General features: G+C 71.4%; 46 protein-coding genes and 1 pseudogene. 26 read left to right on the forward strand and 21 right to left on the reverse strand.

The window, feature by feature from the left end; translation table 11 throughout:
• Nucleotides 1-61 precede the first annotated feature (61 nt).
• The gene (locus ACZ6ZP_RS15640; RefSeq protein ID WP_399972429.1) at nt 62-925 is read right to left on the reverse strand and encodes an SCO6745 family protein; all 864 of its coding nucleotides are present in this window, start codon (nt 923-925) and stop codon (nt 62-64) included.
• On the reverse strand, nt 922-1638 hold the full coding sequence (locus ACZ6ZP_RS15645; protein WP_351156186.1) for a GntR family transcriptional regulator: 717 nt from the start codon (nt 1636-1638) through the stop codon (nt 922-924). The genes ACZ6ZP_RS15640 and ACZ6ZP_RS15645 overlap by 4 nt, the downstream gene beginning before the upstream one ends.
• A gap of 162 nt (nt 1639-1800) precedes the next feature.
• Between ACZ6ZP_RS15645 and ACZ6ZP_RS15650 the strand changes: the two genes are divergently transcribed.
• Nucleotides 1801-2340, forward strand: a complete 540-nt coding sequence (locus ACZ6ZP_RS15650) for a YbhB/YbcL family Raf kinase inhibitor-like protein (RefSeq protein WP_351156183.1) — start codon at nt 1801-1803, stop codon at nt 2338-2340.
• Nucleotides 2341-2890: 550 nt separating this feature from the next.
• Here the strand turns inward: ACZ6ZP_RS15650 and ACZ6ZP_RS15655 are convergent.
• The 3 genes and pseudogenes from ACZ6ZP_RS15655 to ACZ6ZP_RS15665 all read right to left on the reverse strand — a co-directional run.
• Nucleotides 2891-3452: pseudogene (locus ACZ6ZP_RS15655) on the reverse strand (class I SAM-dependent methyltransferase); the annotation flags it as partial.
• 74 nt (nt 3453-3526) lie between these two features.
• Nucleotides 3527-6229, reverse strand: a complete 2703-nt coding sequence (locus ACZ6ZP_RS15660) for a discoidin domain-containing protein (protein WP_469407087.1) — start codon at nt 6227-6229, stop codon at nt 3527-3529.
• A gap of 151 nt (nt 6230-6380) precedes the next feature.
• Complete coding sequence (locus ACZ6ZP_RS15665; RefSeq protein ID WP_351156175.1) at nt 6381-7052, reverse strand: GntR family transcriptional regulator; 672 nt, start codon at nt 7050-7052, stop codon at nt 6381-6383.
• A 333-nt stretch (nt 7053-7385) separates the two neighbouring features.
• Here ACZ6ZP_RS15665 and ACZ6ZP_RS15670 point away from each other — a divergent pair, with 333 nt between their 5' ends.
• From ACZ6ZP_RS15670 to ACZ6ZP_RS15685, 4 genes are all read left to right on the forward strand, one after another.
• Nucleotides 7386-9728, forward strand: coding sequence for a collagenase (locus ACZ6ZP_RS15670; protein WP_469407089.1), 2343 nt, complete (start codon nt 7386-7388; stop codon nt 9726-9728).
• Nucleotides 9729-9890: 162 nt separating this feature from the next.
• Nucleotides 9891-10787, forward strand: coding sequence for a bis(hydroxyethyl) terephthalate hydrolase (gene bdeA, locus ACZ6ZP_RS15675; RefSeq protein ID WP_361464763.1), 897 nt, complete (start codon nt 9891-9893; stop codon nt 10785-10787).
• A 183-nt stretch (nt 10788-10970) separates the two neighbouring features.
• Nucleotides 10971-13583, forward strand: coding sequence for a helix-turn-helix transcriptional regulator (locus tag ACZ6ZP_RS15680; protein WP_469407090.1), 2613 nt, complete (start codon nt 10971-10973; stop codon nt 13581-13583).
• A gap of 75 nt (nt 13584-13658) precedes the next feature.
• Nucleotides 13659-14921 carry a PucR family transcriptional regulator gene (locus tag ACZ6ZP_RS15685; RefSeq protein WP_351156164.1) on the forward strand — a complete coding sequence of 421 codons (1263 nt, stop codon included), beginning with the start codon at nt 13659-13661 and terminating at the stop codon, nt 14919-14921.
• A 173-nt stretch (nt 14922-15094) separates the two neighbouring features.
• Here ACZ6ZP_RS15685 and ACZ6ZP_RS15690 read toward each other — a convergent pair whose 3' ends face one another.
• Both ACZ6ZP_RS15690 and ACZ6ZP_RS15695 read right to left on the reverse strand, forming a co-directional pair.
• Entirely contained in the window at nt 15095-15796 is a 702-nt protein-coding gene (locus ACZ6ZP_RS15690) for a response regulator transcription factor (RefSeq protein WP_469407273.1), read from the reverse strand.
• A gap of 26 nt (nt 15797-15822) precedes the next feature.
• Nucleotides 15823-17058, reverse strand: a complete 1236-nt coding sequence (locus tag ACZ6ZP_RS15695; protein WP_469407091.1) for a sensor histidine kinase — start codon at nt 17056-17058, stop codon at nt 15823-15825.
• A gap of 159 nt (nt 17059-17217) precedes the next feature.
• On the opposite strand from ACZ6ZP_RS15695, the gene ACZ6ZP_RS15700 reads away from it, so the two are divergent.
• Together ACZ6ZP_RS15700 and ACZ6ZP_RS15705 are read left to right on the forward strand one after the other, a co-directional pair.
• Nucleotides 17218-17553 carry a DUF4190 domain-containing protein gene (locus ACZ6ZP_RS15700; protein WP_469407092.1) on the forward strand — a complete coding sequence of 112 codons (336 nt, stop codon included), beginning with the start codon at nt 17218-17220 and terminating at the stop codon, nt 17551-17553.
• A gap of 69 nt (nt 17554-17622) precedes the next feature.
• Nucleotides 17623-19122 (forward strand): alpha/beta hydrolase, encoded by a 1500-nt coding sequence (locus ACZ6ZP_RS15705; protein WP_469407093.1) that lies wholly within the window; start codon nt 17623-17625, stop codon nt 19120-19122.
• Between the two features lie 68 nt (nt 19123-19190).
• Here ACZ6ZP_RS15705 and ACZ6ZP_RS15710 read toward each other — a convergent pair whose 3' ends face one another.
• Both ACZ6ZP_RS15710 and ACZ6ZP_RS15715 read right to left on the reverse strand, forming a co-directional pair.
• Nucleotides 19191-20636, reverse strand: a complete 1446-nt coding sequence (locus ACZ6ZP_RS15710; RefSeq protein WP_469407095.1) for a glyceraldehyde-3-phosphate dehydrogenase — start codon at nt 20634-20636, stop codon at nt 19191-19193.
• Nucleotides 20637-20729: 93 nt separating this feature from the next.
• Nucleotides 20730-21689 carry an SMP-30/gluconolactonase/LRE family protein gene (locus ACZ6ZP_RS15715; RefSeq protein ID WP_469407096.1) on the reverse strand — a complete coding sequence of 320 codons (960 nt, stop codon included), beginning with the start codon at nt 21687-21689 and terminating at the stop codon, nt 20730-20732.
• Nucleotides 21690-22027: 338 nt separating this feature from the next.
• Between ACZ6ZP_RS15715 and ACZ6ZP_RS15720 the strand changes: the two genes are divergently transcribed.
• Complete coding sequence (locus tag ACZ6ZP_RS15720) at nt 22028-23392, forward strand: FAD-dependent oxidoreductase (protein WP_351156148.1); 1365 nt, start codon at nt 22028-22030, stop codon at nt 23390-23392.
• Here the strand turns inward: ACZ6ZP_RS15720 and ACZ6ZP_RS15725 are convergent.
• From ACZ6ZP_RS15725 to ACZ6ZP_RS15735, 3 genes are read right to left on the reverse strand one after another with little or no spacing between them, the layout of a single operon-like run.
• On the reverse strand, nt 23389-24528 hold the full coding sequence (locus ACZ6ZP_RS15725) for a CaiB/BaiF CoA transferase family protein (RefSeq protein WP_469407097.1): 1140 nt from the start codon (nt 24526-24528) through the stop codon (nt 23389-23391). The two genes, ACZ6ZP_RS15720 and ACZ6ZP_RS15725, sit on opposite strands and share 4 nt — an antisense overlap.
• Before the next feature lie 41 nt (nt 24529-24569).
• A complete protein-coding gene (locus tag ACZ6ZP_RS15730) occupies nt 24570-25772 on the reverse strand; it encodes an acyl-CoA dehydrogenase family protein (RefSeq protein WP_383824155.1) in 1203 nt (400 codons plus the stop codon).
• A 48-nt stretch (nt 25773-25820) separates the two neighbouring features.
• On the reverse strand, nt 25821-27386 hold the full coding sequence (locus ACZ6ZP_RS15735) for a class I adenylate-forming enzyme family protein (protein ID WP_469407100.1): 1566 nt from the start codon (nt 27384-27386) through the stop codon (nt 25821-25823).
• Nucleotides 27387-27548: 162 nt separating this feature from the next.
• Between ACZ6ZP_RS15735 and ACZ6ZP_RS15740 the strand changes: the two genes are divergently transcribed.
• The gene (locus ACZ6ZP_RS15740) at nt 27549-28145 is read left to right on the forward strand and encodes a TetR/AcrR family transcriptional regulator (protein WP_469407102.1); all 597 of its coding nucleotides are present in this window, start codon (nt 27549-27551) and stop codon (nt 28143-28145) included.
• Here ACZ6ZP_RS15740 and ACZ6ZP_RS15745 read toward each other — a convergent pair.
• On the reverse strand, nt 28112-29518 hold the full coding sequence (locus ACZ6ZP_RS15745) for an MFS transporter (RefSeq protein WP_469407104.1): 1407 nt from the start codon (nt 29516-29518) through the stop codon (nt 28112-28114). The genes ACZ6ZP_RS15740 and ACZ6ZP_RS15745 overlap by 34 nt on opposite strands.
• Before the next feature lie 189 nt (nt 29519-29707).
• On the opposite strand from ACZ6ZP_RS15745, the gene ACZ6ZP_RS15750 reads away from it, so the two are divergent.
• The 8 genes from ACZ6ZP_RS15750 to ACZ6ZP_RS15785 all read left to right on the forward strand — a co-directional run bounded on the left by ACZ6ZP_RS15750 (nt 29708) and on the right by ACZ6ZP_RS15785 (nt 38350).
• Nucleotides 29708-30922, forward strand: a complete 1215-nt coding sequence (locus ACZ6ZP_RS15750) for a serine hydrolase domain-containing protein (protein WP_469407105.1) — start codon at nt 29708-29710, stop codon at nt 30920-30922.
• 87 nt (nt 30923-31009) lie between these two features.
• Entirely contained in the window at nt 31010-31753 is a 744-nt protein-coding gene (locus ACZ6ZP_RS15755; RefSeq protein ID WP_469407106.1) for a class I SAM-dependent methyltransferase, read from the forward strand.
• Nucleotides 31754-31955: 202 nt separating this feature from the next.
• On the forward strand, nt 31956-32975 hold the full coding sequence (locus ACZ6ZP_RS15760) for a FecCD family ABC transporter permease (RefSeq protein ID WP_383824450.1): 1020 nt from the start codon (nt 31956-31958) through the stop codon (nt 32973-32975).
• The gene (locus ACZ6ZP_RS15765; RefSeq protein ID WP_351156127.1) at nt 32976-33791 is read left to right on the forward strand and encodes an ABC transporter ATP-binding protein; all 816 of its coding nucleotides are present in this window, start codon (nt 32976-32978) and stop codon (nt 33789-33791) included.
• A complete protein-coding gene (locus ACZ6ZP_RS15770; RefSeq protein WP_366465216.1) occupies nt 33788-34795 on the forward strand; it encodes an ABC transporter substrate-binding protein in 1008 nt (335 codons plus the stop codon). Before ACZ6ZP_RS15765 ends, ACZ6ZP_RS15770 begins: the two co-directional genes overlap by 4 nt.
• The gene (locus ACZ6ZP_RS15775) at nt 34792-35901 is read left to right on the forward strand and encodes a pyridoxal-phosphate dependent enzyme (protein WP_469407107.1); all 1110 of its coding nucleotides are present in this window, start codon (nt 34792-34794) and stop codon (nt 35899-35901) included. The genes ACZ6ZP_RS15770 and ACZ6ZP_RS15775 overlap by 4 nt, the downstream gene beginning before the upstream one ends.
• On the forward strand, nt 35898-37124 hold the full coding sequence (locus tag ACZ6ZP_RS15780) for an ATP-grasp domain-containing protein (protein ID WP_469407109.1): 1227 nt from the start codon (nt 35898-35900) through the stop codon (nt 37122-37124). Before ACZ6ZP_RS15775 ends, ACZ6ZP_RS15780 begins: the two co-directional genes overlap by 4 nt.
• Nucleotides 37121-38350, forward strand: coding sequence for an MFS transporter (locus ACZ6ZP_RS15785; RefSeq protein ID WP_469407110.1), 1230 nt, complete (start codon nt 37121-37123; stop codon nt 38348-38350). Before ACZ6ZP_RS15780 ends, ACZ6ZP_RS15785 begins: the two co-directional genes overlap by 4 nt.
• Here the strand turns inward: ACZ6ZP_RS15785 and ACZ6ZP_RS15790 are convergent.
• Nucleotides 38331-38798, reverse strand: a complete 468-nt coding sequence (locus tag ACZ6ZP_RS15790) for a nuclear transport factor 2 family protein (RefSeq protein ID WP_383824177.1) — start codon at nt 38796-38798, stop codon at nt 38331-38333. The two genes, ACZ6ZP_RS15785 and ACZ6ZP_RS15790, sit on opposite strands and share 20 nt — an antisense overlap.
• 177 nt (nt 38799-38975) lie before the next feature.
• On the opposite strand from ACZ6ZP_RS15790, the gene ACZ6ZP_RS15795 reads away from it, so the two are divergent.
• Nucleotides 38976-39527 (forward strand): TetR/AcrR family transcriptional regulator, encoded by a 552-nt coding sequence (locus ACZ6ZP_RS15795; protein WP_361464705.1) that lies wholly within the window; start codon nt 38976-38978, stop codon nt 39525-39527.
• A 61-nt stretch (nt 39528-39588) separates the two neighbouring features.
• A complete protein-coding gene (locus tag ACZ6ZP_RS15800) occupies nt 39589-40017 on the forward strand; it encodes a nitroreductase/quinone reductase family protein (protein ID WP_366463472.1) in 429 nt (142 codons plus the stop codon).
• 1 nt (nt 40018) lies between these two features.
• On the opposite strand, the gene ACZ6ZP_RS15805 is transcribed toward ACZ6ZP_RS15800, so the two are convergent.
• Nucleotides 40019-41398 carry an alpha-amylase gene (locus tag ACZ6ZP_RS15805; RefSeq protein WP_469407112.1) on the reverse strand — a complete coding sequence of 460 codons (1380 nt, stop codon included), beginning with the start codon at nt 41396-41398 and terminating at the stop codon, nt 40019-40021.
• Nucleotides 41399-41809: 411 nt separating this feature from the next.
• Here ACZ6ZP_RS15805 and ACZ6ZP_RS15810 point away from each other — a divergent pair, with 411 nt between their 5' ends.
• Entirely contained in the window at nt 41810-42724 is a 915-nt protein-coding gene (locus ACZ6ZP_RS15810) for an AurF N-oxygenase family protein (RefSeq protein WP_351156102.1), read from the forward strand.
• A gap of 23 nt (nt 42725-42747) precedes the next feature.
• On the forward strand, nt 42748-44289 hold the full coding sequence (locus tag ACZ6ZP_RS15815; protein ID WP_469407114.1) for an FAD-dependent oxidoreductase: 1542 nt from the start codon (nt 42748-42750) through the stop codon (nt 44287-44289).
• Between the two features lie 16 nt (nt 44290-44305).
• On the opposite strand, the gene ACZ6ZP_RS15820 is transcribed toward ACZ6ZP_RS15815, so the two are convergent.
• Nucleotides 44306-44518, reverse strand: coding sequence for a DUF4287 domain-containing protein (locus tag ACZ6ZP_RS15820; RefSeq protein ID WP_351156098.1), 213 nt, complete (start codon nt 44516-44518; stop codon nt 44306-44308).
• 250 nt (nt 44519-44768) lie between these two features.
• On the opposite strand from ACZ6ZP_RS15820, the gene ACZ6ZP_RS15825 reads away from it, so the two are divergent.
• The 4 genes from ACZ6ZP_RS15825 to ACZ6ZP_RS15840 all read left to right on the forward strand — a co-directional run bounded on the left by ACZ6ZP_RS15825 (nt 44769) and on the right by ACZ6ZP_RS15840 (nt 51240).
• The gene (locus tag ACZ6ZP_RS15825; RefSeq protein ID WP_366463470.1) at nt 44769-46424 is read left to right on the forward strand and encodes an MFS transporter; all 1656 of its coding nucleotides are present in this window, start codon (nt 44769-44771) and stop codon (nt 46422-46424) included.
• Nucleotides 46425-46593: 169 nt separating this feature from the next.
• Entirely contained in the window at nt 46594-49647 is a 3054-nt protein-coding gene (locus ACZ6ZP_RS15830) for an AfsR/SARP family transcriptional regulator (RefSeq protein ID WP_366463469.1), read from the forward strand.
• 326 nt (nt 49648-49973) lie between these two features.
• Entirely contained in the window at nt 49974-50639 is a 666-nt protein-coding gene (locus tag ACZ6ZP_RS15835) for a M15 family metallopeptidase (RefSeq protein WP_351156092.1), read from the forward strand.
• A 160-nt stretch (nt 50640-50799) separates the two neighbouring features.
• Nucleotides 50800-51240 carry a VOC family protein gene (locus ACZ6ZP_RS15840; RefSeq protein WP_383824194.1) on the forward strand — a complete coding sequence of 147 codons (441 nt, stop codon included), beginning with the start codon at nt 50800-50802 and terminating at the stop codon, nt 51238-51240.
• 13 nt (nt 51241-51253) lie between these two features.
• Here the strand turns inward: ACZ6ZP_RS15840 and ACZ6ZP_RS15845 are convergent, their stop codons facing one another.
• From ACZ6ZP_RS15845 to ACZ6ZP_RS15860, 4 genes are all read right to left on the reverse strand, one after another.
• On the reverse strand, nt 51254-52399 hold the full coding sequence (locus tag ACZ6ZP_RS15845; RefSeq protein ID WP_469407119.1) for an LLM class flavin-dependent oxidoreductase: 1146 nt from the start codon (nt 52397-52399) through the stop codon (nt 51254-51256).
• Between the two features lie 41 nt (nt 52400-52440).
• Nucleotides 52441-53622, reverse strand: a complete 1182-nt coding sequence (locus tag ACZ6ZP_RS15850) for an SfnB family sulfur acquisition oxidoreductase (protein ID WP_469407121.1) — start codon at nt 53620-53622, stop codon at nt 52441-52443.
• A gap of 93 nt (nt 53623-53715) precedes the next feature.
• Nucleotides 53716-54270, reverse strand: a complete 555-nt coding sequence (gene ssuE, locus ACZ6ZP_RS15855) for an NADPH-dependent FMN reductase (protein WP_351156084.1) — start codon at nt 54268-54270, stop codon at nt 53716-53718.
• A gap of 239 nt (nt 54271-54509) precedes the next feature.
• Nucleotides 54510-54596, reverse strand: coding sequence for a putative leader peptide (locus ACZ6ZP_RS15860; RefSeq protein WP_351157927.1), 87 nt, complete (start codon nt 54594-54596; stop codon nt 54510-54512).
• 103 nt (nt 54597-54699) lie between these two features.
• Here ACZ6ZP_RS15860 and ACZ6ZP_RS15865 point away from each other — a divergent pair, with 103 nt between their 5' ends.
• A complete protein-coding gene (locus tag ACZ6ZP_RS15865) occupies nt 54700-55608 on the forward strand; it encodes a LysR family transcriptional regulator (RefSeq protein ID WP_351156081.1) in 909 nt (302 codons plus the stop codon).
• A 19-nt stretch (nt 55609-55627) separates the two neighbouring features.
• Here ACZ6ZP_RS15865 and ACZ6ZP_RS15870 read toward each other — a convergent pair whose 3' ends face one another.
• Complete coding sequence (locus ACZ6ZP_RS15870; protein WP_351156079.1) at nt 55628-56182, reverse strand: DUF6069 family protein; 555 nt, start codon at nt 56180-56182, stop codon at nt 55628-55630.
• Nucleotides 56183-56195 lie beyond the last annotated feature (13 nt).

Here is a 56195-nt window from a genome sequence, read left to right on the forward strand (position 1 = left end):
CGGAGTGAAATCCGCGGGGTCCCCGCCGATCGCTGAACTCCCCAAGGCCGGCCCCCGACCCTCAGCCCTTGCCGAAGTGCACCGCGGGGAAGGCGCCCGCTGCCCTGAGGATTTTGGAGAAGCCGCCGGCCAGTTCGGTGAGGCGTGCGGTGGCGGCCGGGCCTATGTGGTCGTACGGGGCGGCGTCGAGGCGGTCGGTGAGCACCTCGGTCTCGCCGCGCAGGGCCGTGCCCTCCTGCGTGAGGTCGCCTGCCTCGTCCAGCAGGCCGCGCTCGCGCAACTGGTCCCGGGCGGTGTCCCATTGCTGTGCGGACCACCCGCGGGTCCGCATGAACAGCGCCGATGTCGGTGCCATGCCGGTGGCGTTGTGCAGGACCAGCGCCTCGATGCCGGACAGGCCGACGATCGCCAAGGCGGCGAGGTGACCGTCACCCCGGTGTTCGCGCAGAAGCGTCGCCGCGTGCCACAGGGCCAGGTGCGGCTCCTCGGGTACGGGGAGATCGGCGTTGGCGGCGTACAACGGCCGCGCCTCCCGCCGGCAGGCTTCGGTGGCGTGCAGCGCCAGTTCGGCCGCCTCGGTCATTTCCGTGGATGCGAGGGCCTCCTTGCCGAGCAGCCGCTGCAGCGTCCGGTCCGCGCCGCGCAGCCGTGCCGTGAGCACCTTCTGCGGTGTGGTGACGGTCCACGCGGCGGGGATGTACCGCCGTACGTGCTCATGGTTGAAGTTGAAGAACGTCGCTGTGACGGTGCCCGCGTCGACAGTGCCGAGAGGTGCGGCGCGGCCCGCGAGGTAGACCATGGGGCCGCGCTCAAGACCTAGTGCCGTGAGTTCTTCCTCGGGCTCCGGCGCGAAGTACATGGCCGCGTGCAGGGGGCTGACGGCGTTGTGACAGTGGCGGCCTGCGCTCGCCTCGATGGACGTCATGCTGTCGCTCCGGGTTCGTCGGTGGGTTCGTGGTGGGGGCAGTCGGTCAGTCCGGCCGCAGTCTGGGTGAGGTGCTGGGTCAGGACCTCGGCCGCGGTGTCGGCGTCGCGGGCGAGCGCGGCCTCCTCAAGCCGGCGATGCTCCAGGGCGCCGTCCCGGTCGGGGTTGCGGTGTGCCGACCAGCGGCGGGCCAGCTCGCTCGCTGTCCACAGCCGGTCGAAGGTCTCCAGCAGGACGGGGTTGGCGCACCCCTCAAGGAGGGTGCGGTGGAAGACCCGGTGGGCTTCGGCCCATGTGCTGCTGTAGTGCTCGCCCTCCTCCGGGACGAATGCCGGGGTGCGGGTCAGGCGGTGGTGAGCGGCCCGCACCCGGGCTTCCCAGTCGACGTCGCCGCGTTCGACGGACATGCGCAGCATGACCGGTTCGATGGTCCGGCGGGCCTCTGCGATCTCCTGCCAGCGGCCGTCGGAGTAGGCGGGGACGGCGAAGCCACGGTTGGGCAGCCGGTCGGCGAGGCCCTCGCCGACCACCCGCACGAGCGCCTCACGCACGACGGCCAGGCTCACGCCCTGCTCTTTTGCGAGGTCCTGGGGTTTGAGGGCATCACCAGGGGCGTGGTCTCCGCGCATGATCGCGTCCCGCAGGTGTGCGTAGACCTGCTCGGAGAGCATCTGCTTCCCCGATGAGGGTGAGGTGTGAGTCATCTGGGTCATGCTCACACAATAGACGATCTGAGTAATAATCGATTATCGATGCTAGGGTCGATCTCGGTGGTGAGGGGAAGCGTGACCACGTCGCCCCCTGACGCCGCCACGGCGGAACCTCCGTCGGCCGCATCACCGCCACCCCACAGCGCACCTGAGAGGCACGACACCATGAGTTCCAACGACCCCTTTGCCCGTCTCCCCGAGGCGGCCTCTTTCACCGTTGTCAGCACCACCGTCACCGACGGCAGCCCCTGGTCGATCGAGCAGTACTCCGGCCTCTCCGGCGTTCCCGGCGGGAAGGACGTCTCTCCGCAACTTTCTTGGAGCGGCGCCCCGGAAGGCACCAGGAGCTACGCCGTCACGGTCTACGACCCCGACGCCCCCACCGGGTCCGGGTTCTGGCACTGGGCGGTCGCCGACATCCCCGCCACCGTCACCGAGCTGCCCGAAGGTGCCGGCGACGACACCGGCTTGGGCCTGCCCGGGGGCGCCTTCCAACTGCCCAACGACGCCCGTGCGGCCCGATTCATCGGCGCCGCCCCGCCGGCCGGACACGGCCCGCACCGCTACTTCACCGTGGTGCATGCCCTCGACGTCGAGTCCATCAACGTCCCCGCCGACGCCACCCCGGCCGCCCTCGGCTTCACCATGGCCGGGCACATCCTTGGCCGCGCGGTCCTGACAGCCACCGCTGAGACTTTCGCCTGAAGAACAGCCATAAGGCCCGCGCCGAGCGCGACCAGGCCCTCCTTCTGGTCAACGTCCGGTGGGAAGCGTTGAGGACTGCGGCGAACCGGCTGGCCACTCCGACGCTGAGCCGAACGGGTGACGGGTGATGGGCGCTCAGGGCTTCAAGATCATCCATTGCCCCTTTGGCGCATATCTCGGTCACACCCCATCTCTGTGCGTGTTCCAGCACGAGGAATAGCTCCTCCGTTGCCGGGAACTGGCTCATGGCACGGTCGTCGCCCAGCTCGTGCAGATCCCGCAGGCGATCGACGATCGGCGCGCTCTCGATCGCCCCGAGCCGGATCGGTGAGCGCTTCGACGGGGCTTTCGAGCGGACTTCGTAGGCTTCCTCACCACCTTCGAAGTCTTCGCACCCAGCCCGTTCCCAATCTGGGAACGGGCGTTTCCCACCCGGATCGACGACAGAGCCGTACGGAAGTTCTTCGGGAATCTCCACATCCCTACGCGGGATCCCCACTCTCCGGTGGCCATGTTTCAGCAGGTCAGCGAATTCCGTCGGTTGGCCGAGGACGACGGTGCTGCGGAAGGACACCAGCGGCAGGCTGACGTCGGTGATGTCCAGCCAGGTCTCGACGTCGCCGACACCCTCGACGGCGACCGTGCGGCGGGTCGCGGCACGGTTCCACTCCCGCCACGCCCGCCGGGCGGGGTCACGGGTCTCGAAGACGAGATGGCCGCCCGGCCGCAGCGCGGCATGGATTACCGTGCAGGGTGCCTTCCCACGCCTCGGGGTCGACGATCGCCTGGGCCACGTTGGCGGTCATGGTGGCGAGGTCCACCCGCATGTCCGGGAGCGCCGTCGCGTCGCCGTGGAGCCATCGCACGCGTTCGCTGCCGGGCTTGGACCGCGCGACGTCGAGGGAGGCCGCGGCCGGTTCGACGCCGGTCACCCGCAGACCTCGATCGGCGAGGAGCAGGGCGAACGTGCCCGTGCCGCAGCCGACGTCGAGCACCTGACGTGCCTTCAGCTCCGCTGCCACGTCGGCGTACACGTCCAGATCGCCGCGGTCCGCGTCGAGCGGATCGTAGAGCGCCGCCAGCCTGGGATTCTCGTAGGCCTCGTCTGCCACGCCCGGGAGGCTACCAACGGGAGCGGCGGGGGAGGCACCGGTTTTCGTGCCTCCCCCGCCGCTCCAGCCGTGACCTATCGGCCGACGGTCAACTCCTGGATTCCCGCGGGCTTCTTCGCGTCCTTGGAGGTGAACCTCACCCGGACGTAGCGGGCCGATCCTCCGTCCGGCGAGGCGGTGTTCCAGTGCTGCCCGTCGCGCGACGTCTGCACCGTGTGCTTCGCCGGCTTCACGTCCGTCCAGTGCGGGGTGATCTTGGAGATCCGGGAGACCTCGCCGAGGTCCGCGGTGAGAGTGGCGCGGGTGGTGTCGGGGACCCAGGCGGTGGCGGTGCTGCCGTCGAGTGCGGCGTTCGCGTACTGACCGGGCTGCTCCGAAGTCGCCTTCGCCGCATGGCACCTGGCGAGGTTGTCGGTGGGCTCCAGGTCCGGGCGGCGGGTCTTGATGTGCGCGGGCGCGCCCTGACTGACGACCTGCTTGCCCTGCGGGGTCTCGATCTCGAAGGGCTTGCCGTGGGTGAGGCGCACCGTCGTCTCGTGGGCGCCGATGGCGATGTCGTACGTACGCCCCTGCCAGTGCTGCCCGTTGAGCTTGACGCCCTGGGACAGCTGCGGCGGCAGCATCGGGTCGAGGTGCACGCTGTTCTCACGCATCCGCTGCCCGGTCAGGCCGTTGGTGAAGACCTGGAGGAAGCCGCCCTGGCCGGTCGTGAAGTTCTGCGCCGGGGAGCCCGACAGCGGGTCGGAGGCTCCCGCCTTGTCGCCGCGCGCCTCCGAGAAGAGGTTGAACGGACCGCGCGTGAAGGGCCGGATGGAACGCTCCAGGTAGGTGTACGCGGAACAGCCGGGCTCGCCGATGGCGGCGGCGTCGATGGCGTGCACCGAGTCCGTCATGGCGGGGCCGTCGGGGTCGGTGCGGGCCGCGTAGTAGTCGAGGGTGTTGGTGGCGGCCTGCTTCGACATCGGCCACTCCAGCGGGTACATCAGGAGCACGGTGTCCGCCTGCTTGATGACCGAGCCCTGGTAGCCGTCGTACTGCTGGAAGACCTGCTTCTTCTTGTCGTAGGGGATGCGCAGCTTGTCCGCGACGGTGTGCCAGCTCGCCGGTGCGTCCTCGCCGAGGATCTTCGCGACGCGGGAGGCGGTGCGCAGGGTGGTGGCGGCGCCCGCGTTGGTGAAGACGCCGTCGTCGACGCCGTTGCTGTACTCGTCGGGCCCTGCGACGTCCTTGATGGAGTAGCTGCCGTCGGCGTTGCGCGTGGCGCGGTCGGCCCAGAACTCGGCGATCCCTCGGATCACCGGCCAGCCACGGGTGCGCAGCCACTGGGTGTCCTTGGTAGCGAGGTAGTACTGCCAGGTGGCCAGGGCGATGTCGCTCTGCAGGTGGTTCTGGGTGCGGCAGTGCGGCGGGTCGACGCTGTGGCACTCGGACGTGAGGTCGCCCTTGCTCGCGCTGGTCCAGGGGTAGAAGAGGCCGGGGTGGCCGAGCTTCTCGGCATTGGCGCGGGCGCCGTGCCGGGTGCGGTAGCGGTAGTCCACCACGGACTTGGCGAGGTCGGGGTGGGCGGCGAGCAGCGCCGGGTACATCCAGGTCTCCGCGTCCCAGAAGACGAGCCCCGCGTAGTTGTCGCTGCTCAGACCGGTGGGGGAGATGCTGTTGGCCGAGCCGGTGCGGGTGCTGGAAAGCAGCCCGTACTGCGCGGACCGCACCCACGACTGGAGTTCGCCCTGGTCGCTCTGCCGGGGCACCTCGATGTCGCTGCGCCACAGCTTGCGCCAGGCGGCGGTGTGCCCGGCGAACAGGGCGTCCCAGCCACGCCCGGCCGCACGCTGCGAGGCCGTGACAGCGGCGTGCTCGGGGGCGCGGGAGGTCAGCGCGGTGTCGACGCCGACGTACTTGGTGAGCTCATAGGTCCGGCCGGACCGGACGGGGACACCGACTGTCTGCTGGGCGCTCAACTCGCGGCCGCGAGCTGAGGTTTGTTCATTTCCTGTACGCACGCCGTGCCCGGCCCGGAGTGTCGACGCGACCGTGCCTTCGGTCTTCGTGCCCTGCGTACGGAACCCCACGGCCATGGTGTGCCCTCCGGTGCGGGCGCCGCCGCCGGTGGGCGTCACGCGCCGGGCGCCGCGGCCGTCGATGCGGTCGGTGACCTTCGCGCTGCCGTTCCAGTGCGGGGTCATGCGCAGTCGTACGGCGCCGACGTGCGGGTTGGCGCGGTCCGCGAGGACGTCGTAGGTGAGGTCGGTGGCCCGGCCGTCGGCCGCCGTCCAGGTGAGCTCGGTCCGCACCAGGCCGCGGCGCAGGTCGAGGCTCTGCCGGTAGTGCGAGATCCGGGAGGCCTTAGTCGCCGAGGTGAACGTCTCGGAGTCGGGTCCGCCGGTGGAAACCGTGAGAGGGGTCCAGGTGGGGATGGCGGCTGCCACCTGGCGGTTCTCGGTGGTGTCCTTGTTGTGCGCGTAGAGGCCGGACACGAAGGAGCCGTCGTAGCGGGGGGTGAACAGCGGCCATCCGGTCTTGGCGTCGGAGTCGGCGTAACCGGCTCCGTTGGGCGCGACGCGCTGACCGAGATAGCCGTTGCCGACGAAGGCGTGGTACGTGTCCTTCGCGTCGAGACGGTTCGACGTCAGCGTCCAGCCGTCGGCGGGGGAGGGCGTCGTCGGCTCTTCGGTTCTCGGGGTCGCGATGTCGGCCGCCGCGGTGGGGGGAACGGCCGCCGCCAGCACACCCACGAGGAGGGGTGCGATGAACCGGGCCGTGCGGGGGAGGGACCTCATTGTGCTCCGTTGCGGGGTCGCCGGGGAAGGTCAGGCGACCATAAAGATGTGAACGGTCCGCGTCAATGAATCGCGCACTGTGTTGAAGAATCAAACGAACTCGCGAGTAAGGCCCGCCATTGGACCAGGTTCTCGGCGCGTGTCCTCGGCCCTAGTCCTTGTCGCCCCGCGCCCACAACGAGCGCACGTGCCCGAGATGGCGCGTCATGCACTGTTCCGCCCCTTCGGTGTCGCCCGCCACCATCAGGTCCAGGAGCTCGATGTGCTCCTGCGCCGACGGGATGAGCCGGCCGCGCTCGTCCAGCGCCGTCAGTCCGTACAGGCGGGCGCGCTTGCGCAGATCACCGACGGTCTCGACGAGCCGTTCGTTGCCGCCGAGCGCGAGCAGGGAGAGGTGGAACTGCCGGTCGGCCTCCAGATAGCCGATGAGGTCGTGGTCGCGGGCCGCGCGCACGATCTCGTCGGCCACGGGACGCAGCCGCTCGAGCTCCGCGCGCGACGCGGAGCGGGTGATGCGGCCGATCATGGGAACCTCGATCAGGGTGCGGATCTCGGTGTACTGGTCGAGGTCGCGCTCATTGACCTCGGTGACCCTGAAGCCCTTGTTGCGGACCGGCTCCACCAGGCCCTCGCGGGCCAGATCGAGCATCGCCTCGCGCACCGGCGTCGCGGAGATCCCGAAGTCCTCGGCGAGGACGGGCGCCGAATAGACCTCGCCGGGCCTGAGTTCACCGGAGATCAGGGCCGCCCGCAGATGGTGGGCGACCTGGTCGCGCAGCCGCTCCCGGGGAGTGACGAGGGTGCGCTGTGGGAGGTGGCCCATGGTGGTGATCCCTTCGTGGCCCGCACGTCGGGGCCCGCGCCCCCGCGCCCGAGTAGATCACCAGCGTACAATGTCACGTTGTTTTCGCCCCAGGATCTGGTGCGCCCTCAGAGCACGCGGCCTGGGTGAACGGCCCGGCGCGGTAGGGGAGTTGCGAACCGTCCCGGCGTCTGAGGGGTTGTCAGTACCATTTCACATTACTACGTTACGCATCACATGGCGTGACCCTCGCTCCTCAAGGACCGCTGGCGGCCCGGCAGTTGATGCCGGGAAGCCCCTCCTCGCCATGCGCACGCACTGCTTGCCCCACCTCCCACACACCAGGAGCCTGTCGTGCACCAACCCCGAACCCTGCGCAGATCCGTGGTCGCCGCGGCGATATCCGTGACGCTGTGCGCCACGGCCGCACCCGCCGTCGGCGCGGACGGCCCCGCTCCCGACCGGCGTCCGGCCACCGCCTCGCCCGCCGCGCCGGGACCCGAGGCCCCGAGCCCGTTCGACCGGGTGGACCGTCGTGCCAGCGCCCCGAAGCCGGTCGCCCGGAAGCTCCCCGCCCCCGGCGGACTCCGCGACGGCCGCGTGCCCGGCCCCCGTACGAAGAAGACGAAGGGTGCGGCCGACGTGCCCCGCGCCACCGTCGGCAAGACGTCGGTGCCGTGCACCCTCGACGGCGTCAAGGGCCTGTCGCCCGCGGAGTTCACCGCGTTCCTCGCCGATCCGGCCGTCACGGCCGACGGCTGTCTGCGCGGTCTCATCTGGACCTGGGACCAGCGCCTCGCCCCGGTCATGTCGCGCGCCCACATCCAGGCCGTCTCGCAGCGCATCAGCCGGCTCGCCGCATCGCACGACGGCACCAACGGCAGCCACCTGCTCGAGATGTTCACGTACCTGCATGCCGTCTCGTACCAGGCGTTCTCGCACGACGAGGTCGACATCACCGACCCGTCGACCCTGGCCTCGATGCGCCAGGCCGTGGACGCCTTCGGCGCGTCCGCCCGTGCCTTCGACGTCACCCGCTCCAACGCCGAGACGCTGCGCGAGGCGCTGACCGCGGCCAGCGCGACGGGGCTTCGCCAGCATCAACTCCCGCTCGTCAAAAGGGTCCTGGCGACCATGGATGCCGCCCACCCCGACACCGCACAGGACGCCAGCTGGGGCGGCGCGGCCCTCTCCGCGCTCACCCTGAACTACCTCGGGGTCTACCCCGGCAACCAGGACACCGCCTTCCGCGCCGCGGTGGCCGCCGACGCCTCCTACCGCGCCGCCTTCAAGGCCTTCGCCGGACACACCCACCTCAAGGGCAGGACCAACGCCTGGGTGGTGCGCGACGCGCTGAGCGAGTACGGCCGCATGGGCCAGATCGACGCCCTGCGCACCGAGATCGTCGCCGGGCTCGGCCCGCTCCTGGACACCACCGTGCGCAACTTCGGTGACGGCAGCGCACCGTGGGCGAAGGTCGTCACCTGGCTGATCGAGTTCGACGCCTGCAAGCCGTACAAGGTGTGCAGAGCCGACATCGAGCGCCGCCTCTTCCCGCAGACCTACGCCTACGACGCCGGCGGCCTGAAGGTCCGCACCGCACTCGACCGCGACACCGTCGACCAGCTCTACTACGCGAGCAAGCAGGTCAAGGCCCAGTTCCACCGCGTCGTCGGCACCCAGGAGCCGCTGGGCGGCGACCCCAACACCACCCTGAACACCGTCCTGTACGCCTCACGCGCCGACTACGAGAACTACCACCCGCTGCTCACCGGCATGGGCACCGACAACGGCGGCGTCTACATCGAGCGGGGCGCGACCTTCTACACCTACCAGCGGCGCGTGCCGCAGGACTCCTCGCTCACCCTCGAGGAGCTGTTCCGCCACGAGTACACGCACTACCTGAACGGCCGCTGGGCGGTGCCCGGATTCTTCGGCGAGGGGCCGTGGTACGAGGGCGACCGGACGACGGCGATGGACGAGGGCACGGCGGAGTTCTTCGACGGCGCCACCCGCGACGACGGCATCAAGGTCCGCAAGTCCCTGATCCAGGGCATCATCGACGACACCGCGGGCGGCGGGCCGCGCATGAGCGTCGACCAGCTGCTGCACGCCACCTACGACGGGGACGGCTTCCGCTTCTACGACTACGCGGGCGCGTTCTTCGAGTTCCTGTGGACCGAACGCCCCGCGCTCATCAAGGAGATGTACCGTCACCTGCGCTCCGACAACCCCGGTGCCTTCGACGCCTGGCGCGACCGCCTCGGCCGCGACGCCGGGCTGCAGAGCGCCTACGACGCGTTCCTCGACAAGCAGATCGCGCACGTCGACGACCTGTTCGTCCCCGACACCAAGTACGTCCCCGTCGACCAGCTGCGCGCCGCCACCGCCGACCAGATCCGCTCCTCGTTCGTGGCGACGACCGGCATCACGCCCGACTGCCGCTCCACCGGTGCCCCCGCGCGCCCGCGCTTCGTGTGCACCGGCCGGATCACCGCGAACCTCGGCGACGCGGCCGACCCCGACCTCGTCTTCAAGGACATGTCCGAGACCGTCGACGCCTACATCCTCGACCGCGCCGCAGGGGGCGAGAACAACCTCACCGACATGAACTGCACCTTCGGCGAGGTCGACATCTGGACCAACGGGCGCGCCGGGACATCGGACTACGCCTGCGAGGGCCCGCTGCGCGGCTGACACGCCCGACACGCCCGACACCCCTACGACACCGGTGATTTAGCCGATGTCCGCACACCGCGGGCACCGCCACGGTGGGGACCGCCAACGAACACGGCGGTCTCCACCGGGGCGTCTCCTTCTCCTCCCGGCCGGTTCCGCCATGACCGAGAGGACCCCTCCGTGCGCCTGCACGTCTTCTCCCGCCCTGTGGTGCGGGCCGCTCTGGCCGCCGCGGTCGCCACCGCCGGCCTCCTGGGCACCGGCCTCGCGCCCGGCGCCCAGGCCGCCGCCGAGAACCCGTACGAACGAGGCCCCGCACCGACCGTCTCCAGCATCGAGGCGTCGCGCGGCTCCTACGCCGTCTCGCAGACCAGCGTCTCGTCGCTGAGCGTGTCCGGCTTCGGCGGCGGCACCGTCTACTACCCGACGTCCACCGCCGACGGCACCTTCGGCGCGGTCGTCATATCCCCGGGCTTCACCGCGTACCAGTCGAGCATCGCCTGGCTCGGCCCGCGGCTCGCCTCCCAGGGCTTCGTGGTCTTCACCATCGACACCAACACGACGCTCGACCAGCCCGACAGCCGGGGACGCCAACTCCTGGCAGCACTCGACTACTTGACGAAGTCGAGCTCGGTGCGGGGCCGCGTGGACGCCTCACGGCTCGGCGTGATGGGGCACTCGATGGGCGGCGGTGGCACCCTGGAGGCCGCCAAGAGCCGCACCTCGCTGAAGGCGGCGATCCCGCTGACAGGATGGAACCTCGACACGACCTGGCCCGAGCTGCGGACGCCGACTCTCGTCGTCGGCGCGGACGGTGACACCGTCGCCCCTGTCTCCAGCCACTCCGAGCCCTTCTACCAGTCGCTGCCGAGCAGCCTGGACAAGGCGTACCTGGAGCTCAACGGCGCCTCCCACTTCACGCCGAACTCCTCCAACACGACGATCGCGAAGTACAGCATTTCCTGGCTGAAGCGGTTCATCGACAACGACACCCGCTACGAACAGTTCCTCTGCCCGCTGCCGAGGCCGAGCCTCACCATCGAGGAGTACCGGGGCAACTGCCCCCACACCTCCTGAGCCTGATGACCCGTCATGGGGGCCCGTCGTCCGTCGCCGGTCAGCCGGCGGCGGACGACGTGTGCAGTGCCCGAACCCGGGGACTGTGCCCGCGCACACCCGAACGCGGTGGCCGTTGGGAGCGTGCCCAGCCGCGCGGACGCGGGGCTTCCGGGCTGTGTTACGCGGAAGTAACGTGCGGGCGTGACTCTTTCGACGACCGTACCCGGCGCGCTCCGGCCCCCCGAGCTCCACGGCCGCCGCGAGGAGATCGCCGCCGTGGAATCCCTGGTGGGGCGCTTGCGGGCCGGTCGCGGCGGCGCGCTCGTGCTGGCCGCGCAGCCCGGCCTGGGCCGCACCGCACTCGTGGAGCACGCGCGGGACATCTGTCCCCCGGTCCCGTCGGTCCAGCTGACCGTTCCCGCGGCGCTGCCACGGCAGGGCCCGCTGCTCGTCTGCGTCGACGACATCCACGCCTGGCCGTCGGCGGCCCGGTCCGCCCTCCTGGCCGACCTTCGCCGCCTGCCCACCGAGAGACCCGTTGCCGCCCTGCTCACCGTCGCCGAACACCACGCAGGCGCAGGGGAGTTGGGCGGGCCGGTCACGCTGCGCCTGGGCCCGCTCGACGACACCGCGTCCGCCGCGCTGCTCGACCGGCTCACCCAGGGCTCGGCCGACCCGGTCGTCGGCGCCTGGCTGATCCGCGAGGCCGTGGGCAATCCGCGCCTGCTCACCGCGCTCGCCGCGGCCCTCACCCCCGACCAGCTGGCCGGACGCACCCCGCTGCCCGACCCCCTGCCCGGCGGCGAAGACCTCCTCGACGCGTACGCCGCCCGCATCGACGCCCTGCCCGCCGACGCGCGCGCCCTGTTGCTGCTCGCCGCGGCAGCCGCGGAGCACGAGCCCGACGGCGCGGGCGCGGACCTCGCCCTGCTGCTGCGGGCCGGCGGCGCCGCCTCCGGCCTCGCGCCCGCCGAAGCGGCCGGCGCGGTCGTGGCGGCGGGCGAGCGTATCCACTTCACCCACCCGCTCCTGCGCCGCGCGGTGCTGCGCCGAGCCCCGCTCGCCCGGCGCGGAGCCGCCCACGCCCGCCTCGCCGCGGTCTGCCGGGACCGCCTCTCGCGCCTGGTCCAACTCTCCTGCGCGGCAGGGGACCACGACGCGCGGCTCGCCGGGGACCTCGCCGAAGCCGCGATCGCACCGCACCCGCACGCCGAGCGGTCCGCCGCCCTGGCCCGCGCCGCGGCGCTCACCGCCGACCCGACGCTGCGCACCGACCGGCTCGCCGCCGCGGCGGAGGCGTCCCGTCTCGCCGGGGACCCCGTACGGGCCCGCGCCCTGCTCGCCCGCACCGCCGCCGTCCCCGCCCACGGCGGCGTCCACCGGGTGCGCGGCTTGTTGTCCCTCGCCGACGGACCGGCCGCCGACGCCAGGGAGGAGCTGATCACCGCCGCCGTGCTGCTCCCGCCCGAACCGGCCCGCCACGCCCTGATCGGCGCGGCGGAGGCGGCCTGGGCGATGGGCGACGCCGTGGCCTACCGGGAGGCGATGACACGGGTCCCCGCCTGCACCGACGACCCGGCCCTCGAGGCGTACCGCGCCGGGATGTGCGCGGTCCTCGCGGGCCGCACCGCCGAGGGGCACGCCCTGCTGCGCGGCTGCCTGGACGACGTACCCGCGACGGGCGACGCGGCCGGGCTGCTGCGCGCCGGAGCCGCGGCCCTGGTCGTCGGCGAGGTCGAGGCCGCCTGCGGAGCGGGCGCCCGAGCGCTCGCGGCCGTACGCGCTTTTGGCCCCGAGGTCCTGCTGCCGCGCGCCCTGGAGCACCTGGCGTACGGAGAACTGCGTGCGGGCCGGCACACCAGGGCCCGGGCCCACGCCCTGGAAGGGCTCAGGGCCGCGCGGCGCACCGGGCAGCCCAACGTCGCCGTCTCGTTGCACGCCGTCCTCGCCCTCGCCGCGTCCGTGGAGGGCGACGCGGAAGCGTGTACGGCGCACGCGGCAGCCGCCGCGGCGGGCGCGGGGCCGCACGGTCTCGCCCAGGCCGCCACGCTCGCCGTCTGGGCCGTCGCCCGAGCGGATCTCGCCGCCGGGCGCCCGGGGGACGCGGCCGCCCGGCTGGCCCCGCTGGTCGCCCCGGGGCCCAGGTGCGGGCACTTCGCCGTGCGGATGCTGGCCGTCCCCTGCTTCGTGGAAGCCGCCGTCCAGGCCGGGCGTACCGCGGAGGCCCGCGACGCCACGGCGGAGTTCACCCGCTGGGCCGGGGCCACCGCCGACCGGCTCGCTCCGGCCCAACTGGCCCGCTGCCGCGCCCTGCTGGCGCCGCCGCAGCACACGGCCGCCGCGTACGAGAACGCCCTGGCGCACCACGACCGCACGCCGGGCGAGTTCGAACGCGCCCGTACGCAGCTGCTGTACGGCCAGTGGCTGCGCCGCAGGCGCCGTACCCGCGAGGCGCGCGGGCCGCTGCGGGACGCGCTGGTCGGCTTCGAGCGGTGCGGGGCGCGCGCCTGGGCGGACCGCAGCCGAGGTGAACTGCGCGCCGCGGGCGAGGCGGTGGCGGGGGAGCGGGAGCCGGGCCCCGGGCCGCTGGAGGCGCTGACCCCGCAACAGCAGCGCATCGCCCGTCATGTGGCCGAGGGGGCCACCAACCGCGAGGTGGCGGTGCGCCTGTCGGTGAGCCACCGCACCGTCGACCACCACCTGCGCAATGTGTTCGCCGCGCTGGGCGTCCGCTCCCGCGTCGAGCTGTCGCGACTGCTCGCCGGCGACGGAGGGTTGCCGGACCGTGATGAGGAGATTGCCGCACACCTCTAGGTACCGACTGGGCGGTATGCCATTCTTCGGGCGTCAGGAAGATCCGGCAGTGCGCACACTCCCCGTGGAGGCCCCATGCCACACGTTCTGCGGTCACGGGTCGGGCCCCTGCACGAAGTGCCCGCCATCAGCCCGCTCGCACCCGGCTCACGTTCGCTCCTGGACTCCGAGGCGGTCGCCGTGCTGCACCGGGCGGCCCGCGCCCTGCTCCGCGACCTGGCCACGATGACCGACCGGCTCGTCGCGGAACTGGGCGAGCAGGAGCCTGCCTATCGCGCGGACATCGAGGCCCGGCCCACCGAGGTCTGGCAGGAGGTGCACCGCTCCCTGCGGCACAGCGTCACCTCGCTCCTCCAGCCGGGGGAGACCCGGGAGGCCGCCCACCGCACGTCCATGCAGATCGCCGGGGTACGCGCCGAACGGGGCCTGCCGCTGGACGCGTTGCTGCACGCCTTCCGGCTCGGCGGCGCGATGGTGTGGCAGGGTTTGGTCGACGAGGTCTCGCGCGGCAACCCCGACGACATGCGGCTGCTCATCCATGTCGCCACGGACGTATGGAACTTCGTCGACGAGCACTGCGGTGTCGTCGCCGACGCCTACCGCCGCACCGAGCGCCGCATGGCCTGGCAGCACGAGAACCGGCTGCGGCTGCTGACGGCGGGCCTCCTGGACGGCAGCGCCCGCCTCACCGACCTGCCCACCGCCGCCGACGTCCTTGGGCTGCCCGAGGACGGGTGGTACGCCGTGATCGCCGTGGCGGGGGAGGACAGCCGCCTCACCCTGCCGACAGGGACACGGACGCTGCGCCACGCTGCGTCCGGGGTGCAGTACGCCCTGGTGCTGCTCGGCGACGCCGAGGGCGACCCGGCGGCCGAACTGTCCGCGCTCAGCGCGGGTCTGGCCCTGCCGGTCGGGGCCCGCGCCGGCATCGGCTCACCCGTGGAGGGCCTCGCCGCCGTCCCGCACGCCCGCCGCCTCGCCGACACGGCGCTGCGCGCCTGCCCCCGCAGCGGCGGCGCCGTGCTCCTGGACGAACGCCTGCCCGATGCCCTCGTCGTCTCGTCACCCGAGCTGGCGGAGGCGCTGGCCGAACGCGTCCTCGGTCCGCTGCGCTCCCTCGACCCCGCCGACCGGGAACTCCTCCTCGACACGCTCGTCGTCTGGCTGGAGAGCGACGGCTCCGCGCAGCGCGCGGGCGCCCGCCTCTACTGCCACCGCAACACCGTCCTCAACCGGCTGCGACGCGTCGAGCAGTTGACCGGCCGCAGCCTCACCCGGGTCGGCGACCTCGTGGAGATCTCGCTCGCGCTGGGGGCCCGCAGGCTGCTGGGAGGGTGAGCGTGCGACGGCGGTGGTAGCGGGTCCTACGGGTATGCCGAAATCCGGGCTCGGTGCGCAGCGGTGCCGTCCGCGCGGCACCTGAGTCGGTGGCGATCGCGCGGGCCGTGTCGCGCGTCAGCCGGTGAACCCCGGCACCACCAGATCAGCCGGTAAACCCCGGCACCGCCAGATCAGCCGGTGAACCCCGGCACCACCAGACCTGATTCGTACGCGATCACCACCGCATGGGTCCGGTTCTGCGCACCGAGCTTGAGCAGCACGTTCCCGACGTGCGTCTTCACCGTCTCCAGGCTCACCATGAGCGACGCCGCGATCTCCGGGTTCGACAGGCCGGTCGCCATCAGCCGCAGCACCTCCTCCTCCCGCTCCGTCAGCGCAGCCTTCGGCAACGCCTCCGCGGAGCCCAGCGGGCGGGCGGCGACCATCCGGCGCAGGGCTGCCGGGAACAGGATCGCCTCCCCCGCCGCCACCACCCGTACCGCCTCGGCGATCTGCCGGACCGGAAGCCGCTTGAGCACGAACCCGCTGGCCCCCGCGCTGAGCGCAGCGGTGACATAGCCGTCGTTCTCGAAGGTGGTGATCATCACGACCTTCGGCGGTTGTGCCGAATCGGCGAGGAGGTGCCGGGTGGCCTCGATGCCGTTGCGGCGCGGCATCCGTACATCCATCAGGACCACGTCGGGGCGCAGCCGCCGCGCCTGCTCGACCGCCTCGACGCCGTCGGCGGCCTCGCCGACCACCGAGATCCCCGGCTGCGCCGCGAGCAAGGTGCGCAGACCGCTGCGGGTCACCTCGTCGTCGTCCGCGATCAAGAGGGTGACGGGGGCAGGGGCAGGGCTGGTGGCGGCGGGGCGGGAGTCGGCGCCCGTCATGGCGGCCGAGCCCGCGTCGGCGGCGGTCATGCCGCGACCCGTACCGGCAGCCGGACCGCGAGGCGCCAGTGCCGCGGCCCGTCCGGGCCGGCCTCGATCTCACCGTGCAGCAGCCGCACGCGCTCGGCAAGGCCGGGCAGGCCGTTCCCGGACGTCCGGAAGACACCCGCGCCCGAACGCGTGCCCGCCCCACTGACCACACCATTGACCACACCGAGCTCAAGGCAGTCCGGCAGGGCAGCCACCCGGACCCCGATCGGACCGCCCGCCCCGTGCCGCAACGCGTTCGTCAGCCCTTCCTGGAGAATCCGGTACGCGGCCCGGGAGAGCGTCCCCCGTACCTGCGCCGGCTCGCCGGACAGCTCCACGTCAAGGACCGCGCCCGCGTGCCGCAACCGGTCGAGCAGCTCGGGCAGGTCGGCCAGGGTCCGGGTCGGTGCCGTCTCCGCCTTCTCCTCGCGCAGTACGCCCAGTACGTAATCCAGGTCCTCAAGGGCGGCCCTGGACGACTCCTCGATGCTGCGCAGCGCGGCCCGTGCCGCCACCGGGTCGGCGGACAGTACCTCGCCCGCGACCGCCGCCTGGATCGTGGTCGCGGTCAGCGTGTGCCCGATCGAGTCGTGCAACTCGTGGGCCAGCCTGTTGCGTTCGGCGAGGCGCTGCTCCCGCTCGGCCATCAGCGCGAGCCGCTCGGCCGACGAAGGACCCAGGAGCCCGGGCGCCAGCCGCCGCAGCACACTCGTCACCACCACGCACACGACCGCCGCGAGCAGCAGGCAGCAGAGCGCCACCACCCAGCTCCGCCATCCGCCGTCGGACCGCAGCGACCGGCCGGACAGACTCAGCCCGGCTTCGGCACCGAGCCAGCCTCCGGGGAGGGCGATCCCCGTCAGGACCAGCACGCCGCTCGTCAGCGCCCCCGTCCACCCCAGCGCCACGTGCAGCAGCAGCCAGAGGGGAGTTCGCCAACGGTCGGCGCCGGACGGCACGGCGGCAGGGGTCGGCAAGGACACCCTCAGAAGTTGGCGGGCGAACGCGACCAGTGCCCGCCGCGTGGTGCGGGCAAGGCCGACCGAGCCGATCAGTGCCGCCCAGACCAGGAGGACCAAGACGGCCTGTACTCCATAGGGAGCGGATGGCCATGCCAACGTCGGCAGCACGGCGAACGGCAGCAGCGGAAGGCTCGCCAACGCGCCGCAATAGGCGAACAGCATGCCCGAATACGTGGAGCCGCGCAGCAGCGGCCGGAGTCCCCTGATCATTGTCGCCCCAGTATGACCGGGCAGTTCAGCGATGGCCTCCCCCGATCGAGGGAGCACCTTCTCCCGCCTTTCCGCGATGCGCATCCGCGATGCCGGAAGCCAGGATCGTGCCCTGAACCTTTGACCGGAGGACGTTTGATGAACGCGCAAGGAATAGAGATGCCACCGCATCACACGGCATCGGCCAACGGCTTGGCCGGGGCCGCCCTGGTGCTCGGCGTCATCGGCTTGAGTACGTCGGTCTTCTTCATCGGCGGCGTGTTCGGCGGCATCGGCCTGATTCTGGGCATCGTCGCCCTGACGACGGCCAAGCGGACCGGTATCGGCCGGGGCAAGGCCCTCACCGGCGTGGTGACGTCGGCCATCGCGATCGCGGTGTCCGTCCTGGTCACCGTCTTCTTCGTCTGGTACGCCAACAAGACGCAGGAGTGCTACCAGCCCGACAGCTTCCAGCAGTACAAGCAGTGCGTCCACCAGCAGCTCACCGGGAATTGACCGGCGTCGGGCGACTTCTTCCCAGCAAGGACGAGCATCACTGTGCGAAACACGCGAATTGCGTCTCTCATGGTCGTCGGTACCGCGGCGACTCTCCTTACGGCATTTACACCCGCCACGACCTCTTCTATGTCTGGGGCATCCGCGGCCAAGGACCCTCTGCGGCAATACACCCAACAGGCACCACGGTGGCAGCGCTGCGACGCGAAGAACCCCGCCACCTATCAGTGCGCGACACTCAAGGTGCCGCTGAACTACAGCGATCCCGGAGGCAAGAAGACGGACATCGCGATATCCCGGCTCAAGGCAATCAGCCCGAAGGAACGACGCGGCATTCTGTTGCTCAACCCCGGCGGTCCTGGCGGGCCGGGCCTGGATCTGCCCGTCAGCGGAGTAGCGGACTTCTCCAGGGAAGTGACGAGACAGTACGACCTCATCGGGTTCGACCCGAGGGGTGTCGGCCGGAGTTCGCCCGTCAGCTGCGGACTGACCGCCGATGAACAGGAGTTGGAGCGCCCGTACAAGAGTGAGTCCTTCGCGAAGGACGTGGAGTGGGCTCGCACGGTGGCCGACAAGTGCCGGGCCAAGGAGGGTGACAGGCTGCGCCACCTCACCACCCGCAACACCGCCCGCGACATGGACGTCATCCGTGCCGTGCTGGGAGAGAAGAAGATCTCCTACGTGGGGTTCTCCTACGGCACCTACCTCGGCGCCGTCTACGCGCAGATGTTCCCCCGGCGAACCGACCGGTTCGTGTTGGACAGTGCGGTCGGCCCCGCGCGGTACGGGCGGGGCATGTTCCGGGCGATGGCGGAGCGGGCCGGGCCCGCCTTCACGCGATGGACCCAATGGACTGCCCGGCGACACGCGACGTATGAACTGGGCCGCACCCCGGCCGAGGTCCGCAAGACGTTCTGGGACCTCGTCGCCCAGGCCGACCGCGAACCCATCGATCACGGTGGGACGCTCTTCACCGGTGACGCCATCCGCGCTCAGCGCGCCACGTTCTCCCGCGTTGAGAAGGCCGCCACATGGATCGCCGAACTGAAGACGGCGGCCGAGGGCAAGAAGCCGGCTCCGTCCGGCACGCCCGAGCAGGTCCCGGGCCCCCGCCGGCCGACGTCATCCCGTGACGTCCCATCGGACAACGAAACCGCGAGTGCCTGGGCCGTTCTCTGCGCCGACACCCGCACGTCGTGGCCGCGCGACCCCGAGCAGTACCGCCGCGACGCGATCCGCGACAAGGCCCGGTACCCGCTGTCCGGCGACTTCGAGTCCAACATCAAGCCGTGTGCCTTCTGGAAGCCTGGCAGCGAACCCAGGGCAACAGTGGCCAACGGGGTCCGTGCGCTCATCCTGCAGAACGAGTGGGACCCTCAAACGCCCCCGGCCGGAGGCCAGTCCATGCACCGGGCCCTGCGCGGATCCCGGATGGTCACGGTCGCCGGCGGAGAGGGCCACATCGTCAACGGCACCAACTCCTGCGCGGACAAGAGCGCCACGGTCTACCTGACCACGGGCAGGCTCCCGGCCAAGGACCTGACCTGCCGAGCGCCTGCCGGGCAGTAGGCGTAAACGCGCGCGCTTCCTGGGTGGGGCCTTCCATCGACGGAAGGCCCCACCTCACGGAGCCCGGATCAGACCACCGGCACCGGGTACGTCGGGTACTCGACCCCGGAGATGTGCTGGACGACGCGGATGACCTGGCACGAGTAGCCGAACTCGTTGTCGTACCAGAGGTAGAGGATCGCGTTGTCGCCGTCGACCTTGGTCGCGCCCGCGTCGACGATCGACGAGTGGCGCGAGCCGACGAAGTCCATGGAGACGGCGTCCGGAGCGGTCGTGAAGTCGATCTGGCGCTTCAGCGGCGAGTGCAGCGAGATGTCGCGGAGGTGGTCGAGGACCTCCTCGCGGGTGGTCTCGCGGCCCAGGCGCAGGCTCAGGATGGCGATCGAGACGTCCGGGACGGGGACGCGGATCGAGCTGCCGGTGATCGGCGCCTTCAGGTCGGGCAGCGCCTTGGCGACGGCCGAGGCCGCACCGGTCTCCGTGATCACCATGTTCAGCGGCGCGGAGCGGCCGCGGCGGTCGGCCTTGTGGAAGTTGTCCAGGAGGTTCTGGTCGTTCGTGAACGAGTGGACGGTCTCCACGTGGCCGCGCAGCACGCCGTACTCGTCGGCCATGGCCTTCAGCGGCGGCACGATCGCGTTCGTGGTGCAGGAGGCGCAGGACAGGATCTGCTCGTCCGGCTTGATCGTGTCGTGGTTGACGCCGTGCACGATGTTCGGGACGTCGCCCTTGCCCGGCGCGGTCAGGACGACCTTGTCGACACCGGGGCGCAGGTGCTTGGAGAGCCCCTCGCGGTCGCGCCACTTGCCGGTGTTGTCGATGAGGATGGCGTCCTTGATGCCGTACGCCGTGTAGTCGACCTCGGAGGGGTCGTTGGCGTAGATCACCTTGATCTCGTTGCCGTTGGCGATGATCGTGCTGTTCGCCTCGTCGACGGTGATCGTGCCCTGGAACTGGCCGTGGATGGAGTCACGGCGCAGCAGCGAGGCGCGCTTGACGATGTCCTGCTCGCCGCCCTGACGGACGACGACGGCGCGCAGGCGCAGTCCGTTGCCGGAGCCGGCCTTCTCGATGAGCAGGCGGGCGACGAGGCGGCCGATGCGGCCGAAGCCGTAGAGGACGACGTCGCGTCCCTCGCGGCTCTCGATCTTGTTGGCGCCCGTCGCGCCGGCGACGGCCTCGGCGGTGAACTCCGCCACCGACAGACCGCGGCCGTCGGTCCTGTACGCCTCGGCGAGCAGGCCGACGTCGATCTGGGACGGACCGAGATCGAGCGTGGTGAGCGTCTGCAGGAACGGCAGCGTCTCGGTGACGGAGAGTTCCGCACCGGCGATCTGGCGGGCGAATCGGTGGGTCTTGAGGAGGCTGACCACCGACTTGTTCACCAAGGAGCGGCTGTGGAGCAGGACGGTGACGTCCCGCTCCCGGTGCAGCTTCCCGATGATCGGGATCATCGACTCCGCGATCTCCTCGCGGTTCTTCCAGTTGGTGAACGAGTCGTCATTGACAGTCACAGGTTTATCTTTCGAGCTAGGCGGCGCTCATATGCTAACCCGGAGCCACTTTGATCTTTCAATCGGTGCCGCCCAGCCCGCCTCAGGGAGGATTCAAAGACGGACGGCGACGGCGTTGAACGTCGTCCCGGGCTCCTGCGGGCTGGTGAACCGGGCGTTGACGAGGTAGAGGCGATCGCCCCAGCGGGCCGCTGTGGTGGGGACGTCGAAGCGGGGATCGGTGATCGTGCGGCGCAGTGTGGCGGTGCCGGCCCTGGTGTCGAGGTCGAACACACTGATGAGGTTCAGCCGGTTCTGTACGACATACAGCGTGCGGCCGATGCGCAGCAGGCCGTCGCCGTTGACCACGTTCGCCGCGCCGATCAGGGTGATCTCGGTGGCGTGCCCGGTCTTGAGGTGTACGCGGTAGAGCTTGCCCGGTGAGCTGCTGACGACGATCAGCCCTCGGCCGTCCGGGGTGCCGACGATGCCGTTCGCGTTGATCACGTCCGGCGTCTGCACCCAGTCCCCGCCGAGCCTCAGGGTGCGCACCTCGCCCTTGCGGCCGCGCGGGACGCCGTACAGGGCGTTGTCGCGCGAGTCGGTGAACCAGGCGCGGTCGCCGAGGAGGGCGACGTCGTTGATGAAGTGGCCCGCCGCCTCCGTCAGTTGGTACGTGGCCACCAGCTTGCCGCTGCGGGTGTCGATGACCCGCGCCACTCCGGTGTTCCCGGCGACGTAGAGCAGGCCGTCGTCGTCCAGCTTCAGGCCGACCGCGACCGTGCCTGCGGCGCCCTCGTAGAAGACCTCGCCCCGGCCGGTGCGCAGGTCGGTGCGGTAGACGGCGCCGTTGGCGCGCGAGCCCATGTAGGCGTACGGCTTTCTGCCGATGGCGATCCCCTCGGGAAGGAAGCCGTCGGGGAGCGGGAACTCGGTCGGCCAGGTGGCGCCCTGTGCGGCGGTGGCGGCGCCGGCCGTTGCGGTGCCGGTCGCCACCGCGAGGGCCGCGACGGCGCCGCCGCCGATGATGGTGCGCCGGGACGGCTGGGTGTGATTCCGGTGACTACGGGTCATGGTTCCGGGCCTCCGTGAAGAGAGGGGAGAGGAGCGGGGGCGGGAGTCTGCGAACTCTGCGACGGGCTCGGCCCCAACTCGCGGGCGAGCCAGGTGAGTTGACAACGCGGCGTCACCCGCCGGAGTTCCCTCGCGTCCCGCCCGCATCGCCACGCGCCTTTCGGAGCGACACCGCCTCGTGGGCCTGTGCGTCCGCCTCGCGCGGGTCAAACCCTGCCTACGCGACCCCATAAGTCGGCCTTATGGGTCCATAGATCCAGCCCGGGTACTAACTTAGGATTGCCTTAGTTTAGGCTTCCCGACGAGCCCTCTGTCTTCGCTCGAAGGGAAACCTGATCATGTCTCGCCCTCTGCGGGTAGCTGTTGTCGGAGCCGGTCCGGCCGGCATCTACGCCGCCGACGCGCTGCTGAAATCCGCAGTGGCGGTCGAGCCCGGTGTGTCGATCGACCTCTTCGAGCGGATGCCCGCGCCCTTCGGCCTCATCCGCTACGGCGTCGCCCCCGACCACCCCCGGATCAAGGGCATCGTCACGGCCCTGCACCAGGTCCTCGACAAGCCGCAGATCCGCTTCTTCGGCAACGTCGACTACCCGAACGACATCGACCTGGACGACCTGCGCAGCTTTTACGACGCGGTGATCTTCTCGACCGGCGCGACGGCCGACCGGGCCCTCGACATCCCCGGCATCGAGCTGGACGGCTCGCACGGCGCCGCGGACTTCGTCTCCTGGTACGACGGGCACCCGGACGTGCCGCGCACCTGGCCGCTCGACGCGGAGAAGGTCGCCGTGCTCGGCGTCGGCAACGTGGCGCTCGACGTGGCCCGCATCCTGGCCAAGACCGCGGAAGAGCTCCTGCCGACCGAGATCCCGCCGAACGTCCACGAGGGCCTCAAGGCCAACAAGACGCGTGAGGTCCACGTCTTCGGCCGCCGTGGCCCCGCGCAGGCCAAGTTCAGCCCGCTCGAGCTGCGGGAGCTCGACCACTCCCCGAACATCGAGGTCATCGTCGACCCCGAGGACATCGACTACGACGACGGCTCGATCGCGACCCGGCGCGGCAACAAGCAGGCCGACATGGTGGCGAAGACGCTGGAGAACTGGGCGATCCGCGACGTCGGCGACCGCCCGCACAAACTGTTCCTGCACTTCTTCGAGTCGCCGACCGAGATCCTCGGCGAGGACGGCAAGGTCGTCGGCCTGCGCACCGAGCGCACCGCGCTCGACGGCACGGGCAACGTCAAGGGAACCGGCGAGTTCAAGGACTGGGACCTCGGCTCCGTCTACCGCGCCGTGGGCTACCTCTCCGACGAGCTGCCCAAGCTGCCCTGGGACGTCGCGTCGGGCACGGTGCCGGACAAGGGCGGCCGGGTCATCGAGGAGACCGGCGAGCACCTCCAGTCGACGTACGTCACCGGCTGGATCCGCCGCGGTCCCGTCGGCCTGATCGGCCACACCAAGGGCGACGCCAACGAGACGGTCGCCAGTCTCCTGGACGACCACGCGAACGCCCGTCTGCACACGCCCACGGCCCCCGAGCCTGCGGCCGTGGACACCTTCCTCGGCGAGCGGAACGTCCGCTTCACCACCTGGGAGGGCTGGTACCGCCTCGACGCCGCGGAGAAGGCACTCGGCGAGGCGGAGGAGCGCGAGCGCGTGAAGATCGTCGAGCGCGAGGACATGCTCAAGGCGAGCGGCGCCTAAGAGGTCCCGAGTTCCCCCAGTACGTCCTGTGTGTGCTCGCCCAGCCGGGGGGCCACCCGGCGGAAGGTCTCCAGGCCGGCGCCGAAGATGACGGGGAACCGTGCCTGCGGCCCGGCACCGGGCGCGTGTGACTCCTCGAAGAGTTCGCGTGCCCGGGCCTGTGGGTCCGCCAGGAGCTCGGCGGGGTCGGTGAACACGGGGGCCCAGGGCGCGTCGAGCGCGGTGAGGCGCTCGTGCCACCAGGCGTGGTCACGGGCCGCGAAGACCTGCGACAACAGGTCGTGGACCTCCTGCTTGGCCGCCGTGCGGGCGGCGCGACGGTCGTAGGCGGGGGTGTCCAGGACCGGGAACTCGGCGGCGAGGCCGGTGCGCAGGCGGAGCCAGAACTTGTCCTCGAAGGTCGCGAGGGACAGCAGCTTGCCGTCCGCCGTCGTGAAGATGTCGTTGTCCCCTTGGACCAGACCGGCGTCCAAGGGGTCGTCGACGTCGAGCAGCGGCAGGGCGAACAGCGAGCACCAGGCGGTGATCGACTCGCTGAGCGACACATCGATGTGCTGGCCCTCGCCGCCTCCCGCCAGGGCGGCCGCCAGTGCGAGGGCGGCGTGCATGGCCCCTGCCATGTCACCGATGCGGACCCCGGGCCGGGTGACCCGCCCGTCGAGCCGGCCGGGCACGGCGAAGAACCCGGACAGGCCGAGGAAGTTGAGCTCGTGGCCGGGCCTGCCGGCGTAGGGGCCGCTCTGGCCGAAGCCGCTGAGCGAGCACAGTGTGATGCGTGGGTTGGCCGAGCGCAGCACGTCGTGGCCGAGGCCGAGCCGGTCGAGTGTCCCGGGGCGGAAGCTCTCCACCACCGCGTCGGCCGTGCGGACCAGACGCAGGAACGTCTCCCGGTCGTCCGCGGCGCGCAGGTCGAGCGTGACGGACCGCTTGTTGCGGTTGAGGGCGGCGAACAGGGCGGGGGCCAGGCGGACCGGATCGCCCCCGGTCGTCGGATCCTCGATCTTGATCACATCAGCGCCGAGGTCTGCCAGCAGGGACGTGGCGTACGGGCCCGGCAGCAGCCGGGAGAGATCCAGGACGCGCTTGCCCGCCAGCGCGGACCAGGTCGGCTCCGCCGAGGGGTTGGGGGACCGCATGGTGCACACCTTCCGGGGGGCGGGAACAGGGGACGGGCGGGTCAGACCTGAAACGCCAGGAGCTTGGCGATGCCGTTGCGCTGGATCTCGGAGGTCCCGGTGAGGATGCGGAACATGCGGATCTTGCGGAACAGGAACTCGATCTCGTTGCCCTGGGTGAGGCCTTCCTTGCCGTGGATCTGGACGGCCTCGTCGAGGATCCGGAAGGCGGACTCGGCGACGAAGAGCTTGCACATGAACGCCTCGGCGTGCGCGTCGCCGCCCTTGTCCAGTGCCGCGAGCGCCGCGTACGTCATGGAGCGGGCCGCGTAGAACTCCGTGGCCATGTCCGCGACCTTGTGCTGGATGGCCTGCAGCGCGAGCAAGGGCTTGCCGCCCGCGACCTTGCGGTGGCGGGTGCGGTCCAGGGTCAGGTCGATGGCGCGGCGGGTGGCGCCGATGACGGTGGGGCAGTGCAGCAGCCGGTTGGTGGTGACGCGGCCGAGCGCGATGCGCATGCCCTTGCCCTCCTCGCCCAGGAGGTTGGCGGCGGGGACGTGGCAGTCGTCCAGGACGATGTCGCTCTCGATGTGCTCGCCGGACATCGGCGTCGCGCCGTCCTCGACACGGCATCCGGGGCTGTCGAGATCGACGAGGAAGGCGGAGAACCGCGGCTTGTCGCCTTCTTGTTCGCCGGTTCCGGCCATGCGGGCCACGACGATGGCGAAGTCGGCGAACGGTCCGGCCGACGAGAACACCTTGTGGCCTGTCAGCCGGTAGCCCTCGCCGTCGGCGTCACGGACGGCCGTGGTGCGCATGGAGCGGACGTCGGAGCCCGCGTCGGTCTCCGTGAGGGAGAAGCAGCAGGCGCGCTCGCCGCGGACCAGGGGCAGCAGGTACTTGGCGAGCTGGTGGTCGGTGGCGTGCTTGAGGATGTCACCGGCGCGCAGCGGACCGCCCATGTCGCCCAGGACGCTGTGGGCGAGGACCCGGCCACTGGCCCCGATCTCCTCCTTGAGCGCGGCGAGTTGGGTGAAGGTGAGGTTCTGGCCGCCGTACTCCTCGGGCAGGTGGATGCCGTAGAAGCCGAGCTCGCGGCTGCGGCGCCAGATGGGTTCGAGGTCGGCGCGCGTCAGGCGGCTCTCGTGGGTGAGGCCGCGCTGGCGTTCATGGTCGGCGAGTTCGCCGTCCAGGTAGTCGCGCAGCCGGTCGACGAGGTCGGCCAGGTAGGGGTCGTCGTAGGTGGGGCGCAGGGAGAAGGTCATGTCCGGTCGTTCCTCGTTCAGGGGGAGGGGGCTGGGTGCGCGGATGGATCAGTTCACGCGTCGGACGGCGTCGGCCCAGAACGGTTCGCGCACGGCCTTGCGGTCGAGCTTTCCGTTGCGGTTGTGGGGGAGTTCGGCGACGAAGTCCACGGAGCGCGGCTTCTTGAGCCGGTCCAGGCGCTCGGCACAGAAGGCGATGAGCTGCTCCGCGGTGACTCCGGCGTCGGGCTTTGCCACGACGACGGCCTTGACGGCCTCGCCCCACGTCTCGTCCGGCACGCCGATCACGCAGGCTTCGCGGACGGCGGGGTGTTCGTAGAGGGCGGACTCGACCTCGGTGCAGTAGATGTTGAACCCGCCGGAAATGATCATGTCCTTCTTGCGGTCGACGAGGAAGAGATAGCCGTCCTCGCGCATCCACGCCAGGTCACCGGTGTGCACCCAGCCGTCGCGGAAGGTCTCGGCCGACAGCTGCGGCTCCTGCCAGTACTCCCGTACGCAGTCCGGCCCGCGCACGATGACCTCGCCGATCTCGCGCGGCGCGCGCTCGCGGCCGCTCTCGTCGACGACCCGGATCTCGGTGTCGTACGAGGCTCTGCCGCAGGACTGCAGGAGCTCCGGGTCCTCCTTGACCGCGTGGGCGATCTCCTCGCTGCTCAGTCCGGCGACCACGCTGGTCGTCTCGCCCAGGCCGTACCCCTGGGCGACGACCGGTCCGAAGAACTCCACGGCGTCGCGCAGGCGCTGCGGCGAGATGGGCGCACCGCCGATGCGCACACTGGTCAGCGACGACAGGTCCCGCGCCGACGCGCCGGGATGGGCGAGCACCATGTTGAGCATGGCGGGCACGAGGAACGTCGCGGTGATGCGCTCCTTCTCCACCGCATCGACGAACGCCTCGGGGCTCCAGGTGGGCAGGACATGCGTCGTCGAGCCGCCGAACACCCCGGCGAGCAGGCCCATGCCGGTGGCGTGGGTGATGGGGCCGCAGGCGAGATAGCGGGTGCCGGGCCGCGGGTGGGACTCGTCGCTCATCAGCTGCTTGCGCATGTTCGCGAGCCGGTTGCCGACCGTCTGCACGGCGGCCTTGAGGGCGCCGGTGGAGCCGGAGGTGAAGTTCAGGACGCAAGGGGTGTGCTCGTCGACGTCGACGGCGACCGGCTCCTGGCTGCCTTCGGCGAGGAGCGTCTCGTAGGCGACGGCCGGTGTCCCTTCCTGGGACGGACCGTCGAGCGGGACCGGCAGGCAGTCGGTGCCGGCCGCGGCGATGGCGGCGAGCGCGTCCTCGCGGTGGGCCGCGTCGAAGACGAGGGCGCGTACGGGGGCGTAGCGCAGGATGTGCGCGATCTCCCCGCGGCCCAGGCGGGCGTTGACCGGGGCGCGCATCAACCCCGCCTTGTAGAGGGCGAATTCGACCTCCACCAGCTCGCCCCGGTTCCAGGCGAGCGAGGCCACGGCGTCGCCGGGGCGCAGGCCGCGGGCGAGCAGTGCGGAGGCCAGCCGGTCGGTGGCGGTGTCCAGCTGGTCGAAGGTCCACGAGCGGTCACCGCAGACAAGGGCCGTCGCCTGTGGCCAGTAGCGGGCGCTGCGGGTCAGATAGGTGCCGAGGTTCATCACGGTTCTCCGGAGCAGAGGAGCAGAACAGGGGAGCGGGCAGCACGAAGCATGCAAATAAACATGATGCTCAATAATGGACAGCTTGTTCAGTAACCTCTGACCTGTCAAGGGTCTTCTAGACTGGGGCCGCAATCACGACTGCGGGCGAGGAGGGCTTACATGGCCGAGGACAGGCGGACACGACGTTCGCGACGGGCTCTGGGCTCGGCGTTGGTGGAACTGGTCCTCGAGCGCGGGTTCACCGCGCTGACCGTGGAGGACATCACCGAGCGCGCCGATGTGGCACGCGCGACCTTCTACGCGCACTTCAAGGACAAGGAAGGCCTGTTCGCGCGCGTGACGTCCGACCTGCTCGACGAGCTCGGCGAGAGGCTGCGCCCGACCATCGCCGACAGCGCCGTCGGTTTCACCGGCAAGCCGGTCCTGGAGATGCTGCGGCACGCCCGCGAGGAGCGTGATCTGTACCGGATCGTGCTGCGCGGCGAGGGGGACGGCAAGCCGCTGCAGATGTTCGTGGACACCTGCGCGCGGGCCACCGCCGAGGAGTTCCGCGCCCGTGCCGACCGCAACGGCGTCGAACCGCGCATCGACGCCGACCTCCTCGCCCGCGTCTGGGTGGGCGAACAGATCGCCGTGCTGCGCTGGTGGGCCGAGCAGGAGGCGCCGCCGATGCCCGCCGAAGAGGTCGTGCGCCAGCTGCTCGACCTGGCCCTACGCGGCCGCTACTGGGCCAGCGGCTTCGACGCGCCGGCCTGAGCGGGCCCGTCGGGGGTGAGGCCGAGGCGCCGCGCGTCCCGGTCCGGCCGTATGTACAGCAGTGCCGTGAGGCCGGACAGGAGCATGACCGCCGCGGCGAGCAGGAACGAGGCGGTGTAGCCCGCGCTCTGTGAGTCCGCGGTGTCCAGCAGGTGGCCGGTGAGAACGGGGGCGATGAGTCCGGGCAGCGTCCCCGTCGCGGCCACGATGCCGAAGAGGGCTCCGCGTTGATGGGTGGGGACGACGGCGGCCGTCGTCATGTAGTGCAGGGGGAAGGCGATGGCGTGCCCCCCGAACGCCACGCCGATCACGAGGACTTGGAGCCATCCGTCCCCCACGAACGAGAGGCTCGCCATGGCGAGCCCGGCGACGACGACGGCGATCCCCTGCGGCGCGCCCGTCGCCCAGCGGCTGGAAACGCCCCGCCGGTTCAGCGCGTCGGCGAACGGCGAGACCGCCAGGAGCAGGACGAAGCTGAAGGCGGAGATGCCGCTGATGACCGTCGCCGCGCCACCCGGTGTCATGCCGAGCTGGGTCCTGAAGTACGCCGGCAGCCACGCGTGACTGAGCGCCAGCGCCCATGACGCGCCGAAGGCACCCGCGATGCTCCCCAGGACCGTGCCGTTCAGGAGGAGTTTCCGGTACGGGAGCCGGAGTTCGCGCGGCTGCGCGGCGCTCGTGCCGCCGGAGCCGCGGGAGCCGCCCGAACCGCCCGTGCCGGAGTCGCCGGGGTGTGGGCGCGACTGCCCGAACGGCCCGTCGTGCCCGACCCGCCACCAGATGAGACTCCAGGTCAGGCTGGTCACCGCGAGCGCCGCGAACGCCGAGCGCCATCCGAAGGCCGTGATGAGCCAGGTGACGACGGGCGCCGCGACGAGGGTGCCGAGTGCGGCGCCGCTGATCTGCAGCGCCGACGGCAGCCCGCGCCGGTCGTAGGGGAACCACTTGTACAGCGCGTGCATGGACATCGAGGCGGCGGGCCCCTCGGCCGCGCCGAGGAGCACCCGCCCCGCGATCAGCGTCGGCACCGCCGCCACGACCAGCACGGGCAGTTGGGCCACCGCCCACAGCAGGGCCATGGTGAACAGCAGGGCCCGGCTGGAGACGCGCGCCGAGACGAACCCGACGACGAGCCCGGACAGGCTGAACAGGATCGAGAACGAGCTGGAGATCAATCCGTACGTGCTGTTGCTGATGTCCAGCTCATCCATGATCGGGACGGCCGCGAGCCCCAGAACGGACTTGTCGGCGTAGTTGATCAGCATGAACGTGACGATCATCGCGGTGATCAGCCAGGCGCGCCGCCGGTCGAACTCGGGTGACGCCGGGCTGTCTTCGAGGGGCGGCGGGGGTGAGGTGTGCGGGATGGCCATGGGGACTCCTGCGGTCGGGGGAGCAGGGGCGGGTGTGGCGAGAGGGCATGCGGAGGAGAGGCACGCGGAGGCCCGGAGTTCGAGGTCGCGGCAGTGTCACCGTAATGAACAGTCTGTATGTTAACGATTAGAGTGAAGTGAATCTATGGCTTGATGATGCCGACTTGATGCTGCTGACAGGAGCGATCCATGACGCGACCCATGACGCGATCCATGACCGAGACCGCACCACTGAGTGACCTCATGTGGACCCGCGGATACACGGACCCCGACTGGGTCCGGCGCTACACGACCGCGGGCCGCGAGATCTCACCCAGCCGACGGGTGTGGCGGGGCGCAGGGCCCTCCTCCGCCCTCCCCGCCAGGCCGCACGACCTGGACGCCCTGGAGATGTCCGCTCCGGACGGGTCCACGCTCAAGCTCCCGGAGCTGTTCGCGGCCGCCCGGACCGACGCCCTCGTGGTGCTGCACCGCGGCTCCGTCGTCTATGAGCGACACCTTCATGGGACGGAGCCGCACACGCCCCACTTCAACGCCTCGGCCGCCAAGTCCTACCTGGGCCTGGTGGCGGCGATGCTCGCGCACGAGGGACTCCTGGACCGCACGGCCCTGGCCTCGCACTACGTCCCCGAGCTGGCGGGAACGGCCTTCGGCGAGGCCACGGTCGACCACCTGCTCCACATGGGCACGCACATGAGCTACGCGGGCCGACGCTTCGACAAGACCATCGAGGCACAGCGCTACTTCGCCGTCGTCGGACACCAACTCAGGCCCTACGGCTACAACGGCCCCACCAGCATCCGCGAACACTTGGCCACCGCACGGGCCACCGGCGCACCGGGCACCGAGTTCCGCTACGAGAACGGCAACGTCGAAGCCCTCGCCGAAGTCCTCCGCCGGATCACCGGGATCAGCACCTCCGCCCTGGTCGGCGAACTGATCTGGTCCCACCTGGGCGCGGAGGAAGACGCGTACTACATCCTCGACGGCGAAGGCGTCGAAGCGGCGTGCGGCGGATTCAGCGCCACGGCCCGCGACGTGGCCAGGCTCGGCGAGATGCTCCGCCGCGGTGGCACGGTCGGGGAGCGGCAGGTGGTGCCGGAGGCCGTCGCCACCACCATCGCCAGCGGGGTTCCCGACGGCTATCCCCGGCGCGTCCGCTTCCCGGCCGCGCCCCCCGACTCGCCCGCCACGTTCTCGTACCACGACCTGTGGTGGATCCTGAACGACCCCTACGACTCCTACATGGCCAGCGGAATCCACGGCCAGCGCCTGTTCGTCTCACCCCGACTGGATCTCGTCGTCGTCCACTTCGGATCCCAGGTCATGTCCCCCTCCGTGCCACCAGCCCCGCTCGTCCAGGCCTTCCTTCAGATCGGCACCCACCTCACCTCCGGGAACTGAGCGGGAACCAGAAGAGAGCCGCGGCCGACCACTGGTGAGCACGTCCCGAACGACGCGGACGGCTCACTGGATCGAGGTCGCGGCAGCATGCACTGGTACGAGGACGACGGATTCTGGTCCGACTTCTCCGAGACGATGTTCTCCGAGCGGCGGCGTGCGGAGACGGCGGACGTCGTCGCCCACTCGCCGCTGCTCGGATTCCCGGCGGGCAGCCGCGTCCTGGACCTGTGCTGCGGGCCGGGCCTGTACCTGGTGCCGCTGGTCCGCCGCGGCTACACGGTCACCGGAGTGGACCTCAGCGCCGAGCTACTGAAGCGCGCCCGCGCCGTGTGCGACGACGCCGCGGTCGATGTGCGCCTGATCCGGGCGGACATGCTCACCCACGTCGAGCCGGACGCGTACGACGTGGTGCTCAACGTCTTCACCTCCTTCGGCTACTTCGACGACCCGCGGGACAACTTCCAGGTGCTGCGCAACGCCCATGACTCGCTGGCGCCGGGCGGGCAGCTGCTCATCGACGTGATGGGCAAAGAGGTGCTCGCCGGCTGGATCGGCCGCCCCCAGATCGTCGAACTCGACGGCGCGTACGTGGTGCAGCGCGACACCGTCCTGGACAGCTGGACCCGACTGCGGACCGACTGGACGCTCGTGCGCGACGGGGTCGCGCGCGAGGCCTCGATCACCTCCTTCCTCTACAGCGCGGCCGAGCTGCGCGCCCTCTTCGAAGAGGCGGGCTTCACCGACGTGGAGTGCTTCGGCGGCTTCGACGGCGCGCCCTACGACCACCGGTCGCGGCGCCTGATCGTGCGAGGAACCAAGCCCGGTCGGTGACCGGGCAGTTCATGAATCTCCGGGAACTCGGCGGCGACGCCCGCCGACTAACTGGATCGTGCCGCACCGCGCGGGAGCGGCGCGCCGCTGTGAACTGCCCAATGGGTGAAGGGACTTCATGACCGAGGCCACAACCGGGGCCGCCTCCCCGAAGACAGCCCCCTACGAGCCGACGGCCGGCAAGGCGGGCCGCGGGCGGCTCGTGACCACGCTGACGGTGCTCTCCGTGACGCTGGTGATCTCCGTGCTCGCCGGGATCGCGCTCGGGCCGACCGTCGTGCCGCTCGGGGACGTCGTACGGTTCCTGACCGCCGCCCTCACCGGCGGCAGCATCGGCGCCGACGAGGTGAGCGGCTACTCCATCGTCTGGCACGTGCGCACCCCGCGCGTGCTGCTCGCCGCCGTGGTCGGGGCCGGGCTCGCCGTCGTCGGCGTCGCCATCCAGGCGCTGGTGCGCAACGCCCTCGCGGACCCGTTCGTCCTCGGCATCTCCTCCGGCGCCTCGGTCGGCGCCACCGCGGTCGTCGTCTTCGGGGTCTTCGCCTCTCTGGGTGTCTACGCCCTGTCCGCCGCCGCGTTCCTCGGGGCGCTCGGCGCCACCGTCCTGGTGTATCTGGCCGCGCGAGGGCCGCTGGGCCTGACGCCGTTGCGGCTCGTGCTCACCGGGGTCGCGCTGGCGTACGGGTTCCAGGCGCTGATGAGCGTCCTCGTCTTCCTCTCCCCGAACGGCCAGGCCGCCCGCACGGTGCTGTTCTGGCTCCTGGGCAGTCTCGGCTCGGCGTCCTGGGAGTCGCTGCCGCTGGCGGCCGGCGCCGTCCTGGTGACGGTCGTGGTGCTGCTGCGCCAGAGCCGCTCGCTCGACGTCCTCTCGCTGGGGGACGAGACCGCGGCCAGCCTGGGGGTGGACGCGGAGGCGCTGCGCCGCCGCCTGTTCCTCCTCACGGCGGCGGTCACCGGGTTGATCGTCGCGGTCAGCGGCGCGATCGGCTTCGTCGGGCTCGTCCTGCCCCATGTCGTGCGCATCCTCGTCGGCTCGACGCACCGCCGGGTCCTTGCCGTCGCACCGCTCGCCGGGGCCTGCTTCCTGGTCTGGGTCGATCTCGTCGCCCGTACCGCGTTCGCCCCCGAGGAGCTGCCGCTCGGGGTGATCACCGCACTGATCGGCGTACCGGTGTTCATCGTGCTGATGCGCCGCCGCGGCTATCTGTTCGGAGGGCGGTAGATGACCCTCGTACTGCGCGAGCTCACGGTCGAGGCGGCGGGGCGCGCCCTGGTCGACCGGTTGAACATCGAGGTGGCGGCCGGGCGGATCGTCGGGCTCGTCGGCCCGAACGGCAGCGGCAAGTCCACCGCGCTGCGCTGCGTCTACAGAGCGCTGAAACCGACGTCGGGCGCCGTGCTCCTGGACGGCGACGACCTGACCTCCCTCAAGCTGCGCGACAGCGCCCGCTCCATCGCCGCGCTCACCCAGGAGAGCCACACCGAACTCGACTTCACCGTCGAAGAGGTCGTGGCGCTCGGCCGCGCCCCGCACGCACGCGGCAACCAGCCCCTCACCGCACGCGAACACGCCCTGTGCCGCCAGGCGATGGACCGTCTCGACGTCACCCACCTCGCGGACCGCAGTGTGCTCACCCTCTCCGGCGGCGAGCGGCAGCGCGTGCTCGTGGCGCGCGCCCTCGTCCAGGAACCCCGCGTCCTGGTCCTCGACGAGCCCACCAACCACCTGGACATCCGCCACCAGGTCGAGCTCCTCTCCTTCCTGCGCGGATCGGGCCTCACCGTGCTCACCGCCCTGCACGACCTCAACCTGGCGGCCGCCGCCTGCGACAGCATCGCCGTCCTCAGCGCCGGCTCCCTGGTCGCCACGGGCAGCCCGGCGGAGGTCTTGAACCCCGAGCTGATCCGCAAGGTGTTCGGCGTCGACGCCACCGTCGTGCACCACCCGCGCACCCAGGCGCCCCAACTCGTCTACGACCTCGCCCCCACCGGCACACCGGCACCCGCCGACGCCCTGTCAGAAGGACCGCACTCATGATCCGACCACCGCTGCCCCGCGCCCTGGCAGCCGCCGCCCTCCTCACGACCGGGCTCCTGACCACCGGCTGCGGCGCCGAGGTCGAGCCGACGGCGAAGAACAAGGCGGAGACGGTCACCGTCTCCAACTGCGGCAAGGACGTCACCTACACCCGTCCTGAGCGCCCGGTGGCCTACGACGTCAGCGGCGCCGAGAAGATGTTCTCCCTCGGCCTCGCCGACCGCATGCGCGGCTACGTCATGAACAAGCTCGGTGACCCTTCCATCAAGGGCTCGCCCTGGCGCGCGGACTACGCCGACGTGGAGCGCCTGGGCACCGAGCGCATCACCCGGGAGATCGTCGTCGACGCCAAGGCCGACTTCGTCCTCGCCGGATGGAACTCCGGCTTCAGCGAGGAACGCGGCATCACCCCCGCCCTTCTGAAGAAGGTCGGGTCCGCCAGCTATCTGCACACCGAGACGTGCTGGGACTACGGCGACAAGAGCGTCGACGTCACCCCGCTGGAGGCGCTCTACACGGACCTGGACAACCTGGGCCGGATCTTCGGCGTGCAGAAGCGGGCCGAGAAGGTCGTCACCGACCTCAAGGGCCGCGTCACCGCCCTGAAGAAGACCTGGCCCGAGAAGGGCGATCCGGCCAAGGTCTTCGTCTACGACTCGGGCACCGACCAGCCCTTCACCGCGGGACGCCACGCCGCGCCGAACGACATCATCAAGGCCGCCGGTGGCACGAATGTCTTCGACGGCCTCGACAAGGGCTGGACGACGGTGGGTTGGGAGCCCGTGATCAAGGCGAAGCCCGAGGTCATCGTCATCATCGACTACGCCGACCAGCCCGCCAAGGAGAAGATCGCCTACCTGAAGTCGCTCTCCAGCCTGCAGTCGGTCCCGGCCGTGCAGGAGAGCCGCTTCTTCGTCATGTCCTACGGCGACGCCGTCAGCGGCCCGCGCAACGTCAAGGGCGCAGAGGATCTGGGCGGCTACCTCCGGTCGGTGGGGCGATGACCTCCTTGATCCCCTCGCCGCCTTTGCGTACGGCAGAAGCCCCCGCGGTCACCGTCCACGGGCACATCACCGACGCGATGAAAGCCCCCGACCTGCTGCGGCTCTCCGACAACGTCGTGCTCGCACGCTTCGAGACGATGAAGGTGTACGCGGCGCTCGGCGCCGTGCGCACCCTCCTGGAGCACGGCACCGTGCGGCCCGGCCAGACCCTCGTCGACAGCTCGAGCGGCATCTACGCGCTGGCCCTCGCCATGGCCTGCCACCGCTACGGCCTCGGCTGCCACATCGTCGCCTCCACCACCGTCGACACCGCGATGCGCGCCCAGCTGGAGATCCTCGGCGCCACCGTGGACCAGATGCCGCCTTCGGACAGCCTGCGGCTCGACCAGGAGCGGCGGGTGCGCCGCGTGCGCCAACTGCTCGCGGAACGCACCGATCTGCACTGGATGCGCCAGTACCACGACGGCGTCCACTACGCCGGCTACCAGGAGTTCGCGGACCTGGTCGACGCCGCGCTGCCCGACGCCCCGCTGACCGTGGTCGGAGCCGTCGGCACCGGCGCCTCCACCGGCGGACTGGTCCAGCCGCTGCGCCAACGCGGCCGGAAAGTAAGGCTGTTGGGGCTACAGCCCTTCGGCAGCGTCACCTTCGGCAGCGAGGGCTTCAGCGACCCGGAGGCGATCATCGCCGGGATCGGCAGCTCGATCCCCTTCGACAACGTGCGCCACGACCTGTACGACACCCTCCACTGGGTCGACTTCCGGCATGCCATGGCGGGAGCCGTCGACCTGCTGCGCGCGCACGCGGTGTTCGCGGGCCTGTCCACCGGGGCGGCGCACCTCGTCACGGCCTGGGAAGCGGCCCGCAACCCGGACCGGACGCACCTGGTGATCGGCGCCGACACGGGACACCGCTACACCGAACGGGTGTTCTCCCGTCACCAGGAGGCGCTCGACCCGCGCGCCCTCAAGCCGCACCAGATCACCGACCTGGCCGACCTCGCGCTGCCGTGGTCGGCGATGGAGTGGAACCGGCGCAGCTACGACGTACGCATGAACAAGCACGACAAGCACGACAAGCACGACAAGGAAGGGAAGGCGTCGTGACCATCGCCGCCCTGGAAGCACTCACCTTCGGCCTCGGACGCCTTGTGGAGGCGGCCGGTACCGCCGGCCACCGGCTCTGCCTGCTCACGGGCGACCGCGCCGTCTACCGGCACGAACTGGAGCGTCTGGAACCGGGAGCGCTCGACATCGTCGACGTCGACACCCGCGACGCGGCAGCCTCCGCCGCGGCCCTGGCCGCCGTGCCCGGTCTGAAGGGGCTCATCAACTCGACCGACACCTGGAGCGTGCCGGGCGCGGACCTCGCCGCCGAACTCGGCCTGCCCGGACCCGGCCCGGCCGCGGTCCGTCTGCTGCGGGACAAGTCCCGCGTACGCAACCTCCTCCACGCACAGGGCCTGAGCCGGGGCCCCGCCCTCACGATCCCGGCCGACCCCGCGGCGGCCGACGAGGTGCTCCAGAAGATCGGCCTGCCGGTGGTCCTCAAGGACTCCGCGGGCACCTCCTCCCGCAACGTCTGGCTGGTGCGCGACGAACGGCAGCTGCATGCCGCTCTCCGGGAAGCGGCCCACCGCTCCTTCTCCGGGCGGCTGTTCGCGGAGCCCTTCTTCGCCGGTCCCGTCTACAGCGCGGAGACGCTCGGCTGGGCGGGGGAGACGAAGCTCCTGGGCGTGCTCAGCCGCCAGATGTCCCCCGAGCCGTCCGTCCGCGAGGAGGCCGCCGCCTTCCCCGTCGCCCTGCCGGAACCGGAGTTCGCCCTGATCCAGGACTGGGTGGGGCGCGTCCTGAAGACCGCGGGCCATGACGCGGGCTTCGCGCACGTCGAGTTCGTCCTCACCACCGACGGCCCTGAGCTCGTCGAGATCAACCGGCGCATCGGCGGGGCGCTCGTCGGCGAGGCACTGTGCCGCGCCCTGCGCACCAACGTGTACGACGCGATGGTCTCCGTGGCGCTCGGCCTGCGCCCCGCCCTCCTCGACGCACCGGCGGCCACGGGCCCCGCCACGGGATTCGTCCTCGTCTACCCCGACCGTCCCGGCACCCTCACCGGATGGACCGGCGTGGAAGGCCTCGCCGCCTTCCCCGGCTCGCCCGAGTGGTACCCCACCGCGGCCCCCGGTGACCGCCTGGCGCACGTGAGCGACCAGCGCGGCTGCACCGGGATCGTGCTGGCCGAGGGCGCGACCGCGGAACTCGCCCTGCACCGCGCGCTCAGCGCGGCCGGGAGCATACGGCCGCTCGTCGCCGCCGACGCCCCACAGTGACGCTCCTCGGCAAGCCGCGCGGGCGCCTGCGATCGGGCCTCGCGCGGCTCACCGGGCCGCAGCGGTTCCTGCTGGCCGGGTCGTTCCTGATCCCGCTCGGCAGCTTCGCCGTGCTGCCCTTCATGTCGGTGCTGCTCCATCAGCGGCTCGGCATGGGGCTCGGCACGGTCGGCGTCGTGCTGGCCGTCGCCTCGCTGGTGCAGTTCTCCGGCGGCGTGGTGGGCGGCGCGATCGCCGAGCGCGTCGGGCTGCGGCGCACGATGCTGCTCGCCCTGGTGATCCGCACGGCGGGCTTCGCCTGCTTCCTGCCCGGCCTTCACCATCCGGCGGCAGCCGTCTTCGCCCTCTTCCTCGTCTCGGTCGGCGCCGCGCTCTACCTGCCCGCGAACAAGGCGTACTTGATACACGAGGTACACGAGGTCGATGAGGAACAGCGCCCCTTGCTGCTGTCCGCGAGCAGCTCCGCGCTGAACGCGGGCATCGCCCTGGGGCCGCTCGCGGCGGCGCCGTTCGTCCTCGGCGCATCGGCCGGACTCTTCACCGCGGTCACCGCGCTGTTCGCGGCGATCACGGTGGGCCATGTGCTGCTGCCGGGGGAGGGCCCCGGCCACGGGCGGGCCGTCGGGGCCGGACAGGAAGGCCGACCTGCCCACCGGGAACGGGTGTTCACGGGTATCGCCGCACTGCCCTTCGCGACCACCGTCCTGAGCCTGTACGTCTTCATGTTCTTCCAGCACTACCTCGCGCTGTACGCGGTGCCCCGCACCTCGGCGACGTACTACGGCCTGGTCCTCGCGCTCTACGCCCTTCTGCTCGTCGTCGCCCAGCCCCTCCTCGCGGACTGGATCACGCGCCTGCCGTACGCCCGGGCCCTGGGGGTCGGCTTCGGCGCGATGGCCGTCGGCATGGCCACGCTCGCCGTCGGCAACCACGCCGCGATCCTGGCCGGGGCCCTGCTCGTCTGCGTCGGCGAGATCGTCCTCTTCTTCAAGAACGACCTCGAGGCCCTGGCCCGGTCGCCCCGCGCACCCGCCGTCGTGTTCGGCCACCAGCGGCTGGCGGCCGGAATCGGCGCCTTCGCCAGCGGAGTCGCCGGGGGTGAGGGCTACCAGCTGGCCGAGCGCGGCGGCAGCGCAGGGCTGTTCTGGGTCGCGGTCGCCGCGCAGTGCGCCCTTCTGCCGCTGCTCCTGAGGTGCTGGTCCGCTCTCACAGGCCGAGGTCGCTGAGGCCGGGGTGGTCGTCCGGGCGGCGGCCGAGCGGCCAGTGGTACTTGCGGTCGGACTCCTGGATGGGCAGGTCGTTGATGCACGCGTGACGGACACGCATCAGGCCGTCGTCGTCGAACTCCCAGTTCTCGTTGCCGTATGAGCGGTACCAATGCCCGGAGTCGTCGTGCCACTCGTAGGCGAAGCGCACCGCGATGCGGTTGCCGTCGTGCGCCCACAGTTCCTTGATCAGGCGGTAGTCCAGCTCTCGGACCCACTTGCGGGACAGGAAGGCGACGATCGCCTCGCGCCCCGTGACGAACTCCGCGCGGTTTCGCCAGCGGGAGTCCTCGGTGTAGGCGAGGGCCACCTTCTCGGGGTCGCGGGAGTTCCAGCCGTCCTCGGCGAGGCGGACCTTCTCGGACGCGGTCTCCAGGGTGAACGGCGGGACAGGCGGGCGTGCGGTCATGGCTCTCTCCTGAACGCTGGAACGCTGGTACGCCACCACGAGAACGGTCGTTCTCCGGCGTGGGACCCACGATAGGAGAACGGCCGTTCTCGCGCAATGATGCGGGAGCGCTCAGGGCCGTAGTAAGGTCGGAGAACGCCCGTTCTCAGCTTGCCGCCCTCGCCCTCTGGAGCTCTCATGGACCGCGCCGAAGCGGAGGTCAGACTCCTCGACGCCGCCGAGAGGCTCTTCTACGAGCGCGGTATCCAGGCCGTGGGCATGGATCAGGTGCGTGCGGCCTCGGGCGTCTCGCTCAAGCGGCTGTATCAGGTCTACCCCTCGAAGTCGGAACTGGTCCTCGCCTGCCTGGAGCGCCGCGACCTGCGCTGGCGCACCCGGCTCGCCGAGTACGTGGAGAGCGGGCCGGACGGGGTGGAGCGCGTCCTCGCGGTCTACGACTGGCTCTACGAGTGGTTCTCGGAGCCGGACTTCCGGGGCTGCGCCTTCATCAACTCGTTCGGCGAACTCGGTTCCGTCGACCCGGCGGTGGCCGACATCGTCCGCGCGCACAAGAGCGCCTTCCACGACTACATGGCAGGACTTGTGGCCGACGCGGGCGCGTCGGGGCAGACTGTCGGCCCGTTGGTCCTGCTCGCGGAGGGGGCCATGACGACGGCCGCGACAACAGGTTCACCCGAACCGGCGCGCCAAGCCCGGCTGGGCGCCGCCCAGTTGCTGGCGGCGCGCTGACCGCCGGTCACGGACCGCCGGTCGCTCCACAGGAAGACAGAAAGAAGCGGGAAGAAGACTGATGGCGAAGACGTATCGCATCGGTTTCGGCACACGCCTGATCAACGGCGTGTTCCGGACGATGACCCGGTTCGGGATCGGTAAGGGCTACCGGTACATCCTGACCGTGCGCGGCAGGAAGTCGGGCCGCATGTACTCCACCCCGGTCGACGTGATGTCGGACGGGGGCGAGCGCTGGGTCGTCGGCGCCTACGGGGTGAGCAACTGGGTGCGCAACGCCCGCGCGGCCGGGCAGATCGAGCTCAGCAGGGGTGGCACGTCGCAGACCGTGCGCGTGGTCGAGCTCGGCCCCCAGGAGAGCGTCCCCGTCCTTCGTCAGTACTGGCGTGAAGTGCCCGTCACCCGCGCCTACTTCGACGTGACGGCCGACTCGACGGACGAGGAGTTCGCCGCCGAGTCGGTACGTCATCCGGTGTTCCGCCTGGTCTAGGTCAGCCGGCCTTCGCCCCCGTGTGCAGCGCCAGGGCGCCGCGCGCGGGCAGGGTGGTCTCGATCTTCCCGTCGTCCCCGACGGTGACCGTGTTGCCGTCGCAGCTGTCCGCGGATGCCTTGGCGACGTTGCAGTACGTGCCGCCGGGCAGGGAGGTCGAGAACGTCCGGGTCAGCTCGCCGTCGCCGTTGTTGAGGGCGACGAAGCCCTTGGCGCCGCGGCCGAAGGCGAGGGCGCTGCCGCCGTTGTCCCACCAGTCGGTCAGCTCCGCGCCGCCCACCTCGTTGCGGAACCCGACCAGGCCGGTGATCGCCTGCTGGGTGTGCGTGTTCGTCCAGCCGTCCACGTCGCTGGGCGGGCCCGCGTCCTTGTCGGACCACTCGTAGCCGGAGTACACGTTCGGCGAGCCGTAGGGGGACGCGAGCATGAAGACGTTGGCCAGGGCGTAGGTCGCGCCGTCCTTGTAGGTGAGCGTCGAGCCGTTGCGCTCGGTGTCCCAGTTGTCGACGAACGTACGGGCCGAGCCGCTGCCCAGCTTGCCGTCCGCCACCGACTTCAACTGCGCGATGTCGCCGCCCTGGAAGGCGCTCTTGAGGTGCCCGCCGTAGCGGAACTCGTCGACGTCCCCGATGCCGGTGTACTCGTCGGGCTGGACGGCCTCCCCGCCCCCGTGGATGACCTCCGACACCCAGAATCCGGGGTCGCTCATCTTGCCCTTGATGGCGGCGATGTCGTCGGCGGCCATGTGCTTGGCGGCATCGATGCGCAGGCCGTCCACGCCCAGGGACCGCAGGTCGTCGAGGTACGCGGCGATCTTGCCGCGCACCGCGTCGCTGCCCGTGTCGAGGTCGGCCAGGCCCACCAGTTCGCAGTTCTGGACGTTGTCACGGTTGGTGTAGTCATTGATGCTCGTGCGGCAGGTGTGGAAGTCCGCGTCCTGGAAGTAGCCGGGGTAGTCGTACTTGCCGTACTGCGTGCCGCCGGTGCCCGTGCCCGAGCCGGCCGCCATGTGGTTGATGACCGCGTCCGCGATGACCTTGACGCCCGCCTCGTGGCAGGCGTCGACCATGCTCTTGAAGGCGGCGCGGTCGCCGAGGCGCCCGGCGAGCTTGTAGCTGACGGGCTGGTACGAGGTCCACCACTGGTCGCCCTGGATGTGCTCGGAGGCGGGTGACACCTGGACGTAGCCGTAGCCCGCCGGGCCGAGCTCATCGGTACAGGCCTTGCCCACGTCCGCGAACTGCCGCTCGAACATGGTGGCGGTGACGGTCCTGTCGCCGGGCGGTGTCGCCTGCGACTGCGAGGGCGCGAACGTCGCGAGTCCGGCCGCGGCCAGGACCCCGGCCGACGTGGCGCCGAGCAGGCGGTGACGGTGCTGCATGGTGCGGCTCCTTCGAGACCGGGCACAGCAGTGCCCAAAGAAGGGCAGCCACTCGTGGGGGGAGGCTGCCGTGGGGGGATTCCGATGCGGAGCCTGCCGCCCACGCATGTACGCGTCAATACTTTCTGCAAGATATTTCAACTACCGCTGTCAGGTGCGGGTGTTGGTGTCCATTGCGACGGATGTGGCCGCGATCTCGACGCCTGGATGGCGTGGCTGTACGGCGCGACCTGCGGGGAGTCCTGCTGCAAGAAGTTGCGTGAATTCAGTTCTTACTCAGGGGTAGGCTCGCCCGCTCTCCTTGTTATACGGTCCGTCTAACAAGCGGGCCGCGGCGCGTTGCGGGACGGCGCCCGGTCCGTTGCCTGAGCGAACAAGAGAACGTACGCATCAGAGTCAAGGAGCCGCAGCATGGCAAGCAGCACTGTTCGGCCGACAGCGCAGGACCACCCCGAAGAGGACGACGTGGCCAGGCGACTGCTCGACTCGGCCGCCGTGTTGGCCTACGACCCGGCCACCGAAGTGGACTGGGAGACCCCCCTCGACAAGGACTTTCACGGCGCGAGCCCGGAATGGTGCTCCCTGTACGGCACGGCGTACTGGCAGGAGCTCACCGATGCGCAGCGCAAGGAACTGACGCGGCAGGAAGCCGCGTCGGTGGCCAGCACGGGCATCTGGTTCGAGATGATCCTCCAGCAAATGGTGCTGCGCGACGTCTACATGAAGAACCCCGCCAGTGCCGAAGTGCAGTGGGCGCTCACCGAGATCGCCGAGGAGTGCCGGCACTCGATCATGTTCGCCCGCGGCGCCGAGAAGCTGGGCGCGCCCGCCTACCGGCCCAAGCGGTTCGCGATGGAACTGGGCCGGGCGTTCAAGACGGTGGCCTTCGGCGAGGCGGCGTACGCCGCGATCCTCGTGGCCGAAGAAGTGCTCGACGTCATGCAGCGCGACTGGATGCGCGACGAGCGCGTCGTGCCCTTCGTCCGCACGATCAACAACATCCATGTCGTCGAGGAATCGCGGCACATGAAGTTCGCCCGCGACCAGACGAGCAAGCGCCTTGCCGGGGCGGGCCGACTGCGCCGACAGATCAACGCGTTCGTCGTCGCGATCGCGTCGTACTACATCGTCACCAGCATGGTGAACCCCAAGGTGTACGCGAACGCCGGGCTCGACGAGAAGCGCGCCCTCGCCGAGGCGAAGGCCAACGAACACCACAAGTCCATGATGCGCTCCAGCTGTTCGGGCCTGATGGAGTTCCTGGCCTCCGCCCGCCTGCTGACCAGGCCCGCGCTGGCCTTCTACAAGCGCGCCCACCTCATCTGAGCCGAACGAGTCGAGCCGACGCCATGACCTACGCCATCACCCAGACCTGCTGCAGCGACGCCACGTGCGTCGCCGTCTGCCCGGTCAACTGCATCCACCCGACGCCGCAGGAGCGGGCGTTCGGCAGCACGGAGATGCTGCACATCGACCCCACGACCTGCATAGGCTGCGGCGCCTGCGCCGACGCCTGCCCGGTCGAGGCGATCTTCCCGGTGGACAGCCTGCCCGTCGCGCAGCAGGAGTACGCGACGATCAACGCGGCGTACTACGCGGACCAGGCGCCCGAACCGGCCCCGGAGGGGCCGAACTTCCACGCCTGGGACGAGCCGACCTTCCCGCGCGTCCTGCCGTCGGACTTCGCGCCGCTGAAGGTCGCCGTCGTCGGCACCGGACCCGCCGGGATGTACGCGGTCCAGGACCTGCTCCTGCACACCAGCGCCGAAGTGACCCTGATCGACCGGCTGCCGGTCACCGGTGGCCTCGTACGCTTCGGCGTGGCACCGGACCACCCCGCCACCAGGAAGGTCGGCGACACCTTCGCACGCTTCCACACCCATCCGCGGGTGCGGATGCACCTGGGGCTCGACGTGGGCGCCGACGTCACCGCGCAGGAGCTTGCCGCACACCACGACGCGGTCATCTACGCCGTGGGCGCATCGGCCGACCGCACCCTGGCCGTCCCGGGCGAGGAACTGCCCGGCTCCATCTCCGCGCGGGCCTTCGTCGCCTGGTACAACGGCCACCCGGATGTGGCGCCGGACGCGATCGACCTGTCCGCCGAGCGCGTGGTCGTCGTCGGCAACGGCAATGTCGCCCTCGACGTCGCCCGAATCCTGCTCGCCGACCCCGACGGCCTCGCCCGCACCGACATCGCCGAGCCCGCGCTGGCGGCGCTGCGGGCCGGCAAGGTGCGCGAAGTGGTCCTGCTTGGACGCAGGGGCCCCGAGGACGCCGCGTACACCAGGTCCGAACTGCTCGCCCTCAAGCACGTCCCGGGCCTCGACCTGGTCGTCGACGACCACGACCCCCGGACCGCCCCGGCCATCGACGAGACCGATCCGCAGGCCGATCCCCAGGGCAGGGCGGCCCTCCTGCGAGGCGTCACGCGCGCCCGCGTCGACTGGGCGCAGCCGCCCGCACCCGGGCGGCGCATCGTGCTCCGCTTCCACTCCGCCCCGGTGGAGATGGTCGGCGACGCGGCCGTCGAAGGCGTGCGCGTCGTGGAGGGGACGGGGGAGCGGACCATACGGGCGGACATGGTGCTGCGCGCGATCGGCTACCGCGGGGTGCCGGTCGCCGGACTGCCCTTCGACGAGACCACCGGCACCGTGCCCCACGAGGGCGGCCGGGTGGCCGGACAGCCCGGCACCTACGTCGTGGGCTGGATCAAGCGGGGCCCCAGCGGCGGCATCGGCGCCAACCGCACCTGCGCCGCCGAGACGGTCACCACGCTCCTGGCCGACGCGGTCGCCGGCGCCCTGCCCGCACCCCGCTCCGCGCCCAAGGCCTTCCACCGGCTCGCCCGGCGGCGCAACCGCGCGGGGAGCCCCACGCCGAGCCGGTAGCGGCGGCAGCGGCGGCTCAGTCCGTGCGGGTCTCGGCCAAGGTGTGCGCGACCAGGGCGTTGGCGTGTCCGTGCCCCAGGCCGTGCTCGGTCTTGAGCCAGCCGACCAGTTCCATGTGCTTGGTCAGCGGCGAGGAGCGGATGAGGTCCTTCCACTCCCCGACAGGGCGCCCGTACTTCTTCTCGATCGAAGGGAAGTAGCTGGCAGGGCCCTTGGTGGCTTCGGTCATGGTGACGCCGTCCCGTCTTTCGGAGTGTTGTTACCAGTAGGACGGGTGGGGCCCGGTGAAGTCATCGGCCGGCCGGGGTGGCGTGGGTCACATGCCGTCCCGGCCGGAGTCTTCTCAGGTGGTGCCCGGCCTGGCTGCCAGGGGCCGAAGACCCCCTCTCGCGAACGATTGGCGGGGCCGCGAGGACGGGCTTAGCCTGGGGAGCAGTGGACGCCCCTGTTCACTGCATGGCCGACACGCCGGCAATCCCATGACGGGCTCTCGGACGACACCCTCAGAGCCTGCCGCCTCCCCGAAGCGGGGCAGCGGCAGCGGTATCGCACTCCTTGTCATCGCCTCGTGTCAGCTGATGGTGGTCCTCGACATCACCATCGTGAACATCGCCCTCCCCCACATCCAGACCTCGCTCGGCTTCTCCACCGAGACGCTGTCCTGGGTGATCAACGCCTACACACTGACCTTCGGCGGCCTGCTCCTGCTCGGCGGGCGGCTCGGCGACATCCTCGGACGCCGCAGAGTGTTCATGTTCGGCGTCCTGCTCTTCGTCTTCGCCTCGCTGCTCGGCGGACTCTCCCAGGAATCCTGGCAGTTGCTCGCCGCGCGCTCCCTGCAGGGCGTCGGCGGCGCCATCGCCTCGCCCACCGCCCTCTCGCTGATCACCACGACCTTCCGCGAAGGGCCCGAGCGCAACCGGGCGTTCGGTGTGTTCGCGGCGGTCTCGGCCGGCGGCAGCGCGATCGGCCTGCTCGCGGGCGGGCTGCTCGTGGAGTGGCTCGACTGGCGCTGGGTGCTGTACGTGAACATCCCCATCGGCCTGCTCATCGCCCTCGCCACACCCCGCTACATCCGCGAGTCCGAGCGCCACCCAGGGCACTTCGACATCCTCGGCGCGCTCACCTCCACGGCGGGCATGGTGCTGCTCGTCTACGGCTTCATCCGCGCCTCCGAGGACGGCTGGAGCGACAGCCTGACCATCGCTTCCTTCGGGGCGGCCGTCGTGCTCCTCGGCCTGTTCCTCGCCGTCGAGCGCCGCTCGAAGCAGCCCATCACGCCCCTGTGGATGTTCCGCGACCGCAACCGCGCCGGTGTCTACGGGATGATGCTGTGCCTGGCAGCGGCCATGTTCGGGATGTTCTTCTTCCTGACGCTCTTCGTGCAGAACATCCTGAACTTCAGCCCGCTGCGAGCCGGTCTCGCCTTCCTGCCGGTGAGCGCGATCATCGCGGTCGGCGCGGGACTCGCCTCCCAGCTGCTGCCCAAGTGGGGGCCCAAACCCTTCATGGTGGTGGGTGCGACGCTGGCCGCCGTGGGGCTCGGCTGGCTGACGCTGACCGACGTCGACAGCACGTACACGGGAAGCCTGCTCGGCCCCATCCTTGTCTTCGGCTTCGGCATGGGCATGCAGTTCGTGTCCCTGACGCTGATGGCGGTCTCGGGGGTGCGGCCGCAGGACGCCGGAGCGGCCTCGGGAATCCTCAACGCCACCCAGCAGGTGGGCGGTTCGCTCGGCCTGTCCGTCCTGGTCACCGTCTTCGGCACGGCAAGCCGCAACGAAGCCACCGACCAGGTGCCCCGCTTCCTGGCGGAGGCGACCCCGGCCCAGCGGCTGGAGTTCCGCAGGACGGGCGAGCTGCCGGGGCGCTGGGGCGACCAGGTCCTCGCCTCGGGCATCTCGAGTTCCTTCATCGCCGCCGCCGTCTTCGCCGTCGTCGCCGCGCTGATCGCCCTGATCATCATCCAGGTGCGGCCCGCCGACCTGGAGCGGCTGCAGGGCAACGGCGCCGCTCCGCCCGCGCCGGCCGGGCAGACGCATGCCGTCGACGCGCCGGAGCCGAGTGCGGACGCGCCCGACCCGGGTTCGGACGATGGTCCTCCGCCCCGCGACGGCCCTCCTGCGCGCAGCTGAATCCGCCCGTCGAGTGCGCTCCTTCCGGAGTGCTCGACGCCCGGTTCCCGGGTGGCCTGATTCCCTTGGTGTGCAGGCGAGTTGAGAATGGGCAGACGTAGTATGACCAGCCGATCGGGAGCGCGAGGGCGGTGGGGGCGGCGCGGGGCAAGGACCCATGGAGACGTGCGTGAACACGGACACCGACTACCGCTTGCTGGGCCCGGTCGAGGCGTGGCGCGCGGGCCGCAGACTCGCCCTGGGCGGCCCCAAGCCCCGCGCACTGCTCGCCGCGCTGCTCCTGGAGCCGGGGCGCGTGGTGTCCGTCGACGCGCTGATCGACGCCATCTGGGGCGAGAGGCCGCCGGACACGGCACGCTCCCTGATCCAGTCGTACGTCTCCGCGCTGCGCCGCGCGCTGTCCGCCGACGCCATCGAGACCCGGCCGCCCGGCTATCTGATCCACACCGACGCCACCCTCGTCGACCGCACCGAGTTCGATCGCCTCGCCGTACAGGGCAGGCAGGCCGCGGCCGACGGCGATCACGCCGCGGCGGCCCGGCTGCTGGGGGACGCCCTCTCCCTGTGGCGCGGCCCCGCGCTCGGCGGAATCGGCGAGACGCTGCGGGCCATGGCCGACCAGCTGGAGGAGGCGCGGCAGGCGGCCCTGGAGGAGCGCATCGCCGCCGAGCTGGCGCAGACGGGCCGCGAGAGGGAGCTGGTGGCCGAGCTCACCGCACTGGTCGCCACGCACCCCACCCGTGAACGGCTGCGCGGCCAACTCATGCTCGCCCTCTACCGACTGGGGCGCCAGGCCGACGCGCTCGCGGTGTACGTGGAGGGCCGCGACGTACTCGCCGAAGAGCTCGGCATCGACCCCAGCCCCGACCTCCGACGGATGTACGAGGCGATCCTGCGGGCCGACGAAGGACTGCTGCCCTCCACGAGCGACGCACCCGACCCCAGGAATCCCGCCGTCGTCCCGGTGGCGGCCCTCCTGCCGCCCACCATCGGCGACTTCACCGGCCGCGACACCCAGCTCGCCGACGTACGCGCCGCACTGTCGGGGCCCCGCGACGCCATGCCGGTCGTCGTCCTTTCCGGGCCCGGCGGCGTCGGCAAGTCCACCCTCGGCGTCCGCGCCGCCCACCAGGTCGCCGACGCCTACCCCGACGGGCAGCTGTACGCCGAGCTGCGGGGCGCCGCCGATCCCGTGGCACCCGGCGAAGTGCTCGGACGGCTCCTGTACGCCCTGGGGGCCGACCCGCCCGACGGGGACGCCGAGCGGCGCGACCTCTTCCGCAGCCTGGTCGCGGGGCGCCGCGTCCTGCTCGTGCTCGACGACGCGGCCAGCGAGTCCCAGGTGCGCCCGCTGCTCCCCGGGAGCGCCACCTGCGGGGTCCTGATCACCGCGCGGGCCCGCCTCGGCGCCCTGCCCTGCACCCACCGCGCCGATCTCGACGTCCTCGACACGGAGCCGGGCACCGAACTCCTCGGCCGCGTCGCGGGACAGGAGCGCGTCAGGGCCGAGCCGGACGCCGCCCGGCGCATCGTCGAACTGTGCGGCGGACTCCCGCTCGCCATCCGCATCGCCGGAGCCCGCCTCGCCACCCGCAGGCACTGGACCGCGCGCATGCTCGCCGACCGGCTCGCCGACGAACACCACCGCCTGGACGAACTCGCCGTGGGGGACCTGGAGGTGCGGGCAGGCCTCGGCATGAGCTACCGCGCCCTGGACGCCCCCGCCCGCACCGCCCTGCGCCGCCTGGGCCTGCTCGCCGCGCCCGACGTGGCCGCGTGGGTGGTCACCGCGCTGCTCGACGTGCCCGAAGCCGAGGCGGACCGTGTCGTGGAACAGCTCATCGACGCCCAGCTCCTGCACTGCACCGGCGTCGACCGCGCGGGCCAGCCCCGCTACCGGCCGCACGACCTCGTGCGCGTGTACGCCGCCGAACGCGCCGACGCCGAGGACCCGCCCGCCGAACGGGCCGCCGCCGTCGGCCGCGCCCTGGGCGCCTGGCTCTGGCTGACCGGCCGCGCCGCCTCCGCGACACCGTCCGGCGCCGTCGAACTGCACCGCGGGCTCCTGGACTCCAGCGGCACCGGCGGGTCCGCCGCCGTCGCCCTGCGCCGCCTCGTGCGGCCCGTCGGACCCGAGGCCACCCAGCGGGCCCTCGCCGACCCGGCAGCCTGGTTCGAGGCCGAGGCCGACGCGATAGCCGCCGCCGTCGAGCGCGCGGCAGCCCTCGACCTGCACACCCTCTCCTGCGAGGCGGCGGCCGCCCTGTGCTCGTCCGCGTACACCGTAGGCAACCGCTTCGAAGCCTGGTGGCGCACGCACGACGCCGCCCTGGCCGCCGCCCGCCGCGCCGAGGACCGAGCGGGCGAGGCCCTGCTGCTCATCGGCCTTGGCCAACTCCGCTACGAACAGGACCGGTTCCCCGAGTCCCAGGGCTACTTCACACAGGCGGCCGGGCTCTGCGCCGAACTGGGCGACGTACGCGGCCGGGCCGCCGCCTTCGCCGGGCTCGGCAGCGCCCTGCGGGAAGCGGGCCGGCTGCGCGCCGCGCAGGAGACCCTCGTCCGCGCCGTCGACGGCTTCCGCCGGCTCGGCGACGACCCGGGCATCGGCCTCTCCTGCCGGTACGCCGGGTCCGTCCAGCTCGAACTCGGCGACTTCGCGTCGTCGCGCGCCTTCCTCGACGAGTCGCTGCGGGCCTACCGCAGGCTCGGCAGCCGGCGCGGCGAATCCCTCACGCTGCGCTCGCTCGGCCTGGTGCACCGCGCGCTCGGCGAGTACGCGGCGGCGGAGGAGCTCTCCGGTCGCGCGGTAGACCTCCTGAGCACCCTGGGCGACCCGCTCATGCTCGCCTACGCCATGCAGGCACGGGCCAAGTCCCGCATCAGACTGGGCCGGTCGGCCGAGGCCGCGCCCGAGATCCGGCACGTGCTCGACGTCTGCCGCGGCCAGCGCGACCGCTTCGGCGAGGCTCTCGGCCTGCGCACCCTCGGCGAGTGCGAGCTCGCCGCGGGCCGCATCGACACCGCTGAACAGCACCTGACCGCGGCCGCCGCCCTCTGGAACGACCTGGAGCTGCCGCTGCCCCGCGCCCGCACCCTGCGCGATCTCGCCGCGGCGCGGGAGGCCGCGGGGGACCGGGCGGGGGCGGGCGCGCTGCGCGCCGAGGCGCGGGACGTCTTCACGGCATACGAGGCACGCGAACGGAACGAGCCGGGGCTCTGACCCCCCGTACCGGCACCCTGCGGTCCGCTTCTCGCGGACTTGCAGAGAAATTGCAGCGGCCTGCGTCACGCTCTGGTTGTCGGCGGGTGAACACGCCCCCGGCAACGGGGGATCGCAGGAAACAACGGGGGACTCAGCGGAATTCATCGGGGGAAGCACGGGGGAAGGCCACTGATGCCTCGTACGGCCCACACCACCGACACCGTCGGTCGTGTGGGCCGCTCGGCGCGTAGAGCCCCTGCCAGGGCACGGAGGGGACTCCGGGGGCGGGCGGGCAGCCCGTCCCCGGAGCTGTGCCCGCCACCGTCGCCATGAAGGGGCCAAACATGTCGTCGATCATCCTCATGAACGACCCCAGAGTCGTCGGCATCCCGGTCGACGACTGCGGCGAAGCCCTCGTCGACCTGCGCCAACTGCCCTTCGTGGACGTCGACGACCGCCTGGCCGATCCCGACGGGGCCTACGCCCAGCTGCGGGAGGGCGTCGCCTGGCGGCTGGCCCGCGCCGCCCGGCTGCTGCCCGAGGGACTGCGCCTCCTGGTCACCGAGGGATACCGGCCGCTGGCCCTGCAGATCCAGTACTTCGAGGAGTACGCCGCCGAGCTCAGGCAGGCCAACCCCGACTGGTCGGACGCGCACCTGCACCGGCAGACGAGCCGCTCCCTCTCGCCGCCCGAAGTGGGCCCGCACGTCGCGGGCGCCGCGGTCGACCTCACGCTGTGCACCGCCTCCGGCACCGAACTCGACCTGGGCACCCCGGTGAACGCTAGCCCCGAGGAGAGCGAGGGCGCCTGCTACATGGACTGCGACCGCATCACCCCGACCGCCCGCCGCAACCGCCGCACCCTCACCGCGGCCCTGGCCACGGCAGGCCTGGTCAACTACCCCACGGAGTGGTGGCACTGGTCCTACGGCGACCGCTACTGGGCCCTTGCGACCCAGGCCCCCGCCGCGCGGTACGGCCCGATGACGCTCGACGCACCGGCGACCTGAGCCTCCCCGGTCGCTGGTACATCCGGATGAATGTCACCTGAGGCGCGATCCAGATTCCTTGGAGTTGGGAGGTCTGCACATGTCGAGAACGTGCCACCGACTCCGTCCCAGGGACAGAAGCGGCCACCACCGGCCGCGCGAGGATGAAGGAGAAGCGAGCATGGCCATTCAGCGGATGGACAACGTCGGCATCGTCGTCGAGGACTTGGATGCCGCCATCGCGTTCTTCGTGGAACTCGGTATGGAGCTGGAGGGCAGGGCGGAGGTCGGGGGCCTCGTCGCCGACCAGTGCACCGGACTGGACGGCGTCCGCTGCGACATCGCGATGGTTGGGACCCCGGACGGTCACAGCAGGCTCGAACTGGCGAGGTACCGCAGCCCCGCGGCGATCAGCGCCGGGCCGCGCGACAAGCCGCACAACATCCTGGGCACGCACCGCGTCATGTTCGCCGTCGACGACCTCAAGGACACCGTCGCCCGCCTGCGCCCGCACGGCGCCGAACTGGTCGGCGAGATCGCCCGGTTCGAGGACAGTTATCTGCTCTGCTACGTCCGGGGTCCGGAGGGCATCATCGTCGGTCTCGCCGAGCAACTGGGCTGAGTGTCGTATCCGCTCACGAGGCGAACGGCACCGCCGCCGGTGTCTCGTCGAGTGACGACGCCACGGGGTGGTGCCACAGGCCTCGCGCCGCGAGTTGCGGGAGTACGCCCTCGCCGAACCAGTACGCCTCCTCCACGTGCGGGTAGCCCGAGAGGACGAACTCGTCGATGCCCAGGGCGTGGTACTCCGCGATGCGGTCGGCGATCTCGGTGTGGGAGCCGACCAGGGCCGTGCCCGCGCCGCCGCGCAGGAGGCCGATGCCCGCCCACAGGTTCGGGTGGATCTCCAGGCGGTCGGTGGAGCCCCCGTGCAGGGCCAGCATGCGTTTTTGGCCCTCGGAGCCCGAGCGGGCCAGACCCTGTTGCACCTCGCTGATCACGGACGGGTCGGTGCCCGACAGGAGGCGGTCGGCCTGGGACCAGGCCTCCTCGGCCGTGTCGCGGGCGATGACGTGCAGGCGGATGCCGAAGCGGACCTCGCGGCCCTCGGCCCTGGCCAGTGTGCGGATCCAGCCGATCTTCTCGGCGACCTGCGCCGGCGGTTCGCCCCAGGTGAGGTACACGTCGGTGTGCCGGGCCGCGACCGGGCCCGCCGCCCTCGACGAACCGCCGAAGTAGACCGGTGGGATGGGGGAGGGGAGGCGGGTGAGGCGGGCCTGCTCCACCCGTTCGTGTTCGCCGTGGAAGTCGACGGTCTCGCCGCGCCACAGGGAGCGGACGATGTGCAGGAACTCGTCGCAGCGGGCGTAGCGGTCGTCCTTGCCGAGGAAATCCCCGTACGCGCGCTGCTCGTGGTCCTCGCCGCCCGTGACGATGTTGAGGAGCAGGCGTCCGCCGGAGTGCCGTTGGTAGGTCGCCGCCATCTGGGCGGCGAGGGTCGGCGTGACGAGGCCGGGGCGGAAGGCCACCAGGAACTTCAGCCGCTCGGTCGACTCGACCAGCATCGCCGTGGTCAGCCAGGCGTCCTCGCACCAGGCGCCGGTGGGGGTGAGCGCTCCCTCGAAGCCCAACTGCTCCGCTGTACGGGCCACTTGGGTGAGGTAGGCGAGGCTGGCGGGGCGGTCGCCCCCGGCGGCGCCGGTGGGTACTCCGTGGCCGCCGCCGACGATGTGGCGGCTGTCGCCGTTGGTGGGCAGGAACCAGTGGAAGGTCAGGGGCATGGGTGGGAACGTCCTTCGTGATCGTGACGTCGAGACCGGTCTCAGACCAGGCCGTTGCGGGGCGGCGGAGTGTCGTTGAGTTCCCAGCCGCCCAGGTACCGGAGCTTGAGGCGGCGCGGGTCGTGCAGGGTGTGGGTGCGGGCGTTGCGCCAGTGCCGGTGCAGATTGAGGTCGCGGTCCGCGGCGCGGGTGCCGATGAGTTCGAAGACGCCGCTGGAGACGGCCAGGGCCACCGCGTCCGACTGGGCGCGTGCGGCGGCCACCGCCGCCGACGCCTCGGCGGCGCTCCGCTCGGTCGGTTCGGCGCGGGCGGCGTCCAGGGCGTCACCGGCCTCGCGCAGCAGGGCGCGCGCGGAGCGCACCTTCAGGGCGAGTTCGCCGAAGCCGTCGATGACGGCTCCCTCGTCGGCGGCCCGCTCCACGCCCGCCTCCAGGCGGGGGCGGGCCAGCGAGTGGATGAGCCGCCTGCCCTCGCGCAGGGCGCCGACGGCGATGCCCGTGTCGATGGCCGCGTGCAGATACTGGCCGAAGGCGCCGAACACCTCGTCCTTCTCGAAGATCGGGTACACCGGCACGATGTGCTCGGCGGGCACCCGCACCTGGTCGAAGCGCACGGTGCCGCTGCCGGTGGTGCGCTGGCCCATGCCGTTCCAGTCGTCCTCGACGCGCACACCGGGGTGGTCGGCCGGCACCCAGGCCGCGTGGGTGCGTCCCTCCTCGTCGTTGGCGTACGCGGGAATCCAGTGCGCGAACAGCGATCCGGTCGCGTAGAACTTGGTGCCGTCCAGGACGCGGCCGCCGTCGGGGTGCCGCTCGAAGCCGATGGCGAACTCACGGGCCGTACGGGTGCCGCGTTCGGAGAGAGCGTTGCCGAAGTGCCGCCCCGCGAGGACCTCGCGGTAGAAGAAGACGCGCTGTTCCTCGGTGCCCGCGTGGGCCAGGACGTTGACGAAGAAGTAGTGGTTCTGCGGGATCTGGCCGATGCTCGCGTCACCGGCCGTCAGCTCCGTGAACACCTCGCCGAGACTGCGGGCACTCAGCTCGGGCCCGCCGTGCGAGCGGGGGATCGAGAGCGTGAAGAGCCCGGCTTCGGTGAGCTCGCGCACCTCGTCGTACGGCAGATCGCGCTCGGCGTCGCGTCGCGCGTCGTCGGCGGCCAGACGCTCGGCGATCTGCCGCGCGATCGCGATGGCCTCCGCGTCGGATGCGGGGATGCGGGGCATGGGGCGGACCTTTCGGAGTGCTGGGGCGGGGTGCGGGGGAGGACGTGGGGGCCGGATCGTCCTGATCGGCGCGGAAGGGAAAGCCGATTACCGCTAGGCCGCCGCGAGCCGCGTCGGCTCCGCGAGCACCTCGCGGAAGCGGTCGACGACCGGGGTGAGACCGGCGTCCGCGTCCGGCGTGAGGCTCACCGTCCCGTCGTCGGCGGCCGTGATGTGGCGGTCAAGGACGAACCAGCCCTGGGCGACCTCGGCGCCGAGCGAGGTGAGGACGGGCCGCAGCGCGTAGTCGACGGCAAGGACATGGGCGGGGGAGCCGCCGGTGGCCAGCGGCAGGACGGGCTTGCCGCGCAGCGCGTACTGCGGAAGGAGGTCGAGGAAGGTCTTGAGGACCCCCGAGTACGCCGCCTTGTAGACGGGCGTGCCGACCACGAGCGCGTCGGCGTTCTCGACCAGGGCGACGGCATCGGCGACGGCCGGGTGCGAGGTGTCCGCGGAGAGCAGCGCGTCGGCGGGCAGCGTGCGGACATCCAGCGTCTGCACGCGATGGCCCTGTGCGGCAAGGCCGCGGCCCAGGTGCTGGACCAGACGCGCGGTGCGGGACGAGCCGGGGGCGGAGGCGCTGCCGGTGAGCGTGAGAACGGTGGCCATGGCGGAAGTCCTTCGGGTACGCGGCCGCAGGGGCCGGTGGAGCGAGGCGGTTGGCAAGGGCGAAGGGAGGCAGGCGCGCAGACCCTGCGGAAACGCGCGATCGCGAAGGGCGCGGCGCTGCTTCGATCCGAGCGGGGTGCTCCGTCAGAACATCGCGCGGGCCGTCAACGGGCCCGGCGGGAAGCGGAGTTCAGGCGCGCGACAGGCGCACGAGAAGCGGTGGAGTGCCCGTCGGATGCTCAGTGACAGCGGCGACAGCAGGCGCTGCACACCCGCGCGAGGTCGACGTACCGTCGCCGCGTGAGGTGGGGTCGCACTGCGTTCATGTCCTCGATTCAAGCAGCTGCCCCCACGGGCGTCGAGTCGGTAATCACTAAGCCCTGATAGGGTTTCCCTCCCACAGCGGGGGTTCGGTGAAAGGCGCGCGGGATGCGGACAGAGCAGCTCGAGTACATCGAGGCCGTCACCAGGCTCGGCTCACTGCGTCGCGCCGCGGGTGAACTCCACCTCTCGCAGCCCGCGTTGAGCGAGACCGTGCGGAACCTGGAGCGGGAGCTCGGCGTCTCGCTCCTGGACCGGCACCGCTCCGGGGCGAAGGTCAGCGACGAGGGCCGCGAGCTGTTGCCGCACATCATCGGCGTACTGGAATCGGTCGACCGGCTGCGCAGGGCGGCGCACGACCAGCACCAGTCGAGCCGCGTGGTGCGCGTCGGCACGGTGAACGCGGCCACCGCCCCGCTCCTGGTCCCCGCCGTGCGCGCCTTTCGGGAGACCCACCCCGCGACGCAGGTGGAGATGGTCGGCTCGCAGCAGGACGACATCCACCGGGGCCTGCGCGAGGGCCGCTTCGACCTGGGCCTGGTCAACTACCTGGACGGCGACGACACCCCGCCCGACTTCGACACCACCGAGCTGCTGCGCGGCAGGCCCGTCGTCTGCCTGCACCCGGAGAGCCCGCTGGCCCGGCTCGCCGCCGTGTCGCCCGCCGACCTCGCGACGGAGCCGTTCATCGCGATGCGCGCCGGCTACGTGATGCACCGCTACGCCCACCGCCTCCTCGGCGGCTCCCCGCCGTCCTTCGCGTACTCCACGGACGGCGCGGAACTGGGCAAGCTGATGGTGGCCGAAGGCCTCGGAGCCGCGCTCCTGCCCGACTTCAGCGTCATCGGCGACCCGCTGGAGCGGGCCGGAATGATCACGCACCGCCCGCTCACCGACGAGACCACCCGCGTCCTGGTCGTCCTCCAGCGCCGCCGCAGCGAGTCCTTCCCGCGCGCCGTACGGGAGTTGTACGCGGCGTTCGTGACCAGGGCCGCGGAGCTCAGGGAACGTCCGTGAGGCGCGGGGGAGCCGCGCCCTACCGCCCCTGACCGCCGCGCAGGGCCCCGCGCGCCACCGCTGACAGCAGCGAGCCGATGGCCACGCCGATGGCCAAGTAGACGGCCGCCGTGCCGATCTGGGCCTCGAGCGACGCGGAGAAGGTGAAGGGCAGCAGCACCATCACGACGGTCGCCAGCGTGACGATCCAGACGAAGAACCGGTCGGCCTGGGGCGTGCCGAGCACCAGCAGATGCAGCAGGAGCGTCGCCGCCAGGGCGGCCAGCGCGGCACTGCCGGCCAGCAGCCCGGTCGAGGCGTCGCCCATCGCGCCGTCACCTTCGGGCGCGAAGACCGGAATACCGAGCACGCCCCGTACGAGCAGCAGTCCGACGACGGCGGTGAGGGCGGCGACCAGCGCGGTGACCAGGCCGCCGACCCACAGCCGGCCGGCATCGACGCCGCGCCGCGGGGGCGGCTGCTGCTGGTGCCCGTACTCGGAAGGCTGTCCGTAGCCGGACGGCCCGCCGTAGCCCTGCGGCGACCCGTGGTCGTACCCCGACTCGTAGCCGTAGGGCTGACGTGATGGCTCCATGTGGCCTTACCCC

The organism is Streptomyces sp. NPDC054047 (genome assembly GCF_055585065.1).

Bases quoted from the DNA above. Each gene is read 5' to 3' on its own strand.
- ACZ6ZP_RS15640 (WP_399972429.1), bottom strand. From the start codon at position 925: ATGACGTCCATCGAGGCGAGCGCAGGCCGCCACTGTCACAACGCCGTC.
- ACZ6ZP_RS15645 (WP_351156186.1), bottom strand. From the start codon at position 1,638: ATGACCCAGATGACTCACACCTCACCCTCATCGGGGAAGCAGATGCTC.
- ACZ6ZP_RS15650 (WP_351156183.1), top strand. From the start codon at position 1,801: ATGAGTTCCAACGACCCCTTTGCCCGTCTCCCCGAGGCGGCCTCTTTC.
- ACZ6ZP_RS15660 (WP_469407087.1), bottom strand. From the start codon at position 6,229: ATGAGGTCCCTCCCCCGCACGGCCCGGTTCATCGCACCCCTCCTCGTG.
- ACZ6ZP_RS15665 (WP_351156175.1), bottom strand. From the start codon at position 7,052: ATGGGCCACCTCCCACAGCGCACCCTCGTCACTCCCCGGGAGCGGCTG.
- ACZ6ZP_RS15685 (WP_351156164.1), top strand. From the start codon at position 13,659: ATGCCACACGTTCTGCGGTCACGGGTCGGGCCCCTGCACGAAGTGCCC.
- ACZ6ZP_RS15690 (WP_469407273.1), bottom strand. From the start codon at position 15,796: ATGACGGGCGCCGACTCCCGCCCCGCCGCCACCAGCCCTGCCCCTGCC.
- ACZ6ZP_RS15695 (WP_469407091.1), bottom strand. From the start codon at position 17,058: ATGATCAGGGGACTCCGGCCGCTGCTGCGCGGCTCCACGTATTCGGGC.
- ACZ6ZP_RS15700 (WP_469407092.1), top strand. From the start codon at position 17,218: ATGCCACCGCATCACACGGCATCGGCCAACGGCTTGGCCGGGGCCGCC.
- ACZ6ZP_RS15705 (WP_469407093.1), top strand. From the start codon at position 17,623: ATGGTCGTCGGTACCGCGGCGACTCTCCTTACGGCATTTACACCCGCC.
- ACZ6ZP_RS15715 (WP_469407096.1), bottom strand. From the start codon at position 21,689: ATGACCCGTAGTCACCGGAATCACACCCAGCCGTCCCGGCGCACCATC.
- ACZ6ZP_RS15720 (WP_351156148.1), top strand. From the start codon at position 22,028: ATGTCTCGCCCTCTGCGGGTAGCTGTTGTCGGAGCCGGTCCGGCCGGC.
- ACZ6ZP_RS15725 (WP_469407097.1), bottom strand. From the start codon at position 24,528: ATGCGGTCCCCCAACCCCTCGGCGGAGCCGACCTGGTCCGCGCTGGCG.
- ACZ6ZP_RS15730 (WP_383824155.1), bottom strand. From the start codon at position 25,772: ATGACCTTCTCCCTGCGCCCCACCTACGACGACCCCTACCTGGCCGAC.
- ACZ6ZP_RS15735 (WP_469407100.1), bottom strand. From the start codon at position 27,386: ATGAACCTCGGCACCTATCTGACCCGCAGCGCCCGCTACTGGCCACAG.
- ACZ6ZP_RS15740 (WP_469407102.1), top strand. From the start codon at position 27,549: ATGGCCGAGGACAGGCGGACACGACGTTCGCGACGGGCTCTGGGCTCG.
- ACZ6ZP_RS15745 (WP_469407104.1), bottom strand. From the start codon at position 29,518: ATGGCCATCCCGCACACCTCACCCCCGCCGCCCCTCGAAGACAGCCCG.
- ACZ6ZP_RS15750 (WP_469407105.1), top strand. From the start codon at position 29,708: ATGACGCGACCCATGACGCGATCCATGACCGAGACCGCACCACTGAGT.
- ACZ6ZP_RS15755 (WP_469407106.1), top strand. From the start codon at position 31,010: ATGCACTGGTACGAGGACGACGGATTCTGGTCCGACTTCTCCGAGACG.
- ACZ6ZP_RS15765 (WP_351156127.1), top strand. From the start codon at position 32,976: ATGACCCTCGTACTGCGCGAGCTCACGGTCGAGGCGGCGGGGCGCGCC.
- ACZ6ZP_RS15770 (WP_366465216.1), top strand. From the start codon at position 33,788: ATGATCCGACCACCGCTGCCCCGCGCCCTGGCAGCCGCCGCCCTCCTC.
- ACZ6ZP_RS15775 (WP_469407107.1), top strand. From the start codon at position 34,792: ATGACCTCCTTGATCCCCTCGCCGCCTTTGCGTACGGCAGAAGCCCCC.
- ACZ6ZP_RS15790 (WP_383824177.1), bottom strand. From the start codon at position 38,798: ATGACCGCACGCCCGCCTGTCCCGCCGTTCACCCTGGAGACCGCGTCC.
- ACZ6ZP_RS15795 (WP_361464705.1), top strand. From the start codon at position 38,976: ATGGACCGCGCCGAAGCGGAGGTCAGACTCCTCGACGCCGCCGAGAGG.
- ACZ6ZP_RS15800 (WP_366463472.1), top strand. From the start codon at position 39,589: ATGGCGAAGACGTATCGCATCGGTTTCGGCACACGCCTGATCAACGGC.
- ACZ6ZP_RS15805 (WP_469407112.1), bottom strand. From the start codon at position 41,398: ATGCAGCACCGTCACCGCCTGCTCGGCGCCACGTCGGCCGGGGTCCTG.
- ACZ6ZP_RS15810 (WP_351156102.1), top strand. From the start codon at position 41,810: ATGGCAAGCAGCACTGTTCGGCCGACAGCGCAGGACCACCCCGAAGAG.
- ACZ6ZP_RS15815 (WP_469407114.1), top strand. From the start codon at position 42,748: ATGACCTACGCCATCACCCAGACCTGCTGCAGCGACGCCACGTGCGTC.
- ACZ6ZP_RS15820 (WP_351156098.1), bottom strand. From the start codon at position 44,518: ATGACCGAAGCCACCAAGGGCCCTGCCAGCTACTTCCCTTCGATCGAG.
- ACZ6ZP_RS15825 (WP_366463470.1), top strand. From the start codon at position 44,769: ATGACGGGCTCTCGGACGACACCCTCAGAGCCTGCCGCCTCCCCGAAG.
- ACZ6ZP_RS15835 (WP_351156092.1), top strand. From the start codon at position 49,974: ATGTCGTCGATCATCCTCATGAACGACCCCAGAGTCGTCGGCATCCCG.
- ACZ6ZP_RS15840 (WP_383824194.1), top strand. From the start codon at position 50,800: ATGGCCATTCAGCGGATGGACAACGTCGGCATCGTCGTCGAGGACTTG.
- ACZ6ZP_RS15845 (WP_469407119.1), bottom strand. From the start codon at position 52,399: ATGCCCCTGACCTTCCACTGGTTCCTGCCCACCAACGGCGACAGCCGC.
- ACZ6ZP_RS15850 (WP_469407121.1), bottom strand. From the start codon at position 53,622: ATGCCCCGCATCCCCGCATCCGACGCGGAGGCCATCGCGATCGCGCGG.
- ssuE (WP_351156084.1), bottom strand. From the start codon at position 54,270: ATGGCCACCGTTCTCACGCTCACCGGCAGCGCCTCCGCCCCCGGCTCG.
- ACZ6ZP_RS15860 (WP_351157927.1), bottom strand. From the start codon at position 54,596: ATGAACGCAGTGCGACCCCACCTCACGCGGCGACGGTACGTCGACCTC.
- ACZ6ZP_RS15865 (WP_351156081.1), top strand. From the start codon at position 54,700: ATGCGGACAGAGCAGCTCGAGTACATCGAGGCCGTCACCAGGCTCGGC.
- ACZ6ZP_RS15870 (WP_351156079.1), bottom strand. From the start codon at position 56,182: ATGGAGCCATCACGTCAGCCCTACGGCTACGAGTCGGGGTACGACCAC.